Origin of the sequence: cf. Phormidesmis sp. LEGE 11477, assembly GCF_015207105.1 — a bacterium.
Classification (GTDB): domain Bacteria; phylum Cyanobacteriota; class Cyanobacteriia; order Phormidesmidales; family Phormidesmidaceae; genus Phormidesmis.
The window spans coordinates 1-51,971 of sequence record NZ_JADEXO010000033.1 but is presented as its reverse complement, the minus strand read 5'-3'; the positions used below and the strand labels follow the sequence as shown (position 1 = coordinate 51,971).

Sequence of the window (51,971 nt, the reverse complement as noted above, 5' to 3'; positions counted from 1 at the left end):
GGAGATGCTGCAGTGCTTCGAGCGACTGCTAGAGCGTCAGCCAGAGATGGTCGGTAAAGTGAACCTGGTGATGACAGCGGTAAAAGCCGCCGCTGGGATGCGGGTTTATCAAGAAGCCCAGCAAACAATTGAGCAGCTAGTCGGTCAGATCAACGGGCGGTTTTCTAGTTTGGGCTGGACGCCGATTGTGCTCTTTACTGAGCCTTTGCCGCAGGAGGATTTGATGGCGTTTTATAAAACGGCTGATATTTGCTGGATTTGTCCTTTGCGAGATGGGTTGAATTTAGTTGCCAAAGAATACGTTGCTGCTCATGGTGGGGAAGATGGCGTGCTGATTCTCTCTGAATTTACAGGCTCGGCAGTAGAGCTACCAGAGGCGCTGCTGACTAATCCCTATTCTTCTACTCGGATGGATGAGTGTATCGATGCGGCGCTGGTAATGTCGCCTGAAGAGCAAAAGCAGCGCATGGCCAAACTGTATAAAGCAATCTGCCGCTATGACGTGCAGCAGTGGGCCAATCATTTATTTAGAGAGGCAAAGGCAACTTCCGTTCAGACTAGCGCTTCTTTGCTGTCTTAGAAATCTGCTCTGTTAGGTCTAGAACGACCTTGCACAGATCTTGTTTAAGCAGATTTTAGATCCTGATCTGGTATCCGAAGATCCTCTTTAGATACAGACAGGGGCAAGAAAGGTTCGGTAGGATATCATCGTAGCTTTCTCCTTGCTAATGCCTTCACAGACATCTTCTACAACTCGCGATTTTTCTGTAACTGAGTCTACTACTTACGATGTGATCGTGATCGGTGGAGGAATCAACGGGGCGGCAACAGCTAGAGATGCGGCTCTGCGGGGATTGAAGACTATTATTATTGACAAGGGCGATTTTGCCAGCGGTACGACTAGCTGGTCTTCGCGCCTAGTGCATGGCGGCCTGCGCTATTTAGAATATTTTGAATTTAATCTGGTGCGTGAATCACTGGCTGAGCGTGAGATTTTACTGAGGTCTGCGCCGCATTTGGTGCATCCGCTGCAGCTAACCATTCCGATCTATGACAAGGGGTCTCGCAGCTACTGGGAAATTTGGGCGGGGATGATTCTGTACGATATTCTCAGCTTCGATAAGAGCTTGCTGAATCATCGGATGCTGCCCAAGGCCAAACTGAAGCAGCTCTTTCGTGAGGTCAATCCGAAGGGGGTGCAGGGAGCCGGACAGTATTATGACGCGCAGGTAGAGTACGCAGAACGGCTGTGTCTAGAAAATATATTGAGCGCTCAGGAGGCCGGGGCGACGGCTTTTAACTATGTGAAGGTGATTCAGCTGGTGCGGCAGGGCGATCGCGTTACCGAGCTAGTTTGCAAAGACGAATTCTCTGAGTCGACCTTCACTATCAAGACTCACGACAAGAGCGTGATCGTCAATACTTCTGGCCCTTGGGTGGATAAGGTATGCGATAAAGGCACTCAGAACGAAGCACCTGCACCCATCGGCACGACACAAAAAATTGGCGGTACGAAGGGTAGTCATATCGTGGTTGATGACTTTCCCGGTGCGCCCGGCGCGGCTTTCTATGTGGAGGCTTTGACTGATAATCGACCGTTTTTCATTCTGCCATTTCTGGGCCAGTATCTGATTGGGACGACAGACTTGCGATTTAGCGGCGATCTCGATCGGGTGAAGGCCGATGATGATGAGATTGATTACCTAATTGCGGAAACTAACAAAGTCTTTCCCGCAGCGCGGCTGAGCCGAGAATCGGTGAAATTTACCTATTCTGGCGTACGGCCACTGCCCTACACCGAAAGCAAAAAGCCGGGCGCGGTCTCTCGTAACCATTTGCTATACGACCATGCCAAAGATGGCGTGGTGAATATGGTTTCTTTGATCGGTGGTAAGCTGACGACCCATCGGCGCGTGGGTGAGGAAATGGTGACGTGGGTTTATAAACAGCGTCAGCAGAGCGCTCCGCCTTGTAAAACTAGAGTCAACCCGCTGCCGGGGGCAATTTTACGAACAGATCAGCGAATTGTCGAGGCGATCGCAAAGTACGCGCCGCTGCTGGCTACAACCGTTGTTGACCATATTTTTCAGCGCTATGGGGCTAGGGCACTAGATCTGCTGACCTTAGTGGATGAATCGCCTGAGCTAGCAGAGCCGATTGTGGCTGGGCTGCCTGATATCAAGGCGCAGATTGTCTATGCCGTTCGTTCGGAGATGGCGCTGACTTTTGGGGATATCTGTCGACGCCGGACGATGCTGTCTTTACAGGCAAACTACGGGATGGGTGCGTTGGATGCGATCGCGCAAACCCTACAGACCTATTGCCAGTGGAGCGAACAAGACTGCGAGCAGGCGATCGCCAACTACAAAACGCTGATGGCCGAAAACTGCATTCCTGACTACGCCATCGAAAAAGTTCTAGGTGCCAAGCCACAGACAAACTCAACTCGCCCTGCGAGTGAAGTTGTTTCGCAGGTTGCGGTAGGCTAAAGGGCGATTGCTTAATAGAGGGGTATGAGCGTGCTCAAGCTAGCGGTTTTAGGACGAGGAGCATGGGGAAGTGCCCTTGCCCGCCTGGCAGAAAGTAATAATCACCAGGTCAAACTATGGTCGAGGCGGGGGGAGCTAAGTCTAGAAGATGTGATCGCCGATGCTGATGTGATCCTATCTGCTATCTCGATGAAGGGAGTCACTTCTCTAGCCCAGCAGCTACGCCAGCTATCGATTCCCCCTGCTGCTATTTTAGTGACTGCTACAAAAGGCTTAGACCCAGAAACCACGCTGACACCTTCGCAGATCTTTCAATCCGCTTTCCCTGACCACGCTGTCGCCGTTTTATCCGGCCCGAACCTGTCTAAAGAAATATCAGGTGGGCTGCCAGCGGCGACTGTGCTGGCTAGCAAAGATCTGACGGCTGCTACCACCGTTCAGCAGCTTTTCTCTTCGGACAGCTTCAGGGTCTATACCAGCAGCGACCCGCTGGGCGCGGAACTTGGCGGCACGCTCAAAAATGTGATGGCGATCGCCGTCGGTGTTTGTGATGGGCTTAATCTGGGTACGAATGCCAAGTCTGCTTTGATTACTCGGGCGCTGCCGGAGGTGATTCGGATTGGCCTACGTTTGGGTGCTACAGAAGTAGAGACGTTTTACGGGCTCAGTGGCTTGGGCGATATGCTCGCGACTTGTAGCAGTAGCCTCAGCCGCAATTACCGAGTTGGCTATGGGCTAGCGCAAGGCAAGTCACTAGAACAAATTTTAGAAGAGCTAGGTGGGACGGCTGAAGGAGTGAATACAACTCAAGTCTTGGTTGCGATCGCCAACCGAGAAGGCATTCCGGTTCCAATTTCAAGACAAGTGTATCGGCTGCTCTCAGGCCGCATTACTCCTAAAGAAGCAGTCGAGGCTTTGATGGAGCGTGAGCTGAAGCCAGAATCCTGCGATTTGTGAGTTTCTAAATCGGTGAAGGCGCTAATTTCCTAAAGATTCGCCAGGCGTGATTTCCTGGTTCTCTTTTAATTCCCCGTCGCTGCTTTTTTCTACTGTCACAGATTCTGTGGGCTCAAGGTCTACAGACTCAGGCGTTGGCAGGTTGTCACTGGGCGTGGCGGGGGCTGATAATTCTGTTGGAATGTCAAATGTATTGGTTGTTTCTTCGGGGATAACCTTATCTTCAGGCTCTATCTGAGTCTCTTGAGCTGGTGACAAGATCGTGTCATCGTCTGTTATCGCTGGAGCGACTGGTTCTGAGAATGGTGGTTCAGGTTCTTCCACACCTTTTGGGGTGGTGACGGGTTCACTCGCTTGAATAGGAGTCTGTTTTCTCCCAAACAATTTTTCAAATAGAGATTTCTTCTTAGGTGTTTCTGTAGGCCCTGAGACCGCCGCATCTGGATCTAGCTTTTCTACTGCGCTTTGATCAGGGGTAACTTCTGCCGGCTTAGATGAATCGACTTTAGCCTCACCAGCTTCAGAGCCTTCGATTTCGACTTCAGGTGCAGCTTCTTCTATCTCGATCTCTTCAGTCTCTTCAAATTCTAACTGTTCAGACTCTATGCCTGCTGGCGCTATCTCCTCTGTTCCTGCGTCGGCTTCTGAGGCTGGGGGCTCTAGCTCTCTATTATCTAGTGGATTGTCTAGTGGCTCAGGTTCTACCGTTTCAGCATCAAGTGCTTCATTAGGTGCTTTGATCTTTGGCTCTTTGGTTTCTACATTCTCCGTTTCCAATCTTTCTTCTAGGCTCTTCTGTTCTGGACTTTCTTCTTCTATTTCTGTATCTTCAATTTCTTCAGTTTCTCGCTCTAGATCTTCTCGCTCTAGATCTTCCAAGTTCTTGACTTCGAGTTCTTCGTCTTCGGTTTCTGCTTGCTTAGCTTCGATTTCATTCGGCTCAGTTGCTTCGGGTGGCTCGGGTGCAGTTACTTCTAGAGGCGGCTGATAGTCTAGATCGACAATTCTACCCACTTGCTGCAGCGATAGCTCTCCTCTCACTAGCTGAGCGAGGGCATCTCGCTGAGTTGGATCATAGTCAATCACTCGAATGGTGCTGTTGAACTCGTTTTCGATGGGTTGGCCTTGCTCGTCTATCAGTGTGAGCTGTACCCAGTTCCTGCCTGGTTCAAAGCCCCTAAGGTAGATTGGCTGCCATTGGTCGACAACAAAGTCCCTGCCGTTGACTGTTCCACGCACTTTCCACTCGGGCAGCTCATCTTCTGGATTTTCTTGCGCTAGGAAATGCAGCGGTGCATTGGTTAGATAAAAGTCGAGCAGCAGTGGCTCCGCGCCAAAAGTGCCCTGCGGTTCGACCAGGGTGAGGAGGGGAAGCTCTGGATCGGGCGCGTTTTCGTTGGTTTTACCGAAGAGGTGAAAGGTCGTTTGGGCGTAGGCCGTTTCGTTCTTGAAGCTTTCCCCCCAAGGCCAGACGGCGATCGCCCGTAGGGTATGGCTACCGGGTGCTAATGCTTCTAGCGTGATGGGCTCTTCTAGGCTGTAAACCGATCGAGCAGGCTGGTTGTCTAGAATGAGCTGAATATGGGGACCTAACCCTATTTCCTCGTCTTTATATATAGAGAAGTTTTGAATGTTGAGCTGGACTTCTATTTGGGTGTCTTCGATGACCTGGTCGGGCTGGGGATAGGCGATCGCCACTTGGGGCTGCTGATCAGATTGCAGTTCGGCAAGGTCTGAAAAGATAGCGGGCGGGGCGACCTCACTAATCGGCCCACTTAGCCGCCGCACCTCATTACCATTAGGAATGTCCGGCAGTTCTGCTAGGCGGATTTGACGAGATTGACTAGTGCAGCTCGATAGCGACCAGCTTACTAGCAGGCACACCAGCAGTGGTAGGACGTTTTGGCACCTTCTTCTGAGAGCACCTTTCAAGCCTCCCAGTCTTTGCACAAATTTCTGCTGAAAAGACTGTTTTTGAAAGGACTTTTTGAGGTAAGTCGCTAACTCGGATATCTTTGCTACCAAACCCACTACCATCGATCTCAGTCCGCATTGTTATCATCTGATCATATGGGACGAGTGTCTTTCTTTCTGGCTTTTTGATTCGCGCTTAACTGGGGATGCGATCACCTATCGCCGTCTTTTGAAGCGATTCTTTTGTATGCACAAGAGCTGTAAACAGAATCTTTAGTTTTTAACTCTGGCAATAAAAGTTATTAAAAAGGCAAGAATCTTTTCTTTGTCCTAGAGTTTGGTCTATGGAAAATGTTGAAAACCGCTCGTCAGCTCGTCAAAAACAGCGGAAAACCTCGTCAAGAACAATAGAGTCTATAGAGTATTGCGTTTTGTTAAAACAGGTGGCATTCCTTTGATACCTCGTAAATTACTCTGGCTTGGAATCCTTCTAGCATCAGGATTTTCGGTGGTTGAACTATTGTTAACTCTTCGTCATACACCGCCAAACTCGTGACTATAATACGTGAGAACATTCCCCCTTCTATGCTCAGGTAAAGAAGTGCTTTAGAGAGTGCTTTGCCGACTGCCTAGCCTGGTTAGCAAGTCAGTCTAGTGGCTTGCTTGGACGAAAACTCGAATGGGTTTTTGGGCTAAAGCTAGGTTTCGGTTAGGGCTATAGAGGGGATGCCGTTCTTTCTCTGTCTAGAGAGGAGAGTCTCCATGACAACTACCCCGCGCGAGCGGGAGGCCACTCCAAAGGCCAAGGTTGTAGTTGATAGAAACCCCACTCCCACTTCATTTGAAAGGTGGGCCAAGCCAGGTCATTTTGATCGGACTTTGGCCAGGGGACCTAAAACTACTACTTGGATTTGGAACCTTCACGCTGACGCTCACGACTTCGACAGTCACACTAGTGACCTAGAAGATATATCTCGCAAAATCTTTAGCGCTCACTTCGGCCACTTGGCTGTTGTGTTCATCTGGCTGAGTGGCATGTACTTCCATGGCGCTCGCTTTTCCAACTACGAAGCTTGGATGAACAACCCGATTGGCATCAAGCCTAGTGCTCAGGTTGTTTGGCCTATCTTTGGTCAAGAAATCTTGAACGCCGACGTCGGCGGTGGCTTCCACGGGATTCAGATCACTTCTGGCTTGTTCCAGCTGTGGCGCGCCTCTGGTATCACCAACACATATCAGCTGTACTGCACTGCTATTGGCGGTTTGGTGATGGCTGGATTGATGCTGTTTGCTGGCTGGTTCCACTATCACAAGGCTGCTCCTAAATTGGAGTGGTTCCAAAATGTGGAGTCGATGCTAAATCACCACCTAGCTGGTTTACTTGGGCTTGGCTCACTAGGTTGGGCTGGACACCAGATTCACGTATCTTTGCCGATCAATAAGCTGCTAGATGCTGGCGTTGCTCCTCAAGATATTCCGCTTCCTCACGAGTTCATCCTGGATAAGGCGCTCATGGCTGAGCTCTATCCAAGTTTTGCCCAAGGCTTGAAGCCTTTCTTTACTTTGAACTGGGCGGTGTATTCAGACTTCTTGACCTTCAAAGGGGGCTTGAATCCGGTAACGGGTGGACTATGGCTGTCTGATACCGCTCACCATCATTTAGCGATCGCAGTCTTGTTCCTAGTCGCTGGTCATATGTACCGTACCAATTGGGGTATCGGTCACAATATCAAGCAGATCTTGGATGGTCACAAAGGCGATCCGCTGCTGTTTGGCGGTGAAGGCCACGTTGGCATGTTTGAATTCCTAGTGAGTTCTTGGCACGCGCAGCTAGCGCTAAACCTGGCTTTGCTAGGATCTTTGACAATCATTGTGGCGCAGCATATGTATGCGATGCCGCCTTATCCCTACTTAGCGACTGACTACGGTACGCAGCTTTCGCTGTTTACTCACCATATGTGGATCGGTGGCTTCTTAGTGGTAGGTGCAGGTGCACACGGTGCGATCGCCCTCATTCGTGATTACGATCCGGCTAAGCATGTTAACAATGTGCTCGACCGCGTTTTGCGCGTTCGTGATGCCATCATTTCTCATCTCAACTGGGTCTGTATTTTCCTTGGCTTCCATAGCTTTGGTCTCTACATTCACAACGACACCATGCAGGCTTTGGGCCGTCCCCAAGACATGTTCTCGGATACGGCGATTCAGCTTCAGCCTATCTTTGCCCAGTGGATTCAGGGTTTGCACACCGCTGCCACTGCCACTGCTGGTACTGCGCCCAACGCGCTGGCTCCGGCTAGCTACGCATTCGGCGGCGACGTCGTAGCCGTGGGCGGTAAAGTCGCGATGATGCCAATTACGCTTGGCACTGCCGACTTCATGGTTCATCACATTCATGCGTTCACCATTCACGTGACCGTACTCATCCTGCTTAAGGGTGTGCTGTATGCTCGTAGTTCTCGCCTTATCCCCGATAAGAGTGAGCTGGGCTTCCGCTTCCCTTGCGACGGTCCTGGTCGTGGTGGTACTTGCCAAGTCTCTGCTTGGGATCACGTGTTCCTAGGTTTGTTCTGGATGTACAACTCGATCTCGATTGTGATTTTCCACTTCAGTTGGAAGATGCAGTCAGATGTTTGGGGCACCGTGTCTGATAACGGCACAATTTCTCACATCACTGGCGGTAACTTTGCAGCCAGTTCAACCACCATCAACGGTTGGCTGCGTGACTTCCTGTGGGCGCAAGCTTCTCAGGTGATCAATACCTATGGTTCGGCGCTGTCGGCTTACGGTTTGATGTTCTTGGGTGCTCACTTTGTTTGGGCATTCAGCCTAATGTTCTTGTTCAGCGGTCGCGGCTACTGGCAAGAGCTAATTGAGTCGATTGTTTGGGCTCACAACAAGTTGAAAGTAGCTCCGGCTATTCAGCCTCGCGCATTAAGCATCACTCAGGGCCGAGCAGTGGGCGTTGCTCACTATCTTCTAGGAGGGATTGCCACGACGTGGGCGTTCTTCTTGGCTCGAATGTTATCGGTAGGTTAAGGAGCGCGGAGGAAACATAAAACATATGGCAACTAAATTTCCAAAATTTAGCCAAGCTCTTGCACAAGATCCGACTACTCGTCGGATCTGGTATGGGATTGCCACAGCCCACGACTTTGAAACCCATGACGGGATGACAGAGGAGAATCTTTACCAAAAGATCTTCGCTTCTCACTTCGGTCACCTGGCGATCATTTTCCTCTGGACTTCTGGCAACCTGTTCCACGTCGCTTGGCAAGGCAACTTTCCACAGTGGACACAAGATCCACTCAACGTAAAACCGATCGCGCATGCGATTTGGGATCCTCACTTTGGTCAGCCCGCAGTTGATGCGTTTAGCCAAGCGGGTTCTAGCAGCCCGGTCAACATCGCTTACTCGGGTGTGTATCACTGGTGGTACACCATCGGTATGCGTACCAATGGCGATCTGTATGCTGGTGCTGTTGGTCTACTGGTCTTGGCGGCGGTGATGCTGTTCGCTGGCTGGCTGCACCTTCAGCCCAAGTTCCGTCCTAGCCTTTCCTGGTTCAAGAATGCTGAATCTCGCCTCAACCACCACCTGGCTGGTTTGTTTGGCGTCAGCTCTTTGGCTTGGACTGGTCACCTAGTTCACGTCGCCATCCCTGAGTCTCGCGGTGTGCATGTTGGTTGGGATAACTTCTTGACCATGAAGCCTCACCCTGCTGGCTTGCAGCCATTCTTTACTGGCAACTGGGGCGCTTACGCTCAAAATCCTGATACGGCTGAGCATGTGTTTGGCACGTCTACAGGTGCGGGCGATGCGATTTTGACCTTCTTAGGTGGCTTCCATCCTCAGACGCAGTCTCTGTGGCTGACGGATATGGCGCATCACCATTTAGCGATCGCAGTCCTCTTCATCGTGGCTGGCCACATGTACCGGACAAACTTCGGTATTGGTCACAGCATCAGAGAGATCTTGAATACGCACCGTCCCCCCGAGGGCACTCCGTTAGGTGGCGCTTTGGGTGCGGGTCACAAGGGTCTTTATGACACGCTAAATAACTCGCTGCACTTCCAGCTTGCTTTGGCGCTAGCTTCTTTGGGCGTGGTTACGTCTCTGGTTGCTCAGCACATGTATGCGCTGCCGCCCTATGCGTTCATCGCTCAGGACTTCACCACTCAAGCGGCGCTATACACCCATCACCAGTACATCGCTGGCTTCATCATGATGGGGGCGTTTGCTCACGGTGCGATCTTCTTAATCCGGGATTACGATCCGGCGGCGAATGAGAACAACGTGCTCGCACGGGTTCTAGATCACAAGGAAGCAATCATCTCTCACCTGAGCTGGGTTTCTTTGTTCCTTGGGTTCCATACGCTCGGCCTCTATGTCCACAACGATGTAGTGGTTGCGTTTGGTACGCCTGAGAAACAGATCCTGGTTGAGCCTGTGTTTGCCCAATGGGTGCAGGCCGCTTCTGGTAAGGCGCTCTACGGCTTTGATACGCTGCTCTCTAACCCTGATAGCATTGCGACTACGGCTTGGCCTAATGGCGGTAACGTCTGGCTGCCTGGCTGGTTGGATGCGATCAACAGCGGCAGCAACTCCTTGTTCTTGGCGATTGGGCCGGGTGACTTCTTGGTTCACCATGCGATCGCGCTCGGTCTTCACACCACCACTTTGATCTTGGTCAAAGGTGCGTTAGATGGCCGTGGCTCGAAGCTCATGCCCGACAAGAAGGACTTCGGCTACAGCTTCCCTTGCGACGGCCCCGGTCGTGGCGGCACTTGCGACATCTCGGGTTGGGATTCGTTCTACCTAGCGATGTTCTGGATGCTCAACACCATTGGTTGGGTCACCTTCTACTGGCACTGGAAGCATTTGGCCATCTGGAGTGGTAACGTCGCCCAGTTCAATGAGAGCTCAAACTACCTCATGGGCTGGCTACGCGACTATCTCTGGCTGAACTCTTCTCAGCTAATCAACGGCTACAACCCCTACGGGATGAACAACTTGGCGGTTTGGGCTTGGATGTTCCTATTCGGACATTTAGTCTGGGCGACTGGATTCATGTTCCTCATCTCCTGGCGTGGTTATTGGCAAGAACTCATCGAGACCATTGTCTGGGCTCATGAGCGCACGCCATTGGCTAACCTGGTTCGCTGGAAGGACAAGCCCGTTGCAATGTCCATCGTTCAAGGTCGTTTGATCGGTCTAGCTCACTTTACGGTGGGGTATGTACTGACCTACGCGGCCTTCCTGATCGCGTCAACCTCTAGTCGATTCGGCTAGTCGTTATAAAACGCGAATTAGATAGATAAGATGAAGCCTCTCAGCAATGCTGGGGGGCTTTGTTTTGAGCTACTGGTAGCTACGAGAGAGAATTTGAAATACGTCTTTGAGTAGGAGAAAGCAAAGTTGCCATCGATAGATTGGTGTAGCTCCTTCTAAACAATTAGACTGGACTCGTACAAAGTAGCTACGCACAGCATGAGCATTAGACCGTTAGAGAATCTATGGAACTTTGCGTTAGACAACCCCGAAATATCAATAGCCATAGTGACCGCCTTGTCTGGTGGTTTAACTTGGTTGTTCCGAACATATCAAAAACCTGTGAGGGACTGGTTACATAGTAGAAAGGTGAGGAAAGGGCGGACAAACGGCAGAGATTCTGGAAAAAAACCAAAAACACCGCCATCACCACAAAACTGGTTTGTCAACGTAGGAGAACATAGAGGTCATTTGAAATGGGAGGACTGCGTACGTTACGGCTGTATTAGCGCTGGAGGAGGGGCTAGATATAGGCGGGCGTTACAGAAATTGAAGCTAGGCGATACTGTTTATGCATACATAACGGGCTCCGGTTATGTTGGCGCTGGGAAAGTGTCAAGCATAGCTGTTCCTATTGATAAGTTCATTACACAACCGCACAATACGCCACTAGTAAAGCGAGAGCTAGCTACAACCAATATCAATAACCAACTAAATAAGTTAGACACTGACTGGGTCGCTGGAATAGCATGGTCCAAAATTTTCGATAGAGAAAACGCAAGCAGGAAGACAGAACACTACATAACGACGGCTTGTGAAATTCAAGACGATAAGAGATTGGCTTCCTTACGTAAGACGTTTGGTACGTAAGACTCTGACTGGTGCAGCTTTTCTATTCTCACCTGTTCACAAGTTCGAGCGCGTTGCAGAAACTTACAAGACTAGCGAGTAGAGCATTGTAGTAAGGGTAGGCGTCGCTGCGTTCGGCTTTTAGTTTGGCGTACAGCGTTAGCTCGGGTTCTGAGGCTAGGGTCGTTTGGGGAATGGGTAAGCCTGCATTGGTGAGGCGGGTGCGGGCGATCGCGATCAGCAAAGCCCCGACTGTGTCATTCCGATTATTCCGAAGATCTTCCAAGCCAGGTAAAATCAGCTCTGCTCCAGGCAGTACTTTGAGATTCATAACTGATCCTCACTTGAAGAAGACTCAAGAAGTTCAACAAGGCTCTCTACTTTGACACTCAGCTCATCAGCGTCAAGTGAGGGAAAACGGATCAACTCCGGTTTGATTGCTTCAACTCCACTGCGTAACGCTTGCACGGAAAATAGCTGCTGCTTGTACATAGCACGTACGTCGTCGATGTCACGCTCAAACCCTCTTGATACTTTTGAAAGTGCCTGAGCTGTAAAGTCGTAGTGATAGAAAGATATTTGGCCGCGCTTAGCGATGAACTGACTCCTACTTTGCCAACCAGGAAGGGGAGGCAGAAAATCTTGAGGGGAAGCTAGTTCAATATTGATATTGAGAGTCTGTTTGATTTTTGCGATCGCCTGAAAAATACCCAATGGCTCAGGATCTAGACGGATATCAATATCCACTGTAGAACTACGCCACCCAATAAGTAAGGCGCTCGCACCACCTGTGAAGTAAATACGTCCTGAGCCACGGGCTTCTTTACCCATGATAGTCATGAGCTGCTCTATCTTTTGAGGATCGACGTCTGAACGCATTAAAGTATATGTTTTGGCATTTGACTAGTATCATAGGCAGATTTGTGTGCTTCTTAAAACGTTTGGAACCTGACTTCTTGGTTAGCGCGGATTCAATCTGCGCTTGCCCTACAGGAGCACCTTTTGTTTTAAGCGCTTTTTTGCGTGCTGTAGAATGAAGACAACTTCCCAGCAAATGGTTGCTATGGTTCTGACTACTCAGCAGCGTAAAAAGAGTTTCTCTAGCTTCAGCTACAAAGCAGCATTTAAGCAGTTGGGAATTACCCAACTACACCGTTGGACAATTCAAGCAGAGCCTGTGCCCATTAGCGACTTCTTCAGGCAACGACTAGATCGGCTTCAGCGGTTTGATCTAGAGAGCTTTGAAGTATCCAAGACGCTGCTGATAGATGCTATTTGCGAAGAAGGTCTAGAAGGATTTGATCGCCTCAAGGTTTGGAAGGGTGCTTATCTAGAGGGCGAAACGACTTGTGGTAATGCAGACTATTTGATCGCTGAGCGACAGGCTTATTTAGAAGCGCCCTTCGTCTGCGTTTTAGAAGCAAAGAAAGATGATTTCGCGCAGGGAACTGCTCAGTGCTTGGTAGAGATGCAGGCTTGTCAGTACATGAATCAAGTAATAGGAAGAACGATAGATGTGTACGGCGTGGTTACAAACGGTGAGGGTTGGAAGTTCTACCGTTTAGACAAGAAGGGTGAGGCTTATGAAACGCTGCTCTATGGAATTGCGGAGATGTCTCGTTTGCTAGGTATTGTAAGAACGTTCCTTCAGCAGTGTAATGAAGCTTTGGTTTTGTCTAAGAGGAGCACTTGCTAGTCATGCAGATAGTACTTGAGATTCCTGACTCTATTGCTGAGCAGCTAGCGGACAGTGATGAGACACTGACCCGTCGATTTCTCGAATTGTTAGCTGTGGAGGCTTATCAAAAGGGGGCAATTGGATCGGGCGCAGTAGGACAAATGTTGGGGTTTGCCTCGCGTTGGGAGACTTATGATTTTCTGGCAAAAGAGGGTGCAGAGCCTCCTTTTAGCAAGGAGGATTTAGAAAGTGACCGTACGGCTATCGATAACCTACTGCTATAGCTATGCGTATTGTCTCGAATACTTCTCCTATTTCGTACCTAGTTGTTATCGGTCATATCGACCTGCTTCCTTTGTTGTTTAGCCACATTCTTATTCCTGAAACGGTTCGGGATGAACTGAGTGCGGCTAGAGCGCCGAGTGAGGTACAGCGTTGGATTGCAGAGCCTCCTAAGTGGCTAAGAATTGATCCAGCTCTGCCCTGTTCTGACAGTGAGCTGTTACAGCTAGATGCTGGAGAGCGAGCGGCGATTCAGCTAGCAGAAAGTCCGAAGGCTGATCTCATATTGCTAGACGATTTGGCAGCTCGTCTAATTGCGGCTAGACGGGGAATTCCGCTCACTGGTACCTTAGGCATTCTGGACCGTGCAGCTACTGAAGGAGAGATAGACTTTGAAAAGGCAATCGCTCGACTTCAGAAAACTAATTTTCGTGTTTCTAAGGCTGTCCTGAGTTCTTTACTACAGAGGCATAACAACTTGCCTTAGCCCGATCGCCCTATAATCAAAGCAACTAACCAGATTAGCTAGCTACTATGCCGAACTCTACGCCAGTTGTGCTGAAGAAAGTCACTTTTAGCCTGCCGTTTGGCATTGGCGGTGTGGAGATAGAGCCGGACCCGACGGAGCGAAATGCGGCTTGGGAGCTGTATGTAGAACTGGTGACGCGGGTGGCGGTGCAGAGTTTGCATCCGCAGGAAGGTCTGGTGCGTGAGGCGATGAATTCGCTGTATAGCTTGTTTGGTTCAACACGGGAGATTTTGCGGAAGGCTGGGCCGAAGGTTGGGGCTTCTCATAATTCGGTTGGGGGGATAGCTATTGCCGTACTCAACAACGGTTTGCGCCCGTTCCTGTCGAAATGGCATCCGCTGTTGCAGGAGTGGGAAGGGCAGAAGCCAGACGGCACGAGTCCACAGGCGCATGAGAAGGCTTGGGACAAGGAGATAGTTGCCAGAGGTGAGCTGGATTCGCTGCGAAAAGATTTAGAGCAGTATGCCAATGCGCTAGCTGAGATTGCTGGCGTATCAGCGTGATAGAGGAGTGCAGAGCACTATGGCAGAAGGGAAAACAGTGACTACACTCTATGATGTTGCCGAACACCTCCGTACGAAAAGGGAGATGGCTGCCTATTTAGAAGCCAGCATCGAAGAAGCAGACGGGAACACGGGTTTTATCGTCAAAGCTGCGTGCGATATTGCACGGGCAAAAGGTTTATTGCAGATGAAGAGAAAGCTGGGACTGTCTGTAAAAGGTCCAGATGGAGTAGTGACTTGACAAGTGATGTGCGTAGTTACACATTTGTAGCTACAGTTATGGGTGAAGAGTTATTTTTCGTTGGGAATGGGACGATGAGAAGAACAGAAGAAATAAACGTAAGCACGGTTTGAGTTTTGAAGCCGCTCAGTATGTTTTTTTTTAATCCGTTAGCGCTGACGCAGCTAGACCCTTTTGCCGAAGAGGAGCGCTATCAAACAGTCGGCCTCGTCGGTCGGCAGATTGTACTTGTGGCGCATACGTGGCCTGAAACAGTTCGCAAGACAAACGAAGAAACTGGACGAATTATCAGCGCTCGCAAGGCGACTGCTTATGAAAGGAGAGCTTATGAAGAAGGAACGTTCTAACCCTATACCCTCTGAGCTGCAAGCGGAGATCGAGGCGCTGGCAGCTTTGCCAGATGAGCAGATTCAGACTGATGACATTCCAGAAGTGCAAGATTGGAGTAGTGCCAAACGTGGTGTGTTTTATCGTCCTGTGAAGCAGCAGATAACGCTTCGGCTTGACGCTGATCTGATTGAATGGTTTAAGGCACATCATTCTAAAGATGAGGGCTATCAAACCAGTATTAATCGTGCCCTACGTGAGTATGTTTCTGCGCGGACAGTTTGAACGGAGTAGTTGATGGCGGAGCAGAAGTTTGATGTTTTCTTGTGTCACAACAGTGAAGATAAGTCCGCTGTCATTGAGATTGCTGAGCAGCTTCGGCGGCAAGGGCTGAAACCCTGGCTAGACGTATGGGAGTTGCAGCCGGGGGCGATTTGGCAGTTTGCACTAGAGCAGCAAATAGAGAGTATCGGCGCGGTTGCCGTCTTTGCGGGTCAGAAGGGAATGGGGCCTTGGCAGAGTGAGGAAATCTATGCTTTTTTGCAGGAGTTCATTCGCCGTAAGTGTCCGGTGATTCCGGTGATGCTGCCTGAAACTCAAACGCAGCCTCGGCTACCGATTTTTTTAAGGAATCGTCACTGGGTAGACTTTCGCTTACAGAGGCCCAATCCGTTGTCTCAATTGATTTGGGGTATCACAGGAGAAAGACCTGTTGAAGAATCGCTGAATACTGCTGAGACGGTTTCGGTTCAAGCCGCTGAGGAGTTTCTGGATGTAGCGAACTCTGTCCTAGATGCTAGATATGTCGATTTAGAGCGCTATCTACGAAATGGACAGTGGCAAGAGGCAGATAATGAGACGTATCGATTGATGATCACGGAAGTAGGCAAGGAAGAGGGGCAGTGGTTTGACCCGGAAGATTTGCTGAACTTTCCCTGTGGGCCGCTGCGGGTGATCGATGAGCTATGGGTGAAGCATAGCGAAGGTCGATTCGGGTTCAGTGTGCAGAAAGATCTGTATCTAAAGTGCGGTGGCATTGCCGATGGCAAGTATCATGAGGAAGCTTGGGAAAAATTCTGTGAGACGAACGGTTGGACGAAGAGTGGAAGATATCAAAAGGTAAGATATGACACATCGGCTCCCTCTGGACACCTGCCATGCCTTATGCCGAAGAAATACATGCCATTGATACGATCACGACTATCCGTCCATGCTACACTTCTTCTTCTCTCGCACCCAGACTTGTAAACTGTAACCTATAAGCGGTTCAGCTCTGCGTGAATATTTGTTTTGACTAGGGTTTGCACGAGATAGCAGGCATTCTAGAGATCCGATACCTGGTACTGTAGCGAACTCGTATCTGGAAAGTCCGCTAGGAATTTTGCGGCAGAAAAATCAGGATTGAAACAGTTAGCAAGTACGAACTTTTTTGCCACCTTATTCGCTTCTGTTGTTGAGGGTAGTCAACTATTCGGATTGGATTGCGAATAGTACAGCATCTATTATCTCGTCTAGTACCCCTTTTGGTAAATCACCTAGTTTTCTGGAAAGTCTGACAGTAGGAATAGAACCAATACCCTGAACATTCGCAAATGAGGTCTGCCTCAAAAAGAACAGCTTCGGCAAGGCGATTTCGTATTGACCGCCTCTGTTTTGCGTAGTGAGCGGCACGTATATCGTGAGTGCTCTAGGAGGATCAGGATCGTCTCTGGATACGACGACAACGGGCCGAACTTTCGCGGCTAGTCCTAAGTCAGCGAGCCAGACTTCACCACGTTTCGGGCGCATCTAAGATATCCAAAACTTCTTGCTCAACTTTGCGAGAGCGTACCAGGTCTAAAATTCCTTGATCTGCTAGCTCCATTATCTCTGCGATAAATTCTCTCACTTGCTCAGCAGTGCTTGCCTCCCACTGCTGCAACTTGAGATCAAGCACTTTGCATAAGCTATCCATAGATTCCGTTCCAATAGCTAGTCAATTAATCACTATCTTAGCATCGCATCCACGATGGCAGCGAGCTAAGCGATGAGCATGGTGAGGCGTGACGCACATGTACTCAGTGCATCTGGTACAGGCTATGAAGTCGTAGAACTAGCCCTGCTGCATGTTTGCTGCTTTGGGATTGGCATGGATGTATCGCTGCGTATTCAGCGCTCTTTGTTTGTCTGTGTTTGGAAAGCCGCTGCTGTGATAGCGTTTCTCCCAGAAGTGGCCGCTACGGTTGAGCATTCGGTTGAACCCTATCGCGGTATACCAGTTCAGCCAGTGCATGATTTTTGGCAGGTCTTCTGTCTGCTGCGGTTCTAGCAGGTAATGAACGTGGTTGCTCATGATGCAGAGGCCGTATAGCTTGAAGCCGTACTTTTCTCTGCACTTTTGAATGGCGTACAGCAGCCACTCGCGGCACTCGAATCGAGTCAGGCGAAACTCGCGATTGTTACACCGTGTAGTGATGTGATAGCAGTAATTGGGCTTTAGCTGTCTGGGCTGGCGAGTCACTGTATCATAAGGAGCGTCTTACTTAGCAGTTTGGAGCTTTTATCTCATGATTGCCAGTAGAAGTGGAGGGCCTTATTTCACCCCGGAAGAATATCTGGCGCTAGAGCGTGAGAGCACAATCAAGCACGAGTATCGGCAGGGCCTGGTTTTTGCGATGGCCGGAGCGAAGAAGTCTCATGTCACTATTGTAGGTAATCTATCTGGACTGTTTTTCAATCACTTTCGCGGGGTAGAAGATTGTTATTTCTATGCGAATGATGTGAAGGTAAGACTGTTAGAAGGCGATGGCTACTACTATCCTGACATGACAGTCACTTGCGATGAAAAAGACAACGGCTTGGATAATAGCTACATCGAATATCCTAAGTTGATTATCGAGGTGCTATCAGATTCTACCGGGCGCATCTGAAGGTTCGGGGAACCGTTAAATCGAATCTGCGAAAATAGAAGGGAACAAGAAAAAGGCTGCCCGTTATCGGGTCAGCCCCATTCAAAAATCACTTCTATGCTAGCGTCCCTCTCTAACAAATGTCCTGAATCAGAGGACTGGTCATCTCTACTTGAACGTCTTCAACAGAGCCAAACCCTAGCCGCTATTGTCCTAGCTGCTTGGCAAATCGGGCTCTATGTCGCTCGTACCTTAGTTGAACAACAGCTCAACGACCGTGCTCGGCAACCCAGTGTCTGGGGCGAGTGCCCAGTTTGTGGTCAGCGGCTGCACAGCAAGGGCTTTGCAGCTCGTCAGATGCTGACCTTGGTCGGTTGTGTGCAATGGCGTCGCCGGATAGGCCGTTGCCCCAACGGCTGTTCAGGCAGTCAATCGGTGCCGTTTGACCAAGTGTTGGGAATCGCGTCCTATCAGCAAAGCTCAGTAGAACTGATGCGGTTGGGCTGTCTGCTGACACTCTTTGTGCCGTTCGAGTTAGCCGCGTGGCTACTCGAACAACTGAGCGGTCTTCGGGTGAGTGATGACAGCCTTTGGCGCTGGGTTCAACAGTATGGTGAGCGAGCGATGCGTCAGGAGGAGACGGCTGTTGAAAACTGGCAGCAGGGCCATTCACCTCAGGTGGAACCGTTACCAGAAGCGCTTGCGGCCATGCCTTTGTTGCTCGCGGCAGATGGGGTCACCGTGCCGCTGCGCCCACAGTTAGGCTCCCCAGCCGGAAAAACGCGCTGGCGAGAAGTGAAAGTGGCCCTGCTCGCTCGGCTCAGTCATCGGATTAACCGCAATGGCAAGCGTGTCACCAGGCTACAACGACGGCGATTAGTCGCTGCGTTGGGCGATATGAAAACGTTTCAGCCGCGCTTACAACTCGAAGCCATTCGACAGGGGATTGAAACGGCCTCCCAAGTCGTCTGGCTCAGCGATGGCGCACGGGGCTTTTGGCGACTCTTCGAGGCTTGTTTCGCCCCACTAGCGGTCGGTATCCTCGACTTCTATCATGCGGCTGCCCATCTGTGGCAGGCCGCTGACACTTATCGAGATGGCAATCCGGCTCGCACGCCACAGATGTGGTTTGAGCGGCTACGCCATCAGTTGCGTCATGGCTATGTTCATCGCATTCTGGCCGAACTGCGCTGGTTGAGCCGTTCACCCAATACCGCCGCACCGACGAAAACAATTCTCAAACGGGTGCATGATTATTTCGATAAGCACCGAGAGCACGTGCAGTACCGACAGTTCAAAAAACAAGGTCTACCCATTGGCTCTGGAATGGTTGAGAGTGCTTGCAAATGGCTAATCCAACAACGGTTTAAGGGCGTTGGCATGCGCTGGAGTGAGCCGGGGTTGAACCATCTGTTGCAGTTGCGAGTTGCTTGGGTCAATCAACGGTTTGACCCATTGTTTGCTCAGCACTCTTTGGTGTTACCGACCCTCTCCCCTAACCGCTAGATGCGCCCGATTCTACCGAGGCATTCGACAGGGGTGACAAGTTTGCTGACTACAAAATGCTTTCCTCTTTGGAAGAGTACATGTTGATCCATCAGAAGCAGATGCTGGTGGAGCGATTCTTAAAGAAGGCGGAGAATCTATGGTCTACGCAGACCTATCGCGCGGGTGACAAAATCGAATTTGCAAGCATAGGCTATAGTTGCCCGATTGAGTTCCTTTATGAGAAGGTGAACGCGCTTTTGTAGAGATATCCTACTGGCGTATATTTGTACTGCTGGTAGTGAAGGCTATTGGCGCTCTCACGAAGGTGGATGCCAGTCTTCGGCAATCCATATTTTTCTTGATTCTGTTACGTAGGCATTGTTCATTCGTAGCGTTTCGACAGTTGCTCTGCCAATAGCTGTTTTCCCCTCGATGTACAGACCTCCTTCGGTTCAGGTGAAATGGTCAGACCATAGCTGAATACGTGGATGGAACAGGTCTGTACTTTCTTCAGACAGCAACCTTCCGCCTTACGGACTTGGGGATAGAAGGCATGAAACTAGGCAGGCGATAATTGTTCTAGGCTGCGGATGGGTCGTCCACGCCATCGCAGAACGCTACAGGCGTAAGCTTTCTTTAGCATAAGCCGATCGGCTGAGGTTCTAAGTTCTTGTAGTCGCGATCGCTCGCTTTCGGGCAGTGATTCGCTTTTGTTTTTATCAAGCAGCGCAAAGTGTTCTTCTTGCTGTTCGCTGGATACTTGAGCCTGAGCAACTTCGCGCAAAGCTTCAATGCTAAAGGTCTGCATCTGAAGCAATTCGGTTTGCACTTCCGCTGGTACGTTGTTGATGCTAGGCGGTAGGTTCCCAGCTATGCTTTGCAAGATCAGTTCGTTTAGCGGCTGTTTGGTCAGATCTGCGATCGCCCTCAGTTGCTGAAACATTGTATCAGGTAGGTCAATTATCAGTTCCATAAGCGGTCAGGCGCAAATCAAAAGCATATGAAGTCAGTATAATTCAATCAGAGGCTAGCTAAGTTCATACAAGAACGCCGCTATTGACTAGAGAATATCGAAGTAGTGCTGAACTATGGTTGTTTCCTCATCGAAGCAAGTTGTACTGGACAAATGGGTTTCGGCGACGTGGGAGCGATTTGTAGAGGTTGCCAATGATGACCTGTACTCCGATGGCCGTGCCTATTTTGATGCGGGAGAGATGAGGATTGAGATGGCGTCTTTAGGTGTGGGGCATAGCCGACAGAATAGTGTGGTTAGCAATGTCATCACGCTTTTTGCTGCCTGCAAAGATATGGATATCACTAGCTATACGAACGGAAGCTTTCATCAAGAGGGTGAGAAGGAGTTTCAGCCGGATATTGCTTTCTACATTGGGGAGGGAGCGAAATATCTGCCGCCGCAGAATAATTCGCCCATCAGTATAGAGCTGTGCGGTTTGCCAAATCTAGTTGTTGAGGTGGGAGCGAGTTCTCTTGAAGATGACTTGGGGCGTAAGCGGCTGATGTATGAACGGATCGGAATAGAAGAATATTGGGTTGTGGATGTCGAGGCTAAGGAGTTGATTGCTTTTGCGATCGATGGCGATAGTAGAAGCGGACGGATTTGGCAGTCTGCTGTTCTGCCTGGATTGGAGACGAGTTTGGTTGATGAGGCTTTGCAGCGATCGCAGACCGAAAACGATGGCACAATTACCCGATGGCTGATGAAAACATTCTCACAAGACGCTGCGGATTCTTAACGCACAGCTTCGCGAATACTGCGTGAGAATTCTTCTTCTAGCGCCTCAAGTTTGTTCTCTAGCTGTTTTCGTTCTTGTTTCATCTCTTCTATCTCGTCCAGCATTCCAAGACTTTCTCTTCTGTGGATTTCGTTCCTGAGCCAGCCAGTGTAGATTTGTAGATAGTAGCGATCGCACACATCCCCAAACCCCAGCCTGTGATAAAACTCGCGACTGTGATGGTTGCAGATATGATAGCGGCTAGTGAGCTGCGAGTAGCCTTGCTGAGAAAGAGCCCGAACGCTGTGATGTATCAGATCAGTGCCGATTCCTTGCCTTTGGTAGGGTGGACGCACGTACAAAAGTTCTAGCCGAGCGCTTTGTTGATTCTCTATAATTTTCTCTGTGATTAGTGATAGGGCAATGACCTGTTGGGTTTTGGGGTGTAGTGCAATCGCACTAGCAGAGAGCGGCTTTCCCCGTTTGCCTTCAAAGTATAGAGAGATGTCGCGATGGGCTTCTTCAAAGATATTGGTGATCGGCCAGCCACAGAATTCAACAGAGTTAATAAAGGAGGCGATATAGCCGTCTATCATCTGCTGAGTATGGTCGGACTTTGGTGTAATGAACGTGAATTCTGTGTGGCTGGTGTCTTGTGTTGTAGAGACTGATTCAAAATCTAGGCAAGTCTCGACGCCCATCCCGCGAGAGGTAAAACGCGCATAGCCATCCCAGTATTCTGTCTTCCATCCGAGAAGATGTTCTATCGTATCGAACTCGTCAAATGACATTGGGATTTTGGGAGAATCCATAAAGCGGTGGGTTCGATAGTGGCTATCTAGGCTGTGAGTTGAAAAGGATAAAGTCAGTAAGCTCTGTCAAAAATAGTTGACGGCTTTAAAAGAACACTGATACGCTAATACATACGGCTGTTGTCTGCCCGCAAGGTGGCTTCAGCTCTACTGCCCGAAAATTTAGCAGACGCAGACGATGATTGCTTGGACCCAATCACCGCCCGCTCGCCCCTTAACTGACAAACCCAGTCAAGCGGTTGTGGATAATCATGCCATAGCCACCCTGACTTAGTGCAAGTTGGGGTGGCTAAATTTTCGCGCTTTCTTCTTAAACCTCATCGGAGAAATCGTGAAAATGACCATCTGTATTGCAAGAGAGTTAACTGCTACCCAGCAGGAGGCGGCTACGGTTCCGCAAACCGCCTACGGTGCTGAGCAAGTCAAAGAGAAAGAGGCACTGCGACATATTCTGCTGGGTAGCCCGGAGGCGATTCGACAGACAATTCATCAGCTCCACGTTTTGAACTATGTGGAGTCTTTGCTGTGGACGCCGATTATGGCAGTAAATAGCGACGTGGTGATTACGCCGCAGCAGGGAGCAGCGATAAGTTTGCTGGTGCGATCACTCTAGAGCCTGTCGTAAGATATCTGTGCTACGAGTCTTGAACTTTCAGCTCTTATATCCAAACCTTCTCCTTCAGAGAGGAAGCCAGATCTGAAGTTCTTCTCCCTCGCACCTGTTTATCGAAGCCAGGAACCGAGGACTGAGCGGAGTCGAAGTCCGGCCGGGTTTTGCCTTCGACTCCGCTCAGGCAGCGTGATACCTCGACTGAGTGGCTATCTATGTACACTGAACACGTACTCTCCCTCAGGAGAGGAACTTAGGGTAAGAGCCAAGCTTTAGGTTATTATCTCGTGGTTCCTTCACCGCAATCTCCTTTAAATGTGTTTAAGAATACAAATACAACAGAATAACCACATCTACGCCTCTAAAAGTTATGCCCGAGGGTGATGTAGATACGAGACAAAGCAGCAATAATCCAATAAACATTCGTGGAGAAAAGCGCTATGTCAACTCAAAGACCAGAGGACGTATCTGAGGCAGTCGTAGCTCCCGTTGCTGCAGTAGGAGAATCTTCTCATGATGCGGATATGCTGTCTCCAGACGATACGAATTCAGTAGATGGCAAGGCTACAAGCGCTGTGGCAGCCAATTCTGTTGGCTCGACTGAAGGCGATGTTCTTGAAAGCGTCGAACAGGATTCAGCGAACTCGCCTGTCACAGACTTCAGTCAGAAGCTATCTGAGAATACGAAAGGTTAGATGATGCATTCATAACTTACGCATACGGGACGAAGCTCCTTCGCCTAATAATCACACCTACAGAAGATTTCTGTGCTTTGCGATGAGTGATATTGTCTGAGCTAATAATTCGGAGAATGACTATGGCAGATCCAAAAGATTCAAAGCTGACTGAGGCGGCAATGGCCCCTGAAACTGATACGGAGCAGGGCGAAGTCGCTAAGCCAGAGGAGTCGAATACGGCAGCTGAGGGCGCTGCGGCGGAAATCGTAGAGGATGTGAATAGCGTGCCGGGTGACGGGGCGGCTACGGCAGCGCCTGCTGATCCAGAGGCAATGGCGATGACAACGCCCAAGGCTGATGAGGAATAGCTTTACAGGGCTTTATGTTGTACAGACGCATATTCCTCAGCCTTCCTGCGCTAGCACCTTGAGGCTGGTCTGAATCATGCCGATGGTGACGGCGGGTAGCTCTAGCTGCGGGGTTAGGCCAGTGGATTTAATCACTTCAAATAGTTTGATCGCGGTGGGGTTTTTCTGGGCGAGTTTGCGGCCTAGCTCTGGGCCAGTGAAGGAGGCGGTTTCTCCCCACAGCAGGGCGGTTGGCGTGGTGAGCTGAGCGATGTAGTCAGCTAGATCAAAGCAGAGATCGCCTCGGACAAAGGAAAGGGCGGTGTATTCGGCGTTGGGCTTTTGGGCGGAGGTGAGGTATGCTTCGACGATGTCGTTTGAGATGCGGCTGGGGTCGGCGAACTGGCGGTTTTCTAGGAAGTTGCGGATGCCGAAGGGGGTGGCGATCACACCTGAATACAGCAGTTTATCGAGTATGGGTGTACTGACGATCTGGGCGAATGGGCTGCGGGTGTAGTCGTTGCCGAAGTCCGAGAGTCCGGCTGGGGTCATCAGAACTAAGGATTTGAAGAGGGTAGGCTGGGCGATCGCAATCCGAATCACCAGCGCAGCGGTCAGGGCGGAGGCGACTACTGTAACGGGTTCATCGCAGGTGGCCGTGATAAAGTCAGCGATGCTGTTGAGATAGTCATCGATAGTATAGTTACGATCTAGGTGAGCGGAATCTCCCCAGCCGATTAGATCAGGGGCGATCACGCGGTAGTCACCGGCAAAAGCTGGAAATACTTTCGACCATTCATAGGCGGAAGACCCACCGCCGAAGCCGTGCAAAAAGAGCAGGGTTTCTCTTTCGCTGAGCGGATGACTCGAAGGGTATTCAGGCAGCGCTGGGATGTAGTAGACCATTTGCCCGAGTCTGGTCATGGCGCTCTTTTGATCGACGTAGGGGATTTTGAGCATCGGAAAGCTGCCGCCAGCGACTTCACTCTAGATCTTATGAGAAGGGCGGGCTAATTTGCATGCAGCTAAAGAAAGAATTGTGATCCTTCCAAGCATGATCAAGAATAATAGCGGTCTAGACATTCCTGCATAACATCGTGGTGATTGAAGGCTAGCGACATCTTTAGCGCTTCTGTCACTTCAAACCAGCGGGCTTCTACGACTTCGCCTTTGGAGACTTGCGGTGTTAGCTTTGGCAGCTCGCTTTCCCCTAGATGAAACATCAGCGGATATTTTAGGGTAACGTTTTGGCGGCGTAGCGGGGTGCTGTACACCTCGTAGGGATGGTCGAGGTTACCTTCAAACCGAAAGTCTTCTAATAGCTGAGGAATATCGAGCCCTAGCTCTTCCCAAACTTCTCGGTATACGGCCTGGGTTGCTGTTTCGTCGTAGTCTAGGTAGCCGCCGGGAAGCCCCCATAGTCCCACGCCGTCGGGCAGGTCTTCACCGCGCTGGCCTAGCGGCACGTAGCGAATGCCTCTGCTAACAAAGAACAGAACGGGCAAGACGGTAACGCTGCGACTGAGCCAGATTTCTTCGCCTTTATGTTGAATGCAGCGGTTGGGAGTGCTTTTGAATTTCACAGATTTTTTGCATGAAGTATATAGCGTGTGCCGGATGCATTTGGTACACGCTAGTCACTTGGCCCGTTGCTACTTAAAGCTTTCAGCCTGTGAAGTGTACCTCAGCCAAGTGACCAACGCTGCAGAGGACACTCAGGAAGAATGCCCTCTGGTTACTCTACATATTAATCTGCCTGTAGCTTGCTTAGGGCCTACTTATGGCGAGGCGATCGCTTCGACAGTGGCCTGTGCTTTCTCGTAGGTGGGATAGTCGGTGTAGCCTACAGGGCCGGGGCTGTACCAAGTTTCTATGGGTGCGTCTGGGTTTAGCGCTTGATTGTTGGCAAAGCGAGAGACTAAATCGGGGGTGCTGATGTAGGGGCGACCAAAGGCAATTAGATCGGCGTCTCCGGCTGCGATCGCCTGCTCTGCTTGTTCTCGGTCGTATCCGCAGTTACCAATAATGGTGTTGTCGAAGACTGCTCTAAATTCAGCGAGCGTCATGGGTTCACCGAGTTCGTGAAAGCCGAACGCTAGCCCGTCCATGATGTGTAGATAGGCTAATCCGTATGAATTTAGCTGCTGGGCGACATAGAGATAGGTTTCTTTGTAGTCTGGTGAACCCATATCGTTGAAAGAGCCGTTGGGTGAAAGCCTAACACCAATGCGATTAGCAGGCCATACGGTCATCACTGCTTCAACAATCTCTTTTAGAAAGCGATATCGATTTTCTAGACTGCCGCCGTATTTATCTGTACGTTTGTTGGTTTTAGACTGCAAGAATTCAGCGATTAGGTAGCCGTTGGCCGCGTGAACCTCTACGCCGTCAAAGCCGGCCTTTTTTGCATTTTCAGCGGCCTGACGATAGTCTTCGACTATGCCTGGAATTTCTTCTGTTTCTAAGGCTCTGGGTACTTCGCATGGCTGGTTGCCTGTCGGCGTGTGAGATTCGGCCCCTTCTATCTTGAGTGCTGAAGGGGCAACGGGGAGCTGATTGTTTTCTTGAAAGCTGCTGTGAGAGGCTCTGCCAGTGTGCCATAGCTGCAAAAAGAACGGTGTGCCTTTGGCCCGGACCGCCTTGGTCACTTGTTTCCAGCCTTCGACCTGGGCGTCGTTGTAGATACCAGGCGCATGAACCCAGCCGTTGCCTTGCTTAGAAGGTGCGGTGCCTTCAGAAATGATCAAGCCAGCGTTGGTCCGTTGTGAATAGTATTCGGCCATTAGCGCGTTGGGGATTCTCTCTTCTCCGGCGCGGCCACGGGTCATCGGTGGCATGACGACGCGATTTTTGAGAGAAAGATCTTCCATTTGATAAGAACTAAGAAGATTGGGGGAATTGGTTGGAGAGGTCATAAACAAGATTGTGGGTGAACGGGTCTAATGAAATTCTTTGCTGTCGGATCTCTTTGTTGGTCCTAGATAAAAACAAATTTATGATGTCTTGAAATGATGCCGTGTAAGTGTGAAAGGAGAATTAGAACGAGATTAAAGTGATCAGGTTTTTGGTTGTTGATTTTGAATGTGGGCTTGCTATTCGCTGTTTCTAGCTGCAAATTTTTTTGACAAGATCGAGCGATCGCACTTTTTCCCACCAGTTCTTTAGCTTCGGTGTACTCGCTGTAATCTGATCGAATTGTGGCGTTTTAGCGACGTAGAAAAAGATCGGAATTAGATAGAAGTCGGCGAGGCTCAGCTCACTACTCAAGAGGTATGGATCGCCAGCGGCTAGCTTCTCAATCGCTTCTAGGGCGGTTTTCACAGGAGCGATCGCACCTTCTACCGCTGCTTGATCTATTTCTTCTCCTTGACCTGGCTTGACTAAATTTTCAATAGTCAATACGCCTACGGCTGGCACGTACAGATAGCTGTTGACGATGCTGATAATTTGATGCATGCGCGATCGCAACCATAGGTCATCTGGTGCAAACTTTCCTTGGGCATACTTCTCATTGACTAAGTACGTGATTGCGTCGGTTTCGTAGAGCGTTTCTCCTTCGATCTCAAGAGTAGGAATCTTACCAAAAGGGTTTTTCTTCAGATAGCTATCTGTCTGATTGTCACCGTTGAAGATGCCGATATCTTTGATATCGTATTCGACTTCTGCTCCTGATAGTACTAGCTGGGCTGTCCGTACATAGGTGCTGATGGGTGTGCCGTAGAGGGTGATGTCTGTCATTGAAAAAAGAATTACAACAGTTGGGCTTTAAAGGGATCTAGTCAGATTGCGATGTAGCTACACCATTGAGCTGGACTGTTTAGCTAGTAGAGAAGCTGCTTTCTACAGTTCTTGTTTTGTGGGACGGACGATGATTTCGTTGATATCGATGTCGCTCGGCTGCTCGATGGCATAGGCAATGGCGCGGGCGATCGCATTGCGAGGATTGCGAGATGCACAACACGAGATACGTAGCATCTGTGGAATAAGTGACATGTAACTTGTAGTAGACCAGTCGTCTACTAATAGGCATTCTATGCAATTACGCTGTATCAAAATTCTAACCAGAGGTAGATTTGCTTAGAACATGCTGAAATAGCGTTTCTACGAATGCCTGCATTGGCTCGGTCGAGCGGGTTACTTTTGCTCTCAGGATAGCGCCTTGCCATCCAGCTAGGACAAACTCGGCTAGCTGAGTAGCGTCTATATCGACAGAGAGGTCTCCTGTAGCTTGGGCTGCTTCTAGGCAGCGGGCGATTTGCGCTTCCCACTCTGAGAAGATCTGGTTGAGGCGATCGCGAAACACATCGCTTTGAGCCGCCAGCTCCTGGGCTAAGTTGCCAATCAGGCATCCGTTGACGCATTCGCAGGCTTCCATTTCTGTCTGTCCTGCTGCAAAGTAGCTGTTTAGACGCTGAAGTGGAGAGAGTTGGTGGTTATTGACTGTTGCTTGTAGCTTTGCCTGGTATTCGGTGGCAAAGTCTTCGATAATGGCAAGCCCGAACTCTTCTTTATTCTTGAAATAGTAATAAAAGGAGCCTTTGGGAACGTCTGCTGTCGTTAGAATGCTGTTGAGCCCTGCCGCGTTGAATCCCTGGCGGACGATGATTTCGCGGCCAGCCTGAATGAGTTCATTTCGCTTAGTGGTTTGTTTCATCCAGTGGGCAAATTTGATCTTTCCTTTTTTCTGTTTCTTTTGTGCTTCTTCGATTGTGCAGTCTTCAGTGGTCCAGTCTTCAGTTGTTTGGTTCGATAGCTGCCTCTTGATAGAGACAAAAGACAGCTATCCTAACTTTTGTCGAACTTCTATTGTATTGCTTGAACAGATGTCTTAGCAGGGGTATCTGTCTAATCCAATCTATCTCCAATCACCGCTTCTAGCACGTCTGCCATGCTAGTTCCATCCGCCTTCGCTTTTGCCTTCAGCTTGGTAAAGAGTTCGTCAGAGACGCCGACCCGATTACGGCGACGGCCAGAGCCAACTGCCTTGATCGGCTCGTAGGTTTCAGTAAAGGTGCGAAGGGCCTCAAAGGTGTAGCGATCGCAAAAATCACCAAAGCTCTCACCCTCGTTTCTGTTCTGCTTAAAGCAGGCAAATAAAGGCTCTAGCTCCTTTTCTAAATTGTCTTCATGCAGCCTATCCATATAAGGGCGAGCGAGCCGAGTTTGATTCGGGCTACCCCCTAGCCATAGCTGATAGCTTTTCGGTGCTTGACCGACGAAGCCAAGCTCTGCCATATAGGGACGCGCGCACCCATTTGGGCATCCTGTCATCCGAGTGACGAATGTCTCGTTTTTGAGCCCTACTTTGTTTAGCAGCTTGCGGATGCGGCCTAGCATACTAGGAATAATTCTTTCCGATTCGGTGACGGCCAGACCACATGTAGGCAGCGCTGGGCAAGCCATCGCGTAGCGCTCTAGCGAGTCTACTTTGCTGTGTTCTGTAATGCCGTTCCGGTCAAGAATTTCTTGGATGGCTGCTTTATCTTCTGGGCTGACATCGCAGAAAACAACGTTCTGACTAGGCGTCACTCTCATCGAAACGTTGAATTTTTCAACAATCTCTCTAAGCGCTAGTTTGTTACGTAACTTGCCTTCATTGTGAACACGCCCGTTGCGGACATGCACCCCGACAAACAGCTTGCCATCACCCTGCTCGTGCCAGCCTAGATAGTCTTCATACTTCCATTCAGGCAGCGGTCTAAAGCCGTCAATCTTCTTGCCAAATCTTTTTTCAACTTCCTCGATGAATTTAGGCAGACCCCAGCGATGAATCAAATACTTCATCCGAGACACGCGGCGGTTGTAGCGCTCACCAAAGTCTCTTTGAGTAAAAACAATAGCTTTGACGAGATCATACACATCGTCTTTGTCTACATAGCCGATATGATCGCCTGTACGCGCAAAGGTCTCCTCTTTATTGTGAGTCCGGCCCATACCGCCGCCAGCAATCACGTTGAACCCTTCTAGCTCACCGTTGGCGTCAGTGATGACAACTAGGGTGATGTCTTGCGTATAGGCATCGACAGAGTTATCTCCAGGAACGGTGACTGCACACTTAAACTTGCGCGGCATATACTGCACGCCGTAGATCGGCTCAACCGGGTGAGGCGACCCTTCGACCTGTCCGCCCTGCCCTTGTCTAGCAGCGACGACAGCCGGGTCTTCTTCTGTAGTGACTGCTTTCTCACCGTCTAGCCAAATCTCGTAATAAGCAGGCGTTTGGGGAGTGAGCAAATCGGCGATGTTAGTCGCGTACTGACGGGCGAGGACGTACTCGGGCTTGTTTTTGTAGGGAGCGGGGGGAGCCATGACGTTGCGGCTAAGATCGCCACAGGCACCTAGCGTCGAGCCCATGCTGCGGATAATATCGGCAAGTGTGGCCTTAAGGTTCTTTTTGAGAATGCCGTGAAGCTGGAAGGCTTGGCGGGTGGTGGCTCGCAGGGTGTGGTTACCGTATTTGTCAGAGATGTCGTCGAGTGTCAGGTATAGCTCGGGGGAAATGTAGCCGCCGGGGTTGCGAAGGCGGAGCATCATAGAATATGGCTTTTCCTGGCCTCGCACAACTTCGTCACGGTTGTACTGCTGGTAAGAGCCGTGGAATTTCAGGATTTGAATGCCCGCTTCGGTAAAGTGGGTGGTGTCTTCTTTTAGCTCAGTCGCCACGGGTTCCCGCAGAAACTGGCTGCGCTCTTTGATGCCTTCGAGCTTGGAAACTTTTTTCTCGGCGGGTTTAGTGGGCGTGTAGACCATGGGTGATTTGGAGGAGGTGATTGAAGCAGGTGATTTTATTGCCGCAGATGATCCTGCTGAGCGAACACGCGAATGATCTCACTGAGCGAACACGCGAATGGTTTCACTAGGAATAATCTCACTGGGAATGAAACTGTAGGGAGTGAAATTATCGCAGTATTACGGTCAAACTTTAATCATCGGTAATCCGGTCGGGATTGTGGTGTATTGATCAAAATTCTAGCACTGAGATTCGACTTGGCAGTTCACTGCTCAAGAAATCGATATCATTTTGGATCTAGACTCGTAGCAGTTTGAACCTAGCCCTTGAGGAACCCAGATTATGGCGGATGCACTGCTATACGACGAGGAAATGTTTGTCTTCCTTACCCCTGATGCCACTGAGACGTTCTTGACGCCCGATGAGCTGCTAGCAAAGCTTAAGGAAGTCTTAGCTACCTACGTGGGTGAACTCCCCCGCGAGCTGACAAAAATGACCTCTGCCGAAGCACAGGCCAAATATTTGATAGAAACTCGCTGTGAGTTTGAGACTGCGCCGGGTGAGTCGATTCAGTGGTACGCCGTAAGACTAGAGAAGTAGCGACCTAAGCCACGACTGCTTTCATGGCGACGGCTACCTTTTCCTCATCTGACCGGCTGATTTCTGCTGTGATGCCAGGGCCGAAGAAATTCTCAATCTTTGATTGCTTTTCCTGCCATTTTTCAAAGGAGACGAAGGGTGAGTCAAATTCTAGAACCAGCGTGTAGGCACCGTCTCTTTGCTCTTCGTGTAGCCCTGATAGTACTGGGCGCTGGGTGTCGTTGGGGCTGAGCCCTAGTCGTTCTAGCGTTTCGTCTAGATGGGCTTCTTGTCCGTAGCGATAGCGGGTGACATCTTTGCGGACTTGAGTTTGGGTTTGGGTAGCCTGCTGGCCACGTAGCGCTAAGACGGCCTCGCTAGTCGGCTGAGTGTAGGGTACGGGCTCTAGTTCAGCGGCGCGAAGTGCCAGGCCGCCTAGCAAGATGGGAACGCCGTAGAAGAATCCAACTAGATTAAGCGTGGCGTTTTCTTGAGCGTAGGCGACAAAGCCAACGAGAGTCAGGACAGCGCCGACGACTAAGAGAACAGTGCCGAGAGGAATCTTACGCATGAGGTTCGTTTAAAGAGCAGGTGGTTTAGATTAGGTGGTCTAGATTAACGGTGCTGATTGGCCAAGGCTATGTGAGGCCAAACTTTGGCAGCGATACGTTGAACCTGAAAGGGTTTAGCGATAGGGTAGATGCGTTTGAACCCAAATTTGCTTATCCTGTTAGGTGATTATCTCATAAAGAAATGTAACTTAAGCTGGAGAATCGTTCAGACATGGAATTTTCTGCTCTTCAAACCCGGATCGAACTCATTAAAACCAAGCGTCAGTCGCTACTTAAACTGCTGGAGCAACCTGGGATTGGCACTTTGCGAATCGACGTCAATCAAGCGCTAGAAGAAATTGACGATTTATTAGAAGAGTTTGATCGAACCTTTCCAGCTCAGGCGTCTTAGTCGCGGCTGCTCGGTCGTCATTGTTTGATGTTATGGGTCTGAGGCGCATGTCAGAAAGCATCTACTAAAGAAGGCTTATCTATAAGTCTTCCATGACTCTATAGACTTAAAATATCTGACTTAAGTATTTGATTTACACAAATGGGAAATACGTTTACTGCTGAGGTTTTGCATCAAGGGACGACCCATAAGATTGAGATCCCCGATGACAAGCCGATTTTAGAGACGCTTCAGGCTGCAGGTTTGGAGCTGCCCTTTTCTTGTAGTGCCGGGGTCTGTACGACCTGCGCGGCATTGGTAACTGAGGGCACGGTAGATCAATCGGATGGTATGGGGGTAAGCCCGGAGCTGCAGGCGGATGGGTATGCGTTGCTGTGTGTGGCGCTGCCAACGTCGGATCTGAAGCTGGAGACGGAGAAGGAAGACGAGGTCTATGCTAGGCAGTTTGGGCGATAGGAAGCTCAAGGGTGGAATGATATGGGGGATGGAGTGGTAGGGCCTTGGGGTTATAGAGCATGGAGTAGTCGGTGCAGACAAAACTGATTGGTTTGACGGTGGGGGTGAAGGTGTCGGCGGATGCGCTGCGCGAAGGGCGGTTGAAGTCGGATCTGATGCGCTCTGATGCGTTGCGATCGCATATAGAAACCCAGCTTGCTACTCACGGAGATCCCTTGCGCTGGGCGATTACTGCGATTGATACTACCGACTGCACCGCTCAAGTAGAAGCGGTGGTGACGACGCTTTGATGATGTCAACGGCAAAGAAGCTGCACACGACGGTACTGATTATCCCCACTGGGATTGGGGCGGCGATGGGCGGCTATGCGGGGGACGCGCTGCCGATTGCTCGGACGATTGCTAGCGTGAGCGATCGGCTAATTACGCATCCGAATGTATTGAATGGGGCCCAGCTCTACTGGCCGATGGACAATGCCTACTATGTGGAAGGCTATGGTTTAGATCAGTTCGCAGCAGGGCGCTGGCGGCTGAGACCCGTTCATCAAAATCCGATTGGGCTGGTGATCGATCAGGGGATAGAGAATGAGTTGAAGTCGCGTCATCTGCAAGCAGCGGATGCGGCGCGGGCTACGCTGGGCCTAGATGTGCGATCGCATATCATTACCGATCGGCCCTTGGGTATTACGCTCAAGACTACAGAATCGGGTGCCTCTTGGGGGACATTGGCTAATCCAGGCAGTTTGCTGCGCGCGGTGGAGCGCCTGATTACAGAAGCGAAGGTGCGGGCGATCGCCGTGGTTGCTCGCTTTCCAGATGACGAAGGATCAGACGTTCTAGAGGCTTATCGCAAGGGGCAAGGCGTCGATCCGCTAGCGGGCGTCGAGGCGGTGATTAGCCATCTAGTGGTGCGTAATTTTAAGCTGCCCTGTGCCCATGCGCCAGCGCTGTCTCCTTTACCGCTAGATCCGCACGTTTCACCGCGCTCGGCGGCTGAGGAGATTGGCTATACCTTTTTATCTTGTGTGCTGGCAGGACTTAGCCGTGCGCCTCAGTTTTTGACGGAAGCGGGTGATTCATCTGGTCATCTATCGGGCCATCTATTGGGCCATCCATCGGGCCATGGGACGGGCAGCACAACAGGCGATATCAGTGCGGCAGAGGTAGATACGGTAATTGTGCCAGCGACTGCTTTTGGCGGCAGCGCGGTGATGAGCTTGGCCCAGAGTGCTGCTCAAGTGATTGCGGTGGGTGAGAATAAGACAGCAATGACGGTGAAGGCAGAGGATCTGGGGATACAGGCGATCGCAGTGGATACCTATTTAGAAGCGGTGGGTGCGATCGCTGCTTACAAAGCGGGCGTTGCTCTAGGTGCTTTGCGTCCGCAAATTCTTCCCCTTTCCCAGCTCCCCAACTCTCCACTTGGCAACGTAAGATAAATTAAAGATAGGAAACGCTGTTTTTCCTGCGGTATCTTTTGAGTAGCTAGTCGAAGGAAAAGAACAAGATGGGACTGTTTGATCGCGTCAGCCGGGTTGTGCGCTCTAACCTCAATGCAGCCGTGAGCTCGGCGGAAGATCCTGAAAAGATTCTGGATCAGGCGATTATGGACATGCAGGAGGATCTGGTGCAGATGCGCCAAGCGGTCGCTCGTGCTATTGCCTCCCAAAAGCGTGTAGAACAGCAGGCAAGTAAGGCTCAGTCTGAGGCAAATACCTGGCAGCAGCGGGCTCAGCTAGCCTTACAAAAGGGCGATGAAAACTTGGCTCGTGAGGCGCTGGTTCGCAAAAAAACTCAGGCAGAAACTGCGGCGGCGCTCAAAGGTCAGCTCGACCAGCAGTCTGGGTCAGTTAATACGCTCAAGCGTCAGCTCGTCGCTTTGGAGAGCAAAATTTCTGAAGCGAAGACTAAGAAAGATATGCTCAAGGCTCGGGCCAGTGCGGCCAAGGCGAACGAGCAATTGCAGAGAAGCGTCGGCACGCTCAGCACTAGCAGCGCCATGGGCGCGTTCGAGCGGATGGAAGAGAAGGTGCTGCAAATGGAGGCCAGCGGTCAGGCGGCGGCTGAGCTAGCGGGCGCGGATCTAGAGAGTCAGTTTGCCAGCTTGGAAGCAGGTAGCGATGTGGACTATGAGCTAGAAGCGATGAAGGCTCAGATGTTGGGCGGTTCGTCTCCGGCTCAAGGGTCTTTGCCAGCGGCTGATGGGACTGCGGCTGATAGTGGAGCCGCGCCGACTGATTCGGCGGTGGACGCGGAGCTAGAAGCGCTGAAGTCTGAGCTAGATAGTCTGTAGTGTATGCTTGATTGCTTGGGCTAGTAGCCTTGATTGCCGACCCACCTCACCCTGCGGGCATCCCTCCCAAGATGGGGTGGCGCATAACGACGGGGTGGGTCTCTTCGTTTTGATGACTCACCGAACCCTTCTAATTTCATGCAGATTGCCGATCGCCTTGCGCCGCTACAGACTAATGTTTTCGCCGATATGGATAGTGCGAAGGCTAAAGCGATCGCCAGCGGAAAACAAATTATCGATCTTTCCTTGGGCTCCTCTGATCTGCCAACGCCGTCTCATGTGCTAAGCGCTATCAGAGCTGCTTTAGCAGATCCAGCGACCTATGGCTACACACTGTTTAATAGCACTCAGGATTTCCGTGTCGCTGCGGCGCAGTGGTACGAACAGAAGTACGGTATCGCCGTTGATCCAGAGACAGAAGTGCTGCCGTTGATTGGCTCTCAAGAAGGAACGGCGCATCTGCCTTTGGCGGTGATGAATCCAGGGGATGTGGCGCTGCTGCTCGATCCGGGCTATCCATCGCACGCGGGCGGCGTCTATCTGGCGGGTGGCACAATCTACCCGATGCCTATTCTGGCTGAGAATGACTTCTTACCGATCTTGTCTGATATTCCTAGCGATGTGCTGGCGAAGTCGCGAATGATGGTACTGAGCTATCCGCACAATCCGACGACGGCGATCGCGCCCCTGTCATTTTTTGAAGAGGCCGTTGCCTTTTGTCAGCGGCATAATATCGTGCTGGTGCATGATTTTCCCTATGGCGATCTGTGCTTTGAGGGCGAATCAGCGCCGTCTGTGCTGCAAGCAGACGTTGATAAACAGGTGTCGATCGAATTTTTTACGCTGTCAAAGTCCTATAACATGGGCGGATTTCGAGTGGCCTATGCGATTGGCAATGCTCAGATAATCAAGGCGCTGCGGCAGGTGAAGGCGACGGTGGATTTTAATCAGTATCGAGGGATTTTGCGGGGGGCGATCGCGGCGCTGAGTGGACCGCAAGACTGTGTGAGTCAAATCGTCGAAACTTTCGCGAGTCGGCGTAATGCTGCGATTGATGCCCTGCGTTCGATCGGCTGGTCTGTGCCGGTGCCAGGTGCCACGATGTACATCTGGGCCAAACTGCCTGAAACTCTGCCGAATAGCTGGTCTACGCGGTCTATTGATTTCTGTACGTCTTTGGTCGCTGCGACAGGGGTGGCCCTCTCCCCTGGCAGAGGGTTTGGCAAGTCAGGAGAAGGCTATGTTCGCTTTGCTCTGGTGCATCCGCCCGATGTGCTGGCTGAAGCTATCGGTAAAATCGGTGAGTTTATACAGGCATCTGCTTGATTTGAAAGCAATCCTGGTTTACAAGAAACTCGAAGCCAGCGCTGATCGGATGCCCGCTGTCGTATTCGGCGAGCAGTTTTTGGCAAGCAGTGTTCGGCAATCAGGATAAAAAATTGGCTGCATAGTTCCTGAACTCGTTCTAGAATATTCTGTATGCTTCCGGCTGACTGTCTTTTGGACACTTGCACATTTCATCTCTGAGCGGTGCCAACTGATAGCTGCGCCTGTTCTAAACACTGCAACTACGTGCCTACCTCTCCTACCGCTGCTACTTCCGGTAAGACTCTTTTACAAAATCTCGAGAAGTTAGAAAATCGACTGAAGGAAATCCCTCAAGAGCCAGGGGTTTACTACATGAAGGATGAGACTGACCAAATTCTCTACATTGGTAAGTCAAAAAGTCTGCGGAATCGGGTGCGCTCTTATTTTCGAGAGGGGGCTCACCACCACACGCCGCGCATTGCCTCGATGGTGCAAAGGGTGGCAGATATTGAAATCATTGTCACCGATACAGAGGCCGAGGCGTTAGCGCTAGAGGCCAACTTGATCAAGCAGCATCAGCCTCATTTCAACGTGCTGCTCAAAGATGACAAGAAGTATCCCTATCTCTGCATTACCTGGTCTGAGGATTATCCCCGCATTTTTATCACGCGCCAGCGGCGAAAGAATGCTAAAAACCGCTATTACGGCCCCTATGTGGATACCGGGTCGCTGCGCCGCACTTTGCAAATTGCGAAGCGAGTTTTTCCGCTCAGACAGCGCAAGCAGCCTTTGTTCAAAGATCGGCCCTGCCTAAACTACGATATTGGCCAGTGTCCTGGGGTGTGTCAGCAGCTGATTACACCAGAGGACTATCACAAGATTGTGCAGCGGGTGGCGATGGTTTTTCAGGGGCGATCGCATGAGCTGATTGACATGCTAAGCGCCAAGATGGGAAAAGCTGCCGAGGCGCTGGATTTTGAGAAGGCCGCTATTATTCGCGATCAGATCAAGGGGCTAGAAACGCTAGGGGCCAATCAGAAGGTTGCTTTGCCTGAAAGTACGGTTTCTAGAGATGCGATCGCCCTATCGGCAGACGATCAGCATGCGTGCATTCAGCTATTTCAAATCAGAGCAGGCCGCTTGGTCGGGCGGTTGGGTTTTGTGGCAGATGCCGAATCAGGTACGCCTGGCGAGATTTTGCAGCGAGTGCTCGAAGAACACTATCGCCTAGTCGATCCGGTCGAAATTCCGACCGAGATCTTGTCGCAGCATCTCCTGCCCGAAGGCGAAATGCTGACTGAATTTTTGAGCGCTCAAAAAGGCCGAAAAGTCTCAGTCGATGTGCCTCAGCGCCAGGTGAAAGCCGAACTAGTAGAGATGGTTGAGCGTAATGCCCAGCATGAGCTAGCTCGCACCCAGCGCTTTGCCGATCGCAATACGCAGGCTATGCAAGATTTGGCTGAAATTGTCGATTTGCCAGGTCCGCCTAAACGGATTGAGGGCTACGATATTTCGCATATCCAGGGCTCTGATGCGGTGGCTTCTCAGGTTGTCTTTGTCGATGGGCTGCCAGCCAAACAGCACTACCGCACTTACAAAATCAAGAATCCCACGGTTACTAGCGGTCATTCTGACGACTTTGCCAGTATGGCTGAAGTTATCCGTCGCCGCTTTCGTCGCTATGCGGACGATCCAAGCCTACAGCGCTTAGGAAATTCTGACTGGCCCGATCTGGTGATGATCGACGGGGGTAAAGGTCAGCTGTCGGCGGTGGTGGCTGAGCTGCAGGATATGAATCTGCTCAGCGAACTGCGTGTGGTCAGCCTGGCTAAGCGGCATGAAGAGATATTTTTGCCGGGTGAAAAGCAGTCGCTGCCGACGGAGGCCGACCAGCCTGGGGTGATGCTGCTGCGGCGATTGCGAGACGAGGCCCATCGATTTGCGGTGAGCTTTCACCGTAAGAAGCGCATGACTAGGATGAGGCGATCGCGTTTAGAAGACATCCCCGGACTTGGACACAATCGGCGCAAACAGCTCCTTGCCAGCTTCCGCTCGATCGACTACATCCGTGAAGCCTCTCCAAAACAGCTTGCTACGGTCGAGGGTATTGGTCCTCAGCTCGCCCAGCAAATCTACGAATATTTTCATCCGTCTGCGGCCTCATAGGCTTATCTAGTCTACATGCCTGGCCTACAAGGGGCGACTCAATCTCCTAGTTTAGTAGCCAGACTGCTCCTAAGTGAGTTTCTATCTTTAATTACAGCGATTTATTGTGTATTTACTGATACTAAATCTCTGTACAAAACGGATTGATGGCTGCAAATTTGCACAGAGAAAACAGTTTTCTTAGTAATGCATTGAAAAGTGTTCTTTTGGATACAGTTTTAATTCAAATAATTAGAATTTTTAACCTAGCGTTACTTTATTAAACGTTTCGATACGAAAAAGCGTCAAGATGAATGGAATTTGCCGCTGAGAAATGTAAAGTAAATCTTTAGTTATGGTCGTGTATCTGTCTGTAGAAATATCTCTTTTGCAGGCGAAACGGAATATGGATACTCACCTATCCCTGCCGTATCAGGCTTTTCACATCTTGGGGATCGCCCACTATGAGGTCGATCCCCAGATTTTTATGCCTTTCGACCCCTTTGCGATAGCCTATCCTAATTGCCATAATAAGTAAGTCAATAGCTCGTGCCTGAACCATGACATTCGCCTTGGAATGTTACGACCGCGCGAAAGCGTTGACACTCATAAACATTGAGCAATGTCATCAACCCGTTAGAGATTATGAAGGCTATGAAAACACCTGCTAAAACAATTTTTGAATCATTTAGACAGAATAGTTCTTTAAACGCGCCTTCAGGAAAGCTTTTAAACAGCGCTGTAAAGGGCGTATCGGCTTCACTATCTGCTGCTTCACAAGCGAAGAAAAGCGATACTGTTCAGATAGTGCATTGCCCCACGTGTGGTAGAGCAGCCGAGAGACACTATATCGCTAAGACATCTGAAGTTCGCACTCAGTGTGATAGCTGTGACTACTTAATGGTTTCCTGCGTGAAAACTGGTCGTGTTATCGAGTCTTACGCACCTAGTTTTTCACCTATGCATTTTTCCGCCAGGTTAGCGGCTAGTTAACAGATCTTTCTGGATTAGAGCTTTCTAAACTAAGGTTTTCTAAACGTCTCTGTGATTTTACCTAGTCAGGATTATCCCGAAAGACCCACCTTCAGGTGACAGCTAGATGACAGCTTAATGCTTAAGTAAAAAGCGCATCCTTCTCAAGAAGGTGCGCTTTTTCTTTAGGGGAAATCATGGGGGAACCACAGAGCTACTGGGGGTGAGCTACTGGGGGGCGAGCTACTAGAGACGATTAAATGCCTGCCTGAGCGCAACGATGACTTCACCGGGCACTTCACTAGGCTCGACGGCGTTGTGGGTCACCTTTGTCTCTAGTGTGTTGAGCCCAATCAAAAGATGTACAGATAGTGTGATCACAGTTGCCTGCATGACTTTACTAAGCATTTGAATTCCCTCTCCCCAAGCTACCGCTTACATTAATGAGTCTGTGGAGAGCAGCGAATCGGTGATGGTACCCAATTTGGATTGTCACAGCGTTGACGGAAAGTGTTTAGCTATCGGTGCAAATGCATCCGACGCCATCTGTACGTCAACTTTCTGCTGGTTTGATTCTGTTTGTCAGACAGCTTGTGTAATTGTTCGCGCAGATGTAGTCGTATTAAAGGTTCAAAGCAACATTCTCGGGAGAGCTCTTTTGAAATTAGCGTTCATCATCGACCCAATCGAACGATTAGACCCCGGCCATGATACGAGTGTGGCAATGATGGAATCGGCGCAGACACTAGGCCATGAAGTCTATATCACCCAGGTAGACCAGTTAGGCGTGATTGAGAGCAAAGCCTATGGCTGGCTGCGTTCTGTGAAGATGAAGCCGGTCGTGCAGCAGGGCGATCGCTGGCTGAGTGAGCCAGACTGGTATGTCTTGGGCGATCCGGCATGGCAGCCTTTGGAGGCGATGGACGCCGTATTTATGCGAAAAGATCCGCCAGTTACGGTGCCTTATCTATATGTGACTTACATTCTTGACTACATCGATCGCCAGAGAACTCAGATAATCAATTCGCCAGCGGGGCTGAGAGCAGCTAATGAAAAGATGTATGCCTTGCAGTTTGCCGAGGTGATTCCTGAGACGATCGTTAGCACTGATAAGCGAGTGATTCGCGAGGCGGTCGAGCGCTGGGGCGCGGGCGTGGTAAAGCCGCTAGGTGGTAAGGCGGGGGAGGGAATTTTGTTTTTGGAAGAAGGCGATCGCAATTTTAATTCCATTATCGAAGTCAGCACTCAGCAGGGCAAAGAGCCTGTGATGGTTCAGGCTTATCTACCTGCTGCCAAGGACGGAGATAAAAGGGTGATTCTGCTCGATGGCGACCCGATTGGCGCTGTCAACCGAGTTCCTACTGGCAAAGAATTCCGAGGTAATATGGCGGTCGGTGGTCGCAGCGATCGCACCCAACTGACCGAACGAGATCTAGACATTTGCCAACAGGTCGCGCCCGCTCTGCGTAAAGACGGCCTGATCTTTGTCGGTATTGATATTATCGGCGGCTATCTGACCGAAGTAAACGTGACTAGCCCTACTGGCATCCGTGAAGTTGATCGTCTCGACAATGTGCGATTGGGAAATCAGGTGGTGGAGTGGGTAGAAAAGACCGCCAAATCATAGAACAGATAGGCTTTAGTCTGCTGATGGGTCAATACCTAGCGCTTTGAGCTGCGCCGCGAGCCGCTCGGCTTTGGCGATCGCTTCGTCGCGTTCTGATTTGGCTTCATCACGTTCTATCTGGGCTTCGTCGCGTTCTAATCTGGCCTGGTCATGTCGCTTGACATTTTCTGTAAAAGTCAGGAAGGGTTCGCCATCGGGTCTATAAATTTCTAGCTCGTTTGGTTTGATGACGAATCGCACCTTCAGCAGCGGACTTGTCCAGTCTTGAATCCCTTGAATGACTTCTAGATAACTATCAACCCGCTGCCAGCCTGTAAACTCTACAGTGTCGGGATCGTAGACGTAGTATTCTTGAACGCCGTAGCGCTGATAGAACTGAAACTTTTCGGCCATCTCTTTTTGACGGTTGCCGGGAGAGAGAACTTCGAAGACCACTTGAGGGGCAATGTTGTCTTCTTCCCACTGCTTGTATGAGCCGCGATATCCTTTGGGACGGCCAAAGGCCACCATCGCATCAGGGGCGCGGCGAGTTTTATTATCTCCTTCAATTGGATACCACAGTAGATCGCCTGCGACGAATACGCTGGGATCGTCGGCGAAAATTGCTTCTAAGTTCTCTTTGATGGTGACGATCCATTTGAACTGTTCGGTATTGTCCGCCATTGGCTGGCCGTCGCTGTCTGGGTAAGTGATCTCTGATTTGGAAAGCTGCTGAACCATGGCTGAAACTGAGGTTGAACTGCTAAGCGACTACAGTTAGTTTAACGAATACGATGTTTACTTTTTGCGTGGATGCCGATCACTCCTTTTCTAGAAGTCCCAAAAACCGATCGCTATTGGCTGTGTAACGCTCAGGTGCCGCGTTCTTTACTGGCAGCGGGTCTAGGTAGATCCGCTTCGATCGCCCAGTCTTCGTTAGAGGTTGATCGCGCAGATCTAGTTTTGGTCGATCTGGAGGTGAATGACGGACGATTGCTCAGTGTGCGATCGCCGACTGCGAATCTAGAAACTGATTTAGGAGAAGCTGATTTAGGAGATGTGCCCGCTATAGATGTAAAGTCGGGGCTAGTTTGGCCGTGCTTGGTCGATATGCACACCCATTTGGACAAGGGCCATATCTGGCCGAGGAGTCCGAATATAGATGGAACATTTGAGCAGGCGCTCGCGGCGGTACAAAGCGACAGTCAGCAGTGGTGGAATGCGGAAGATGTGTACCGGCGAGCTGAGTTTGGCTTGAAGTGTAGCTATGCTCATGGCACCCAGGCGATTCGCACTCATCTAGATGCTTTTGATGAGCAGGGTGAAATTAGCTTTGGGGTGTTTCGCCAATTGAGACAGGAGTGGGCCGATCGCATTCAGTTGCAAGCAGTTTGTTTGGTTTCTCTGGATTATTTCCTAACGTCAAAAGGAGAAAAGCTGGCGGATTTGACGGCGGCGTACGGCGGCGTCTTAGGTGGAGTGACTTATATGAATGCTGAGATTGTTCAACAGATCGATCGAACCTTTGATCTAGCCAAAGAGAGAGAACTAGACCTGGATTTTCATACGGATGAAAGCTTGAACCCAGATGATAGGGCGCTACGCTTGGTTGCAGAAGCGGCAGTGCGCCATGAGTTTCCGGGGCGAATTACCTGCGGGCACTGCTGTAGTTTGTCTGTTCAATCTGATCGAGAGGTAGAAGAAACTATAGCGGCGGTAAAAGCGGCAGGAATTTCGATTGTCAGTTTGCCGATGTGTAATTTGTATCTGCAAGATCGGCGGCAGGGGCAAGGTTCTAGAAGAACGCCTCAGTATCGAGGGATGACGCTTTTGAAAGAGCTAAAGGCGGTGGGGGTGAAGTGTGCGATCGCCTCTGATAATTGCCGCGATCCGTTTCATGCGTATGGCGATCACGATGGTCTAGAAGTCTTTACTCAGTCTGTGAAAATTGGACAGCTCGATCAGCCGATCGAGGACTGGCCAAGCGCGATTACTCAAACTCCGGCTGAAATGATGGGGCTCAATGGCGTAGGAAAGATTGTTGAAGGAGGCTCGGCGGACTTTGTTGTATTTAAGGCGCGGAGCTTTAATGAGCTGATAGCTAGAGGGCAGGGCGATCGCGTTGTTATTCGCAGGGGCAAACAGATTGATACTAGTCTGCCTGACTACGCAGAACTAGATGATTTGATGGGCTTGGTAGGTTGAAGCAGTAAATCTAAACTTTAACTAATAGCCAATAATCGAAATCACTTCGAGACGTTCAGGCATTAATTCCAAAAACAATTGGGCCTAGAAAAGCAGCTCACAACTCTTGTGTTATGACTGGCCTAAAAGCTGTAAAGGCATATCGCGTAAAAAATGATAAATTTTAGTGTTTACTTCAAAGGCATACGCCTTTCCCTCCATCAACTTCAGTTGAAAGTGTGGTTGTGGAGGAAACTCTACCTTTCTCTGTAGAGTGTAATCCTTAAAGATTTTAATGTTGTCTTGGACATATCTCTCTAAATCTCTAACACTTTGTTCATAGACATTACATGTTACACGAACATCAGAGGAAATCGTTGCAGGTGGTAGAGAGTAACCGCCTCCAATAGGAGCATAAATTGTTCCGTCAGATAGCTGTGTAAAATAGCCTATTCCATTTTTCCGAAAGGAAGAAATTTGCTCTTCACTAGAGCTCAGTTGAGTGGCTCTTAAACCTTGCAATTTGAAGTCGTCTATCGACTCTGGCCAATTTTTGTGAATGATTTCAATAAGCTTTATTTTTGTCCAACTGCCATGGTCGAAGACGTTGAGCACATAAAAATAGTCTTGAGTTACCCTTGCAAAAAGGAGTGAGCCTGTTCGGTCAGCAAAGCCAAATCCTCTTTTCAGCTTGCCGAGATGAAAGTGATGAATTCCCCAGTCATTCAGTAGAGAATCGTTATAGTCGAGGTTTTTAATCTGTTTGCTTAGGTATGGATTTAAGTCTCCGCCGCTTTTTGCTTTCTTAAATATGTTTTTTGTCCCTGAGCTGTGCTTAGAAAACCGAAATTCTTTGGAAGTTACAAGTACTCTCGGTTTCGAGACTATACTCCTTTTGAGTAAATTAAAGTATTTGAGACATAGTTTGTCTAAGTCTTCTATCTCAGGATTTATGAAGTGGCCCTTCCTCTTCAGTTGTTCGCACAAGATCTCAGCCCAATCTTTTCTGAAATCAGTTATAGGTTCTAGTTCAAAGGTTTTTTGGCTCCTCATAGGCTACAGCGGTTCGCATTACCGGGTTTGGGCGGAGCTGCAAGCTCGTTATTAGCTTCCCCTAGTGTTCCTGACAGATTATCAAAACTGAGAGACTTAGGGTAGAGACAATAACTGGAGTATGTACTTACGTTGGTATGATCTAGCATACTGACTTTTGCGCTGTATCAGTTTGTACAACTTTGAATTTTGAATTGTTGAGATTGTGGCTGCTCTGTGAGAAAGCTGAGCATTTACAACTCCGCTCGGCCTGCGTAGGTTGCTGGCTGTACTGCTATTAGGCCCGGAGGGCTGTACTGAGCGGAGTCGAAGTCCCGCTACACTAAGCCGCTACAGCAGCAGGCAGATAGCCCATTTCTTCCATCTTAGCGATGACTTTGTTGACGCTCTCTTCTAAAGTCTCTTTGTGAGTTTCACAGTTGACTTCAGGGTTTGTCGGCGGCTCGTAAGGATCGCTGATGCCAGTGAACTGTTTAATTTCGCCAGTGCGGGCCTTGGCATATAGTCCTTTGACATCGCGCTCTTCGCACACTTCAACGGGCGCACTGACATAAACTTCTACAAAGTCACCGATCTTTTCACGGACTTCTTCTCGAATCGCTTTGTATGGGGAGATTGCGGCAACTAGAACAATGACACCGTTACGAGTGAGTAAATCACATACAAAGCCAATCCGCCGGACGTTGGTATCTCGATCTTCTTTGCTGAAGGTCAAGCCTTTGGTCAAGTTGGTGCGGACAATATCGCCGTCTAGGACTTCGAACTTAACGCCACGCTCTTCGAGTTTGAGCTTGAGCGCATCGTTGATTGTGGTTTTGCCAGCGCCGCTCAGTCCAGTGAACCATACGGTAACGCCTTTTTGTTCTGACATTTGTTTATTCTCCTAACAAATCTGATGGAATTGCAAGTTTTACCGGATGGAGGGCACTGGCGGGCCCGGTTTCGGCTTCGCTCAGCCTGCGTACAGTTCTTCAATATAGACTGAGGACTGAGCGAAACAAAGATGTGTTCATGCGCCATACAGCCAAAGGGCTAAGGGAGGCGTGATGATCGTCATGATTAGACTCAAGGGGCCACCTACCTTGAGAAAATCTAGAAAGCGGTAGCCGCCTGCACCGTAGACCATCGTGTTGGTTTGATAGCCAATCGGGGTCATAAAGCTGTTGGAAGCAGCAAAGGTGATGACAAAGATGACGGTCAGTGGGCTGAGTCCGACGGCGGTGGCTACTTGCACACCGATCGGCAAGAGCAATATGACCGATGCGTTGTTTGAGAGGACGGCGGTCAATAGCACGGTGAGCACGTAGATCAGCGTCAGCATCCAGTAGCTTGATAGACTGCCGCTAGCGGCGACTAGCTGACTGGCAATCCACTCGGTTGCGCCTGAGTTTTGCATGGCTGTTCCCATTGGAATCAGACAGGCTAATAGAAAAATAACGTCCCAGCGAACAGCTTGATATAGCTCACCTGGTTTGAGACAGCCGGTGACTAGCATAGCGACGACGCCCGCGAGCGCAGAGACCAGAATAGGATAGTCGGTCACCGCAGCGATCGCGACGACGGCTAGACCGATGCTAAGGGCGATGTAGGTCTTGCTAGTGCGTAGGGTTTCAACGTCTCTTTGTTCTAGCAGCAGCAGATCTCGGCTAGTTTGTATACCGGCTAAGCTCTGCTTTGGCCCTTGAACTAGTAGCAAATCGCCAAAGCGTAGGGGCACTTTTCCCATGCGATCGCGTACCAACTCTTGTCCTCTACGAATGGCAAGTACCGTAACGTTGTACTTTTGCCGAAAGCGTAAGTCTTTGAGGGTGGAGCCGACTAGGTTAGAGTTGGCAATCACTAGCGCCTCGGCAATTCCTTCTTCTTCGCTAAGATCTCCCTGCCAAGATTTGTGGCCAAACTGCACGTCTGGAAGAATTTCTAGCCCTTCACTTTCTCGGATTTTTAGCAGATCTTGCTTGCCGCCTCTGGCTAGTAAGATATCGCCAACGGCCATTTTTTTATCGGCTAGCGGCTGGGGGAAATGAGTATTGTTCCGAATAATTTCAAGCACGTCTACGTCGAATCGCCGCTGTAGCTGGCTGCCTTTTAGCGTCTTGCCTACTAGACTAGAGCGCGGGGTGATCACCACTTCGCTAACGTAGTCCTTCATGCCGTACTTTTGGGTGAGTCCGCGATGGTCCACTCGGCGATCGGGCATCATCAGCGGTGTTGCGATCGCCATATACAGCAACCCAACTGCAAAGGTAATGATGCCTAGTCCGGTGAATTGAAAGAGTGAGAATTCGCCGAAGCCAAGTTCCGCTGACAGGCCGCTGGCCAGTACGCTAGTAGAGGTTCCTACTACGGTGATCATGCCGCCCAAGATGGTGGCAAAAGAGAGCGGCATCATTAGCTTTGAAGGCGAGATGCGGTGCTGCTGACAGAAGTCTTCGACGACAGGCAGAAAAACGGAGACGACAGCGGTGTTGTTGATCAGTCCAGATATAGGGCCAACGATAATGCCCAGCGCAATGATCTGCCGGGTGAGCTGCTTGCCGCCCCACTGCAAGAGCCAGCTGCTAGCCTGCTGTAAAACTCCTGTACGAGCGACACCAGCGCTGAGGATGAACATGGCCATCACTGTGATGGTGGCTGGATTACTAAATCCAGCGATTCCCTCCTCTGGGGTCACTTGCTTAGATAAGATCAGCGCCACCATGACGCCTAAAGCAGTGATATCAGCCGGACACTTTTCTATGATAAAGAGTACTAAGGCGAGGACCACGATGCTTAAGGTTACGGCTATGCTCATAAGATTGGGCGTTCGTAAACAGCAGGTGGAAAGAATAGCAGGTGGGAGGAATAGCAAGTGGAACCGGACCAAATAGCCGATGCCAAATAGCCGCCACAGCCTAGCCGATTATAGGCCGCTAGATCTTGGAGTCAACAGAGATCACAGTGGCTTGTCAGTAAATATACACATGCTAAATGAAAGCTAAATGTTTTCTAGCTGCATACTAAATGTTTCTGATGTAGCGTTTGGGCCTAGAAAATCTCGTCCGAAGCACGCTTCGGATCGCTGCCTCGTCGCTGCCAAGTCATCTAATGAGAAAAGCTCTGTAGCAGTTACTTTTGCTAATGTTTTTCCCTGTTTAGCTTGGGTTTGAGGTAGAGATTCTCTAGCAGGACAGCACCGCCTGCGACCCAAGGCGGAACGATCAGCGCGCCGATAATGCCTAGAACTTGGGTGCCACCCAGGACAGCGAGGAGCTGGTAGAGCGGATGCACGCCGACAGAGCTGCCAACCAGCAACGGATCGAGAATGTAGGTTTCGATATTTTGAATGATGGCGTAGAAGAGGATCACCCAAAGGACCATCCATCCGCCTAAGGGAATGGCGACGATCAGGGCTGGAATCGCGCCCAGGATTGGACCTAGGAAGGGGATCAGGTTGGTGACGCCTGCGATCGCGCCTAAACCCACGGCGAAATCTTGGAGCCCTAGAAAGCTGAGTCCGATGCCTGTGACTAGAGCCAACGTGAGAGAGACGATTAGCCGACCGCGAATATAGCCGCCGATGCGACTGCCGATTTCGGGTAGCTGCTGACCCACTTTTTGATCCCAGGGATGGGGAAATAGTCGAACGAAGCTGGTGGTGAGGGTGCTGCTGTCGGCCAGCATATAGCCAGAGATGAAGATGGCGAGTACTAGACTGAGCAGGGTGCCAAGAATATCGGTGGTAACGGTGACAGAACGCAGGGCGACCTGGCGGGTAGAGCGAACTGCCCAGGCCGCGATCGCCTGCACGTCTAGCTGGTCAAAGACTTGAGCGGTGAAGTCTGGCCTGTTGTCGTTGAAAGATAGCGCCCAGGCTTCGGTTTGGGTGACGGCTTTTCGCAGCAGCAGCGGTAGCTGGCGAACCAAGAGCTGAATTTGGTCGAGGACTGTTGGCCCAATTAGTAGAATGACGCCGACTAGCGTACCGATGATGGCTAGATAGGTGAGTAGTGCCCCTAGCCAGCGCGGTACTTTGAACTGTTCTGCCCAGGCCACGATTGGGGCAATTGAGCAGGCCAGGACGACAGAAATCATCACTAGTAGCAATAATCCCCGTAGCTGCCAGCCGATAATGGCGGATGTGATCGCAGCAAAAACGATCAGAACACCGCTCAATGAAATAGACAGTCTCTGTTCAGAAGCCATGAATGAGTGCCAGGTTTTTAGCCGATCGAAGATATCTACTGACAGACAATTGGATTTTCGATAATTGTTCCAAGCTAAAGGGTATATCGAAACTGCTCTATCAACATACCTGGTGTCCACATCCCGCCCAGCGATCGCCGGTTATAGGTGTCGACAGCGGGAATAAACCTCTGTTCTGTCGTGAGATCTATTAGCCCTTGTCCTAGAAATCGGTAGAGATTGTCGTCAAATCGCAAATTCTCAATCGGTGCAACAATTTCTCCATTTTCTACCCAAAAGCAGGCGTAACGGGTCATGCCAGTGATACTGCCTGCTACTAGATCACTCCAGTTGAGGTAGTGCAGGTTGGAAAGATACAGCCCAGTATCTAGCTGGGAGAGAATTTGCGCTTCGGATAGGGTGCCAGGTGCGATCGCCGGGGCGCGCATCGATTCGCTAGTGTTCGCAGCGTTGCTAGACTTGCCGTATTCTTTGGCGCTGCGGCGGCTGACTAGCGAGTTTGCCCATTCTCCTTGTTCGATGATGGGTAGCTGAGTGGATGAAACTTCTCCACTGTTGTTGAACCTGGGTATGCCAATTTTGTTGAAGTCTTCTCTTAAGGAGAATTTTTTGGAGAGAGTCAACTCACCATTCTCTAGCTGATTGAAAGCGCTATTTCCCTGTCGCAGGGCCGCTTCTCCTAGTCCGCCCCAGGCCATTGTGTCGATGATGCCAGCAACAGCATCTGGGGCCAAGTAAGTTCGATAGCTGCCTCTAGGTACGGTCTTGACGGGGCGAGAGAGCAATTCTAACTGTCTTTGAGTGACGGCGACGTTTGCCCGATAGGTTTCGGTGTCCCAGCAATCGCCTGCAACTGTTCCTTTGGCTGCCTGATCTAGCCTGTTGCCAAACAAGGAATAGTCTAAGGTAAAAGACGGTGTCTCGAACCAGTGCCGCTTGCCGGCTGAGTCTGCATAGGCCCGGTAAGAGAGTCCGCCTGCATAGAGGCCAGAAAAGTCAAGTGATTTGACCGGACTAAGCAACTGTTCGGCCACTTCTGTTGCTTCTAGTAGATGGCCGCTACGAACTTCTCGGCTGGTGTTTTGGGCTGTTGTGGTTGGCAGCACCACGTAGGGGTCAATCGGCAGGTGAGGAAAATCTGGTTGAAGTTCTGATAGGGCACTTTGCGTCAGCGGCCAGTCAGTCTCAAAGTTTCCGGTAAAGGGTAGAGTGATCGAGGCTGTGCGATCGCCTGTCATCACATGAAGAGACATCTGCCCATCACGTACCTGACCAGTCTGTCGGACTTTGGCTCGGTTGAACCGGGTGAACTGGCTTTCTTCTCCCGATAGAGACAAGGTGAAGTGCTGATGGTCTTTTAGCTGCGAGGGAATCGCTGCCGCTAGTTTTTGAAAAGTTTGTTCGTAGGTACTAGGCGCGCGATCGCAATCATTTTGTGGGTTCTCTCTGTCCAAAATCTGAGCAGTCATGCGCCTGCGCCTCCAAATACTTCGATGTTGTCAAAAGTGCAGACGGGTGATGCGTGACCTACCCTGACTAGCTGGTTCGGTTCGCCTTTGCCGCAGTAGGGTGTGCCGTAGACTGCCATCGTGCTAGCATCTCCTACTTGAGAAAGACTATGCCAAAACTGAGGCGTGGTTGCTCGGTAGTTGGGATTTTTTAGGGGTGTGGTGAGTTTGCCATTTTCAATTTTGCGAGCATATTCGCAGCCGAACTGGAATTTTCGTCGCTGATCATCGATCGACCAAGATCGATTGGATTCCATATACACGCCGTTTTCGATGCTGCTGATCATATTCTCGAAGCTAGTTTCTCCTGACTCTAGATTGATGTTGGCCATGCGATCGATGGCAGGACGGTTCCAATTGCAGGCACGCGCACAGGCGACGCCAGGACTATTCAGGCGGCGCTGACTTTCTAGGCCGCCTAGGCCGCGCTGTAGGATGCCCTGGCGAATCAGGTATTCGCGTTGGGCGGGGGTGCCCGTATCGTCATAGTCGTAGCTGGCGATTTCTCCGGGATGGGTCGCATCGAAGGTGACGTTCATCAGGGGTGAACCGTAGGCTAGCTGGCCAAAGTCTTGAGGTCGAACAAAGCTGCCGCCTGCATAGTTGCGCTCATCTCCAAGAATGCGATCTAGCTCTAGTGGATGGCCGACGCTTTCGTGTAGCTGCAGCATCATTTGGTCAGGAGCCAGCACGAGGGTGGTGGTGTCATTCGGACAGTCGGGGGCGCTGAGGAGTTCGACGGCCTGCTCGCCAGTGCGGGTGGCTCTTTCCCAAAGGTCTGCTGTTTTGAATCTTTCCCAGCCGCCTTGATAGCTGTGGGCCATATGGCCGTTATCGGTGCGGGCCTGAGTGACGCCTGCCGCCTGAGCGATCGCACCCAGATGGCCTTCTATCAGGTTTAGCTTTTGGTGAACCTGCGAGCCGTTGCTGCTGACTAGCCAGGATTCGATGTCGTGGGTGCGGGCGATCGCACTGGTTCGCACGATGTCTGCTGATACCTTTAGCCGCTCACAGAGCTGACGGAGAAGATCGTTGATTTCGGCGGCTGTCAAACTGTCGAATGGCTGGTCTAGCGGGGAGGTATAGCTGCCGACTACGGTAGGTCGAACCGCTGCGGTAAAGGGATGAACGGCCCACTGGCTAGCTGCGATCGCCTGGTCATAAGCCTGCTGTGCGGCGATACGAAGCGCCTCGGGCGTGATTTGATTAGTGGCGCTATAGCCAAACTGACCGTCAGCGAGGACTTCTACCATCGCTCCTCGGTTGAGGGCGCGTCCATTTTGCTGTGGATTGCCGTCGCGCATAGACCGGGTGGTGCTAGTGGTCTGCGTGGCTCGAATGCCAATCCAGTCAGCGGAGATATCAATCTGTTCGAGTATGGCGGTTAGATGCCCAATCATAAGATTCAAACTTGCCTGTGTGCTTGTCTTTGTATGCCCGTAAACATCGGGTTCTTAAGGTCGAGATAACCTGTCAATTCTACAGGTGCTGACCTTTCATATCACAGCTCAGTCAACGAATCTGCATATCCATGACGATCTCTTACTGACTGCTCTCGCCAGTTCCTGCAATTAGCAGACTATGAGTCTTATATATTTCTGATAAATGGCTAGAAATATTATTTAACAAGTAAAAAATTGATTTATAGTTTATTTATTAATTAATAAATCCAGTTTTGAGTTACTTTCTAATATATGCATATTGATGAGCTAGACCGCAGCATTCTGACGGTTCTGATGACTGAAGGGCGAGTGAAGTGGTCGGCGCTAGCTGAACAGTTTGGCGTGTCGGCACCAGCGATCGCCGATCGGGTTCGCCGCTTGGAAAAAGCGGGTGTGCTGATCGGCTATGCGGCCAGGCTAAACCCTGAGGTGCTCGGGTTTGGGCTGACAGCTTTTGTCACGATCACGCTGGAGCATCCCCAATATCGGCAGGGCTTTGTGGACTATGTGCAGGCAAACAGTCGGGTGCAGTCTTGCCACCACATTGTGGGTGATGGTGACTATCTGCTGAAGGTTTGCTGTCGTTCTACCTCGGAGCTAGAGCAGCTTTTGAGTGAGGAGCTAAAGGCGCTGCCAGGCGTTCAGCAGACGCGGACAACGATCTCGCTGCGGTCAATCAAAGATACGGCGGTGGTGCCGATTGAGGGAGAAGAAGAGGGGTAGGGCTTCGACTACGCTCAGCTGACGAAGAGGTGGTTTGGTCAAGATGGTTTAGTCGAAATGGGCGGCGGTAATGGATTTTTGGAGGGTAGATCGGTGTTGATATTTGTACTGCTAAGAGGAGTTGCGATGGGGCTGGCGATCGCGGCTCCGGTTGGCCCGATTGCATTGCTATGCATTCGGCGAACGATAGCTAAAGGCCGATTGGTGGGGGTGCTTTCGGGGTTTGGGG

At 50.4% G+C, this 51,971-nt stretch carries 56 protein-coding genes and 1 pseudogene; 31 read left to right on the top strand and 26 right to left on the bottom strand.

Annotation, left to right across the window (positions count from 1 at the left end):
* The 3 genes from IQ256_RS11875 to IQ256_RS11865 all read left to right on the top strand — a co-directional run.
* Window positions 1-580 (top strand): trehalose-6-phosphate synthase (locus tag IQ256_RS11875; RefSeq protein WP_193855761.1); only part of this gene is annotated, 580 nt, incomplete at its 5' end.
* 148 nt (window positions 581-728) lie between these two features.
* On the top strand, window positions 729-2,489 hold the full coding sequence (glpD, locus tag IQ256_RS11870; RefSeq protein WP_193855760.1) for a glycerol-3-phosphate dehydrogenase: 1,761 nt from the start codon (window positions 729-731) through the stop codon (window positions 2,487-2,489).
* Between the two features lie 24 nt (window positions 2,490-2,513).
* Window positions 2,514-3,446, top strand: a complete 933-nt coding sequence (locus IQ256_RS11865; RefSeq protein WP_193855759.1) for an NAD(P)H-dependent glycerol-3-phosphate dehydrogenase — start codon at window positions 2,514-2,516, stop codon at window positions 3,444-3,446.
* A 21-nt stretch (window positions 3,447-3,467) separates the two neighbouring features.
* Here IQ256_RS11865 and IQ256_RS11860 read toward each other — a convergent pair whose 3' ends face one another.
* Entirely contained in the window at window positions 3,468-5,483 is a 2,016-nt protein-coding gene (locus IQ256_RS11860) for a hypothetical protein (RefSeq protein ID WP_193855758.1), read from the bottom strand.
* 639 nt (window positions 5,484-6,122) lie between these two features.
* On the opposite strand from IQ256_RS11860, the gene psaA reads away from it, so the two are divergent.
* The 3 genes from psaA (at window position 6,123) to IQ256_RS29610 (ending at window position 11,502) form a co-directional block, all read left to right on the top strand.
* The gene (psaA, locus tag IQ256_RS11855; RefSeq protein ID WP_193855757.1) at window positions 6,123-8,399 is read left to right on the top strand and encodes a photosystem I core protein PsaA; all 2,277 of its coding nucleotides are present in this window, start codon (window positions 6,123-6,125) and stop codon (window positions 8,397-8,399) included.
* A 25-nt stretch (window positions 8,400-8,424) separates the two neighbouring features.
* Window positions 8,425-10,653, top strand: a complete 2,229-nt coding sequence (psaB, locus tag IQ256_RS11850) for a photosystem I core protein PsaB (protein WP_193855756.1) — start codon at window positions 8,425-8,427, stop codon at window positions 10,651-10,653.
* A 198-nt stretch (window positions 10,654-10,851) separates the two neighbouring features.
* Window positions 10,852-11,502 carry a hypothetical protein gene (locus IQ256_RS29610; RefSeq protein ID WP_228024803.1) on the top strand — a complete coding sequence of 217 codons (651 nt, stop codon included), beginning with the start codon at window positions 10,852-10,854 and terminating at the stop codon, window positions 11,500-11,502.
* 28 nt (window positions 11,503-11,530) lie between these two features.
* Here the strand turns inward: IQ256_RS29610 and IQ256_RS11845 are convergent, their stop codons facing one another.
* Window positions 11,531-11,812 (bottom strand): hypothetical protein, encoded by a 282-nt coding sequence (locus IQ256_RS11845; protein WP_193855755.1) that lies wholly within the window; start codon window positions 11,810-11,812, stop codon window positions 11,531-11,533.
* The gene (locus IQ256_RS11840; protein WP_193855754.1) at window positions 11,809-12,360 is read right to left on the bottom strand and encodes a DUF6036 family nucleotidyltransferase; all 552 of its coding nucleotides are present in this window, start codon (window positions 12,358-12,360) and stop codon (window positions 11,809-11,811) included. Before IQ256_RS11840 ends, IQ256_RS11845 begins: the two co-directional genes overlap by 4 nt.
* A 184-nt stretch (window positions 12,361-12,544) precedes the next feature.
* Here IQ256_RS11840 and IQ256_RS11835 point away from each other — a divergent pair, with 184 nt between their 5' ends.
* The 8 genes from IQ256_RS11835 to IQ256_RS11800 all read left to right on the top strand — a co-directional run bounded on the left by IQ256_RS11835 (window position 12,545) and on the right by IQ256_RS11800 (window position 16,289).
* Complete coding sequence (locus tag IQ256_RS11835; protein WP_193855753.1) at window positions 12,545-13,177, top strand: hypothetical protein; 633 nt, start codon at window positions 12,545-12,547, stop codon at window positions 13,175-13,177.
* 2 nt (window positions 13,178-13,179) lie between these two features.
* Entirely contained in the window at window positions 13,180-13,443 is a 264-nt protein-coding gene (locus IQ256_RS11830) for a UPF0175 family protein (RefSeq protein WP_193855752.1), read from the top strand.
* A 2-nt stretch (window positions 13,444-13,445) separates the two neighbouring features.
* Window positions 13,446-13,928 (top strand): DUF3368 domain-containing protein, encoded by a 483-nt coding sequence (locus IQ256_RS11825; RefSeq protein ID WP_193855751.1) that lies wholly within the window; start codon window positions 13,446-13,448, stop codon window positions 13,926-13,928.
* A 47-nt stretch (window positions 13,929-13,975) separates the two neighbouring features.
* The gene (locus tag IQ256_RS11820; RefSeq protein WP_193855750.1) at window positions 13,976-14,473 is read left to right on the top strand and encodes a hypothetical protein; all 498 of its coding nucleotides are present in this window, start codon (window positions 13,976-13,978) and stop codon (window positions 14,471-14,473) included.
* Window positions 14,474-14,492: 19 nt separating this feature from the next.
* Complete coding sequence (locus tag IQ256_RS11815; RefSeq protein ID WP_193855749.1) at window positions 14,493-14,714, top strand: hypothetical protein; 222 nt, start codon at window positions 14,493-14,495, stop codon at window positions 14,712-14,714.
* 131 nt (window positions 14,715-14,845) lie between these two features.
* On the top strand, window positions 14,846-15,061 hold the full coding sequence (locus tag IQ256_RS11810; protein ID WP_228024802.1) for a BrnT family toxin: 216 nt from the start codon (window positions 14,846-14,848) through the stop codon (window positions 15,059-15,061).
* The gene (locus IQ256_RS11805; RefSeq protein WP_193855748.1) at window positions 15,042-15,326 is read left to right on the top strand and encodes a BrnA antitoxin family protein; all 285 of its coding nucleotides are present in this window, start codon (window positions 15,042-15,044) and stop codon (window positions 15,324-15,326) included. Before IQ256_RS11810 ends, IQ256_RS11805 begins: the two co-directional genes overlap by 20 nt.
* Window positions 15,327-15,338: 12 nt before the next feature.
* Window positions 15,339-16,289, top strand: a complete 951-nt coding sequence (locus IQ256_RS11800; RefSeq protein WP_193855747.1) for a GUN4 domain-containing protein — start codon at window positions 15,339-15,341, stop codon at window positions 16,287-16,289.
* A gap of 219 nt (window positions 16,290-16,508) precedes the next feature.
* Here the strand turns inward: IQ256_RS11800 and IQ256_RS11795 are convergent, their stop codons facing one another.
* The 3 genes from IQ256_RS11795 to IQ256_RS11785 all read right to left on the bottom strand — a co-directional run bounded on the left by IQ256_RS11795 (window position 16,509) and on the right by IQ256_RS11785 (window position 17,541).
* Window positions 16,509-16,829, bottom strand: a complete 321-nt coding sequence (locus tag IQ256_RS11795; RefSeq protein ID WP_193855746.1) for a type II toxin-antitoxin system PemK/MazF family toxin — start codon at window positions 16,827-16,829, stop codon at window positions 16,509-16,511.
* Window positions 16,810-16,995, bottom strand: a complete 186-nt coding sequence (locus tag IQ256_RS11790) for a hypothetical protein (RefSeq protein WP_193855745.1) — start codon at window positions 16,993-16,995, stop codon at window positions 16,810-16,812. Before IQ256_RS11790 ends, IQ256_RS11795 begins: the two co-directional genes overlap by 20 nt.
* 138 nt (window positions 16,996-17,133) lie before the next feature.
* Window positions 17,134-17,541 carry a transposase gene (locus IQ256_RS11785; protein ID WP_370623420.1) on the bottom strand — a complete coding sequence of 136 codons (408 nt, stop codon included), beginning with the start codon at window positions 17,539-17,541 and terminating at the stop codon, window positions 17,134-17,136.
* Between the two features lie 46 nt (window positions 17,542-17,587).
* Here IQ256_RS11785 and IQ256_RS11780 point away from each other — a divergent pair, with 46 nt between their 5' ends.
* Both IQ256_RS11780 and IQ256_RS11775 read left to right on the top strand, forming a co-directional pair.
* Window positions 17,588-17,950 carry a Uma2 family endonuclease gene (locus IQ256_RS11780; protein WP_193855744.1) on the top strand — a complete coding sequence of 121 codons (363 nt, stop codon included), beginning with the start codon at window positions 17,588-17,590 and terminating at the stop codon, window positions 17,948-17,950.
* A 96-nt stretch (window positions 17,951-18,046) separates the two neighbouring features.
* Window positions 18,047-19,435 carry an ISKra4 family transposase gene (locus tag IQ256_RS11775; RefSeq protein WP_193855743.1) on the top strand — a complete coding sequence of 463 codons (1,389 nt, stop codon included), beginning with the start codon at window positions 18,047-18,049 and terminating at the stop codon, window positions 19,433-19,435.
* A 541-nt stretch (window positions 19,436-19,976) separates the two neighbouring features.
* Here the strand turns inward: IQ256_RS11775 and IQ256_RS11765 are convergent.
* Window positions 19,977-20,390: a hypothetical protein gene (locus IQ256_RS11765; protein ID WP_193855741.1), complete on the bottom strand. Its 414-nt coding sequence runs from the start codon at window positions 20,388-20,390 to the stop codon at window positions 19,977-19,979.
* Between the two features lie 115 nt (window positions 20,391-20,505).
* Here IQ256_RS11765 and IQ256_RS11760 point away from each other — a divergent pair, with 115 nt between their 5' ends.
* A complete protein-coding gene (locus tag IQ256_RS11760) occupies window positions 20,506-21,171 on the top strand; it encodes a Uma2 family endonuclease (protein ID WP_193855740.1) in 666 nt (221 codons plus the stop codon).
* Here the strand turns inward: IQ256_RS11760 and IQ256_RS11755 are convergent.
* Window positions 21,168-21,962, bottom strand: coding sequence for an N-acetyltransferase (locus IQ256_RS11755; protein ID WP_228024801.1), 795 nt, complete (start codon window positions 21,960-21,962; stop codon window positions 21,168-21,170). The genes IQ256_RS11760 and IQ256_RS11755 overlap by 4 nt on opposite strands.
* Before the next feature lie 337 nt (window positions 21,963-22,299).
* On the opposite strand from IQ256_RS11755, the gene IQ256_RS11750 reads away from it, so the two are divergent.
* From IQ256_RS11750 to IQ256_RS11740, 3 genes are all read left to right on the top strand, one after another.
* Window positions 22,300-22,575: a hypothetical protein gene (locus tag IQ256_RS11750; protein ID WP_228024807.1), complete on the top strand. Its 276-nt coding sequence runs from the start codon at window positions 22,300-22,302 to the stop codon at window positions 22,573-22,575.
* 437 nt (window positions 22,576-23,012) lie between these two features.
* Window positions 23,013-23,267, top strand: coding sequence for a hypothetical protein (locus tag IQ256_RS11745; RefSeq protein WP_193855737.1), 255 nt, complete (start codon window positions 23,013-23,015; stop codon window positions 23,265-23,267).
* Window positions 23,268-23,389: 122 nt separating this feature from the next.
* The gene (locus IQ256_RS11740; protein WP_193855736.1) at window positions 23,390-23,617 is read left to right on the top strand and encodes a hypothetical protein; all 228 of its coding nucleotides are present in this window, start codon (window positions 23,390-23,392) and stop codon (window positions 23,615-23,617) included.
* A gap of 36 nt (window positions 23,618-23,653) precedes the next feature.
* On the opposite strand, the gene IQ256_RS11735 is transcribed toward IQ256_RS11740, so the two are convergent.
* The 7 genes and pseudogenes from IQ256_RS11735 to sir all read right to left on the bottom strand — a co-directional run bounded on the left by IQ256_RS11735 (window position 23,654) and on the right by sir (window position 30,346).
* On the bottom strand, window positions 23,654-24,556 hold the full coding sequence (locus tag IQ256_RS11735) for an alpha/beta fold hydrolase (protein ID WP_193855735.1): 903 nt from the start codon (window positions 24,554-24,556) through the stop codon (window positions 23,654-23,656).
* 98 nt (window positions 24,557-24,654) lie between these two features.
* Window positions 24,655-25,179, bottom strand: coding sequence for an NUDIX hydrolase (locus tag IQ256_RS11730; protein ID WP_193855734.1), 525 nt, complete (start codon window positions 25,177-25,179; stop codon window positions 24,655-24,657).
* A 195-nt stretch (window positions 25,180-25,374) separates the two neighbouring features.
* Complete coding sequence (locus tag IQ256_RS11725) at window positions 25,375-26,511, bottom strand: alkene reductase (protein ID WP_193855733.1); 1,137 nt, start codon at window positions 26,509-26,511, stop codon at window positions 25,375-25,377.
* 190 nt (window positions 26,512-26,701) lie between these two features.
* Window positions 26,702-27,334, bottom strand: coding sequence for a glutathione S-transferase family protein (locus tag IQ256_RS11720; protein ID WP_193855732.1), 633 nt, complete (start codon window positions 27,332-27,334; stop codon window positions 26,702-26,704).
* Between the two features lie 102 nt (window positions 27,335-27,436).
* Window positions 27,437-27,538 (bottom strand): annotated as a pseudogene (locus IQ256_RS11715) (oxidoreductase); the annotation flags it as partial.
* Window positions 27,539-27,653: 115 nt separating this feature from the next.
* Complete coding sequence (locus IQ256_RS11710; RefSeq protein ID WP_193855731.1) at window positions 27,654-28,250, bottom strand: TetR/AcrR family transcriptional regulator; 597 nt, start codon at window positions 28,248-28,250, stop codon at window positions 27,654-27,656.
* A 191-nt stretch (window positions 28,251-28,441) separates the two neighbouring features.
* Entirely contained in the window at window positions 28,442-30,346 is a 1,905-nt protein-coding gene (gene sir / locus IQ256_RS11705) for a sulfite reductase, ferredoxin dependent (RefSeq protein ID WP_193855730.1), read from the bottom strand.
* A gap of 322 nt (window positions 30,347-30,668) precedes the next feature.
* Between sir and IQ256_RS11700 the strand changes: the two genes are divergently transcribed.
* Window positions 30,669-30,926 (top strand): chlororespiratory reduction protein 7, encoded by a 258-nt coding sequence (locus IQ256_RS11700; protein WP_193855729.1) that lies wholly within the window; start codon window positions 30,669-30,671, stop codon window positions 30,924-30,926.
* Between the two features lie 4 nt (window positions 30,927-30,930).
* On the opposite strand, the gene IQ256_RS11695 is transcribed toward IQ256_RS11700, so the two are convergent.
* A complete protein-coding gene (locus tag IQ256_RS11695; protein ID WP_193855728.1) occupies window positions 30,931-31,476 on the bottom strand; it encodes a DUF2854 domain-containing protein in 546 nt (181 codons plus the stop codon).
* 212 nt (window positions 31,477-31,688) lie between these two features.
* Here IQ256_RS11695 and IQ256_RS11690 point away from each other — a divergent pair, with 212 nt between their 5' ends.
* From IQ256_RS11690 to uvrC, 7 genes are all read left to right on the top strand, one after another.
* Window positions 31,689-31,868, top strand: a complete 180-nt coding sequence (locus IQ256_RS11690; RefSeq protein ID WP_193855727.1) for a hypothetical protein — start codon at window positions 31,689-31,691, stop codon at window positions 31,866-31,868.
* A 141-nt stretch (window positions 31,869-32,009) separates the two neighbouring features.
* Window positions 32,010-32,324 carry a 2Fe-2S iron-sulfur cluster-binding protein gene (locus IQ256_RS11685; RefSeq protein ID WP_193855726.1) on the top strand — a complete coding sequence of 105 codons (315 nt, stop codon included), beginning with the start codon at window positions 32,010-32,012 and terminating at the stop codon, window positions 32,322-32,324.
* A gap of 71 nt (window positions 32,325-32,395) precedes the next feature.
* Complete coding sequence (locus IQ256_RS11680; protein WP_193855762.1) at window positions 32,396-32,614, top strand: hypothetical protein; 219 nt, start codon at window positions 32,396-32,398, stop codon at window positions 32,612-32,614.
* Window positions 32,614-33,762: a DUF3326 domain-containing protein gene (locus IQ256_RS11675; protein ID WP_228024799.1), complete on the top strand. Its 1,149-nt coding sequence runs from the start codon at window positions 32,614-32,616 to the stop codon at window positions 33,760-33,762. Before IQ256_RS11680 ends, IQ256_RS11675 begins: the two co-directional genes overlap by 1 nt.
* Window positions 33,763-33,830: 68 nt before the next feature.
* Window positions 33,831-34,616, top strand: coding sequence for a PspA/IM30 family protein (locus IQ256_RS11670; RefSeq protein ID WP_193855724.1), 786 nt, complete (start codon window positions 33,831-33,833; stop codon window positions 34,614-34,616).
* Between the two features lie 138 nt (window positions 34,617-34,754).
* A complete protein-coding gene (locus tag IQ256_RS11665; RefSeq protein WP_193855723.1) occupies window positions 34,755-35,942 on the top strand; it encodes an LL-diaminopimelate aminotransferase in 1,188 nt (395 codons plus the stop codon).
* 246 nt (window positions 35,943-36,188) lie between these two features.
* Entirely contained in the window at window positions 36,189-38,090 is a 1,902-nt protein-coding gene (gene uvrC / locus IQ256_RS11660; RefSeq protein WP_193855722.1) for an excinuclease ABC subunit UvrC, read from the top strand.
* A gap of 397 nt (window positions 38,091-38,487) precedes the next feature.
* Here the strand turns inward: uvrC and IQ256_RS11655 are convergent, their stop codons facing one another.
* Both IQ256_RS11655 and IQ256_RS11650 read right to left on the bottom strand, forming a co-directional pair.
* Window positions 38,488-38,631, bottom strand: a complete 144-nt coding sequence (locus IQ256_RS11655) for a hypothetical protein (RefSeq protein ID WP_193855721.1) — start codon at window positions 38,629-38,631, stop codon at window positions 38,488-38,490.
* A gap of 656 nt (window positions 38,632-39,287) precedes the next feature.
* Entirely contained in the window at window positions 39,288-39,449 is a 162-nt protein-coding gene (locus tag IQ256_RS11650) for a hypothetical protein (protein WP_193855720.1), read from the bottom strand.
* Between the two features lie 250 nt (window positions 39,450-39,699).
* Between IQ256_RS11650 and gshB the strand changes: the two genes are divergently transcribed.
* The gene (gene gshB / locus IQ256_RS11645; protein WP_193855719.1) at window positions 39,700-40,668 is read left to right on the top strand and encodes a glutathione synthase; all 969 of its coding nucleotides are present in this window, start codon (window positions 39,700-39,702) and stop codon (window positions 40,666-40,668) included.
* 12 nt (window positions 40,669-40,680) lie between these two features.
* Here the strand turns inward: gshB and IQ256_RS11640 are convergent, their stop codons facing one another.
* Window positions 40,681-41,388, bottom strand: a complete 708-nt coding sequence (locus IQ256_RS11640) for a Uma2 family endonuclease (RefSeq protein WP_193855718.1) — start codon at window positions 41,386-41,388, stop codon at window positions 40,681-40,683.
* A gap of 72 nt (window positions 41,389-41,460) precedes the next feature.
* On the opposite strand from IQ256_RS11640, the gene IQ256_RS11635 reads away from it, so the two are divergent.
* Window positions 41,461-42,852 (top strand): cytosine deaminase, encoded by a 1,392-nt coding sequence (locus IQ256_RS11635; RefSeq protein WP_193855717.1) that lies wholly within the window; start codon window positions 41,461-41,463, stop codon window positions 42,850-42,852.
* Between the two features lie 111 nt (window positions 42,853-42,963).
* Here IQ256_RS11635 and IQ256_RS11630 read toward each other — a convergent pair whose 3' ends face one another.
* The 6 genes from IQ256_RS11630 to IQ256_RS11605 all read right to left on the bottom strand — a co-directional run bounded on the left by IQ256_RS11630 (window position 42,964) and on the right by IQ256_RS11605 (window position 50,977).
* Window positions 42,964-43,884, bottom strand: coding sequence for a hypothetical protein (locus IQ256_RS11630; RefSeq protein ID WP_193855716.1), 921 nt, complete (start codon window positions 43,882-43,884; stop codon window positions 42,964-42,966).
* 322 nt (window positions 43,885-44,206) lie between these two features.
* Window positions 44,207-44,755 (bottom strand): adenylyl-sulfate kinase, encoded by a 549-nt coding sequence (cysC, locus tag IQ256_RS11625; RefSeq protein WP_193855715.1) that lies wholly within the window; start codon window positions 44,753-44,755, stop codon window positions 44,207-44,209.
* Between the two features lie 138 nt (window positions 44,756-44,893).
* Window positions 44,894-46,678, bottom strand: a complete 1,785-nt coding sequence (locus IQ256_RS11620; protein WP_193855714.1) for an SLC13 family permease — start codon at window positions 46,676-46,678, stop codon at window positions 44,894-44,896.
* A gap of 323 nt (window positions 46,679-47,001) precedes the next feature.
* A complete protein-coding gene (locus IQ256_RS11615; protein WP_193855713.1) occupies window positions 47,002-48,069 on the bottom strand; it encodes an AI-2E family transporter in 1,068 nt (355 codons plus the stop codon).
* Between the two features lie 74 nt (window positions 48,070-48,143).
* Window positions 48,144-49,538 (bottom strand): TldD/PmbA family protein, encoded by a 1,395-nt coding sequence (locus IQ256_RS11610; RefSeq protein ID WP_193855712.1) that lies wholly within the window; start codon window positions 49,536-49,538, stop codon window positions 48,144-48,146.
* Window positions 49,535-50,977, bottom strand: a complete 1,443-nt coding sequence (locus IQ256_RS11605; RefSeq protein ID WP_193855711.1) for a TldD/PmbA family protein — start codon at window positions 50,975-50,977, stop codon at window positions 49,535-49,537. Before IQ256_RS11605 ends, IQ256_RS11610 begins: the two co-directional genes overlap by 4 nt.
* A gap of 294 nt (window positions 50,978-51,271) precedes the next feature.
* On the opposite strand from IQ256_RS11605, the gene IQ256_RS11600 reads away from it, so the two are divergent.
* The gene (locus IQ256_RS11600; protein ID WP_193855710.1) at window positions 51,272-51,742 is read left to right on the top strand and encodes an Lrp/AsnC family transcriptional regulator; all 471 of its coding nucleotides are present in this window, start codon (window positions 51,272-51,274) and stop codon (window positions 51,740-51,742) included.
* Window positions 51,743-51,780: 38 nt separating this feature from the next.
* Here the strand turns inward: IQ256_RS11600 and IQ256_RS29600 are convergent.
* The coding region (locus IQ256_RS29600) for a hypothetical protein (RefSeq protein WP_228024798.1) at window positions 51,781-51,971 on the bottom strand (191 nt) is incomplete at its 5' end.

Excerpts from the sequence above, each read along its gene's own strand:
- glpD (WP_193855760.1), top strand. The coding sequence starts at position 729 with ATGCCTTCACAGACATCTTCTACAACTCGCGATTTTTCTGTAACTGAG.
- IQ256_RS11865 (WP_193855759.1), top strand. The coding sequence starts at position 2,514 with ATGAGCGTGCTCAAGCTAGCGGTTTTAGGACGAGGAGCATGGGGAAGT.
- IQ256_RS11860 (WP_193855758.1), bottom strand. The coding sequence starts at position 5,483 with ATGGTAGTGGGTTTGGTAGCAAAGATATCCGAGTTAGCGACTTACCTC.
- psaA (WP_193855757.1), top strand. The coding sequence starts at position 6,123 with ATGACAACTACCCCGCGCGAGCGGGAGGCCACTCCAAAGGCCAAGGTT.
- psaB (WP_193855756.1), top strand. The coding sequence starts at position 8,425 with ATGGCAACTAAATTTCCAAAATTTAGCCAAGCTCTTGCACAAGATCCG.
- IQ256_RS29610 (WP_228024803.1), top strand. The coding sequence starts at position 10,852 with ATGAGCATTAGACCGTTAGAGAATCTATGGAACTTTGCGTTAGACAAC.
- IQ256_RS11845 (WP_193855755.1), bottom strand. The coding sequence starts at position 11,812 with ATGAATCTCAAAGTACTGCCTGGAGCAGAGCTGATTTTACCTGGCTTG.
- IQ256_RS11840 (WP_193855754.1), bottom strand. The coding sequence starts at position 12,360 with ATGCGTTCAGACGTCGATCCTCAAAAGATAGAGCAGCTCATGACTATC.
- IQ256_RS11835 (WP_193855753.1), top strand. The coding sequence starts at position 12,545 with ATGGTTCTGACTACTCAGCAGCGTAAAAAGAGTTTCTCTAGCTTCAGC.
- IQ256_RS11830 (WP_193855752.1), top strand. The coding sequence starts at position 13,180 with ATGCAGATAGTACTTGAGATTCCTGACTCTATTGCTGAGCAGCTAGCG.
- IQ256_RS11825 (WP_193855751.1), top strand. The coding sequence starts at position 13,446 with ATGCGTATTGTCTCGAATACTTCTCCTATTTCGTACCTAGTTGTTATC.
- IQ256_RS11820 (WP_193855750.1), top strand. The coding sequence starts at position 13,976 with ATGCCGAACTCTACGCCAGTTGTGCTGAAGAAAGTCACTTTTAGCCTG.
- IQ256_RS11815 (WP_193855749.1), top strand. The coding sequence starts at position 14,493 with ATGGCAGAAGGGAAAACAGTGACTACACTCTATGATGTTGCCGAACAC.
- IQ256_RS11810 (WP_228024802.1), top strand. The coding sequence starts at position 14,846 with ATGTTTTTTTTTAATCCGTTAGCGCTGACGCAGCTAGACCCTTTTGCC.
- IQ256_RS11805 (WP_193855748.1), top strand. The coding sequence starts at position 15,042 with ATGAAGAAGGAACGTTCTAACCCTATACCCTCTGAGCTGCAAGCGGAG.
- IQ256_RS11800 (WP_193855747.1), top strand. The coding sequence starts at position 15,339 with ATGGCGGAGCAGAAGTTTGATGTTTTCTTGTGTCACAACAGTGAAGAT.
- IQ256_RS11795 (WP_193855746.1), bottom strand. The coding sequence starts at position 16,829 with ATGCGCCCGAAACGTGGTGAAGTCTGGCTCGCTGACTTAGGACTAGCC.
- IQ256_RS11790 (WP_193855745.1), bottom strand. The coding sequence starts at position 16,995 with ATGGATAGCTTATGCAAAGTGCTTGATCTCAAGTTGCAGCAGTGGGAG.
- IQ256_RS11780 (WP_193855744.1), top strand. The coding sequence starts at position 17,588 with ATGATTGCCAGTAGAAGTGGAGGGCCTTATTTCACCCCGGAAGAATAT.
- IQ256_RS11775 (WP_193855743.1), top strand. The coding sequence starts at position 18,047 with ATGCTAGCGTCCCTCTCTAACAAATGTCCTGAATCAGAGGACTGGTCA.
- IQ256_RS11765 (WP_193855741.1), bottom strand. The coding sequence starts at position 20,390 with ATGGAACTGATAATTGACCTACCTGATACAATGTTTCAGCAACTGAGG.
- IQ256_RS11760 (WP_193855740.1), top strand. The coding sequence starts at position 20,506 with ATGGTTGTTTCCTCATCGAAGCAAGTTGTACTGGACAAATGGGTTTCG.
- IQ256_RS11755 (WP_228024801.1), bottom strand. The coding sequence starts at position 21,962 with ATGGATTCTCCCAAAATCCCAATGTCATTTGACGAGTTCGATACGATA.
- IQ256_RS11750 (WP_228024807.1), top strand. The coding sequence starts at position 22,300 with ATGACCATCTGTATTGCAAGAGAGTTAACTGCTACCCAGCAGGAGGCG.
- IQ256_RS11745 (WP_193855737.1), top strand. The coding sequence starts at position 23,013 with ATGTCAACTCAAAGACCAGAGGACGTATCTGAGGCAGTCGTAGCTCCC.
- IQ256_RS11740 (WP_193855736.1), top strand. The coding sequence starts at position 23,390 with ATGGCAGATCCAAAAGATTCAAAGCTGACTGAGGCGGCAATGGCCCCT.
- IQ256_RS11735 (WP_193855735.1), bottom strand. The coding sequence starts at position 24,556 with ATGCTCAAAATCCCCTACGTCGATCAAAAGAGCGCCATGACCAGACTC.
- IQ256_RS11725 (WP_193855733.1), bottom strand. The coding sequence starts at position 26,511 with ATGACCTCTCCAACCAATTCCCCCAATCTTCTTAGTTCTTATCAAATG.
- IQ256_RS11720 (WP_193855732.1), bottom strand. The coding sequence starts at position 27,334 with ATGACAGACATCACCCTCTACGGCACACCCATCAGCACCTATGTACGG.
- IQ256_RS11710 (WP_193855731.1), bottom strand. The coding sequence starts at position 28,250 with ATGAAACAAACCACTAAGCGAAATGAACTCATTCAGGCTGGCCGCGAA.
- sir (WP_193855730.1), bottom strand. The coding sequence starts at position 30,346 with ATGGTCTACACGCCCACTAAACCCGCCGAGAAAAAAGTTTCCAAGCTC.
- IQ256_RS11700 (WP_193855729.1), top strand. The coding sequence starts at position 30,669 with ATGGCGGATGCACTGCTATACGACGAGGAAATGTTTGTCTTCCTTACC.
- IQ256_RS11695 (WP_193855728.1), bottom strand. The coding sequence starts at position 31,476 with ATGCGTAAGATTCCTCTCGGCACTGTTCTCTTAGTCGTCGGCGCTGTC.
- IQ256_RS11690 (WP_193855727.1), top strand. The coding sequence starts at position 31,689 with ATGGAATTTTCTGCTCTTCAAACCCGGATCGAACTCATTAAAACCAAG.
- IQ256_RS11685 (WP_193855726.1), top strand. The coding sequence starts at position 32,010 with ATGGGAAATACGTTTACTGCTGAGGTTTTGCATCAAGGGACGACCCAT.
- IQ256_RS11675 (WP_228024799.1), top strand. The coding sequence starts at position 32,614 with ATGATGTCAACGGCAAAGAAGCTGCACACGACGGTACTGATTATCCCC.
- IQ256_RS11670 (WP_193855724.1), top strand. The coding sequence starts at position 33,831 with ATGGGACTGTTTGATCGCGTCAGCCGGGTTGTGCGCTCTAACCTCAAT.
- IQ256_RS11665 (WP_193855723.1), top strand. The coding sequence starts at position 34,755 with ATGCAGATTGCCGATCGCCTTGCGCCGCTACAGACTAATGTTTTCGCC.
- IQ256_RS11655 (WP_193855721.1), bottom strand. The coding sequence starts at position 38,631 with ATGGTTCAGGCACGAGCTATTGACTTACTTATTATGGCAATTAGGATA.
- IQ256_RS11650 (WP_193855720.1), bottom strand. The coding sequence starts at position 39,449 with ATGCTTAGTAAAGTCATGCAGGCAACTGTGATCACACTATCTGTACAT.
- IQ256_RS11640 (WP_193855718.1), bottom strand. The coding sequence starts at position 41,388 with ATGGTTCAGCAGCTTTCCAAATCAGAGATCACTTACCCAGACAGCGAC.
- IQ256_RS11635 (WP_193855717.1), top strand. The coding sequence starts at position 41,461 with ATGCCGATCACTCCTTTTCTAGAAGTCCCAAAAACCGATCGCTATTGG.
- IQ256_RS11630 (WP_193855716.1), bottom strand. The coding sequence starts at position 43,884 with ATGAGGAGCCAAAAAACCTTTGAACTAGAACCTATAACTGATTTCAGA.
- cysC (WP_193855715.1), bottom strand. The coding sequence starts at position 44,755 with ATGTCAGAACAAAAAGGCGTTACCGTATGGTTCACTGGACTGAGCGGC.
- IQ256_RS11620 (WP_193855714.1), bottom strand. The coding sequence starts at position 46,678 with ATGAGCATAGCCGTAACCTTAAGCATCGTGGTCCTCGCCTTAGTACTC.
- IQ256_RS11615 (WP_193855713.1), bottom strand. The coding sequence starts at position 48,069 with ATGGCTTCTGAACAGAGACTGTCTATTTCATTGAGCGGTGTTCTGATC.
- IQ256_RS11610 (WP_193855712.1), bottom strand. The coding sequence starts at position 49,538 with ATGACTGCTCAGATTTTGGACAGAGAGAACCCACAAAATGATTGCGAT.
- IQ256_RS11605 (WP_193855711.1), bottom strand. The coding sequence starts at position 50,977 with ATGATTGGGCATCTAACCGCCATACTCGAACAGATTGATATCTCCGCT.
- IQ256_RS11600 (WP_193855710.1), top strand. The coding sequence starts at position 51,272 with ATGCATATTGATGAGCTAGACCGCAGCATTCTGACGGTTCTGATGACT.